The sequence below is a fragment of the Arthrobacter sp. MP_M4 genome (assembly GCF_035984855.1).
Classification (GTDB): Bacteria; Actinomycetota; Actinomycetes; order Actinomycetales; family Micrococcaceae; genus Arthrobacter.
This window is the reverse complement of the sequence record NZ_JAXCHX010000026.1, coordinates 1-55,513: the sequence shown is the minus strand read 5'-3', so window position 1 is coordinate 55,513 and position 55,513 is coordinate 1. Positions and strand designations below refer to the sequence as shown.

At 66.4% G+C, this 55,513-nt stretch carries 56 protein-coding genes, 1 tRNA gene, 1 pseudogene and 2 riboswitches; of the genes and pseudogenes, 46 read left to right on the top strand and 12 right to left on the bottom strand.

Translation table 11 applies throughout. The annotated features are described in order from the left end of the window. Positions 1-91: 91 nt before the first annotated feature. Positions 92-3,622 carry an SIR2 family protein gene (locus tag RCH15_RS16170; RefSeq protein WP_326961686.1) on the bottom strand — a complete coding sequence of 1,177 codons (3,531 nt, stop codon included), beginning with the start codon at positions 3,620-3,622 and terminating at the stop codon, positions 92-94. A gap of 382 nt (positions 3,623-4,004) precedes the next feature. Here RCH15_RS16170 and RCH15_RS16165 point away from each other — a divergent pair. The 5 genes from RCH15_RS16165 (at position 4,005) to RCH15_RS16145 (ending at position 6,959) form a co-directional block, all read left to right on the top strand. After that, positions 4,005-4,090, top strand: a tRNA-OTHER gene (locus RCH15_RS16165). 305 nt (positions 4,091-4,395) lie between these two features. Next, complete coding sequence (locus tag RCH15_RS16160) at positions 4,396-5,244, top strand: hypothetical protein (RefSeq protein WP_326961685.1); 849 nt, start codon at positions 4,396-4,398, stop codon at positions 5,242-5,244. 89 nt (positions 5,245-5,333) lie between these two features. Further along, complete coding sequence (locus RCH15_RS16155; protein WP_326961684.1) at positions 5,334-5,822, top strand: GyrI-like domain-containing protein; 489 nt, start codon at positions 5,334-5,336, stop codon at positions 5,820-5,822. A 133-nt stretch (positions 5,823-5,955) separates the two neighbouring features. Continuing rightward, positions 5,956-6,258, top strand: coding sequence for a DUF4193 domain-containing protein (locus RCH15_RS16150; protein WP_326961683.1), 303 nt, complete (start codon positions 5,956-5,958; stop codon positions 6,256-6,258). Positions 6,259-6,413: 155 nt separating this feature from the next. Next, positions 6,414-6,959 carry an AMIN-like domain-containing (lipo)protein gene (locus RCH15_RS16145; protein ID WP_326961682.1) on the top strand — a complete coding sequence of 182 codons (546 nt, stop codon included), beginning with the start codon at positions 6,414-6,416 and terminating at the stop codon, positions 6,957-6,959. Between the two features lie 22 nt (positions 6,960-6,981). Here RCH15_RS16145 and RCH15_RS16140 read toward each other — a convergent pair whose 3' ends face one another. From RCH15_RS16140 to RCH15_RS16125, 4 genes are read right to left on the bottom strand one after another with little or no spacing between them, the layout of a single operon-like run. Further along, positions 6,982-7,377, bottom strand: a complete 396-nt coding sequence (locus tag RCH15_RS16140) for a flagellar assembly protein FliW (RefSeq protein WP_326961681.1) — start codon at positions 7,375-7,377, stop codon at positions 6,982-6,984. Positions 7,378-7,385: 8 nt separating this feature from the next. Then, complete coding sequence (gene flgL / locus RCH15_RS16135) at positions 7,386-8,273, bottom strand: flagellar hook-associated protein FlgL (protein WP_326961680.1); 888 nt, start codon at positions 8,271-8,273, stop codon at positions 7,386-7,388. Between the two features lie 2 nt (positions 8,274-8,275). After that, positions 8,276-9,685 carry a flagellar hook-associated protein FlgK gene (gene flgK, locus RCH15_RS16130; RefSeq protein ID WP_326961679.1) on the bottom strand — a complete coding sequence of 470 codons (1,410 nt, stop codon included), beginning with the start codon at positions 9,683-9,685 and terminating at the stop codon, positions 8,276-8,278. A gap of 10 nt (positions 9,686-9,695) precedes the next feature. Then, positions 9,696-10,184: a flagellar protein FlgN gene (locus RCH15_RS16125; RefSeq protein WP_326961678.1), complete on the bottom strand. Its 489-nt coding sequence runs from the start codon at positions 10,182-10,184 to the stop codon at positions 9,696-9,698. 297 nt (positions 10,185-10,481) lie between these two features. Between RCH15_RS16125 and RCH15_RS16120 the strand changes: the two genes are divergently transcribed. From RCH15_RS16120 to RCH15_RS16045, 16 genes are all read left to right on the top strand, one after another. Then, on the top strand, positions 10,482-11,327 hold the full coding sequence (locus tag RCH15_RS16120) for a flagellin N-terminal helical domain-containing protein (RefSeq protein ID WP_326961677.1): 846 nt from the start codon (positions 10,482-10,484) through the stop codon (positions 11,325-11,327). A 192-nt stretch (positions 11,328-11,519) separates the two neighbouring features. Then, positions 11,520-12,830 carry a flagellar filament capping protein FliD gene (gene fliD / locus RCH15_RS16115; protein ID WP_326961676.1) on the top strand — a complete coding sequence of 437 codons (1,311 nt, stop codon included), beginning with the start codon at positions 11,520-11,522 and terminating at the stop codon, positions 12,828-12,830. After that, positions 12,827-13,339, top strand: coding sequence for a flagellar export chaperone FliS (gene fliS, locus RCH15_RS16110; RefSeq protein ID WP_326961675.1), 513 nt, complete (start codon positions 12,827-12,829; stop codon positions 13,337-13,339). Before fliD ends, fliS begins: the two co-directional genes overlap by 4 nt. 37 nt (positions 13,340-13,376) lie before the next feature. Further along, complete coding sequence (locus tag RCH15_RS16105; RefSeq protein ID WP_326961674.1) at positions 13,377-13,757, top strand: hypothetical protein; 381 nt, start codon at positions 13,377-13,379, stop codon at positions 13,755-13,757. A 180-nt stretch (positions 13,758-13,937) separates the two neighbouring features. After that, the gene (locus RCH15_RS16100; RefSeq protein ID WP_326961673.1) at positions 13,938-14,279 is read left to right on the top strand and encodes a flagellar basal body rod protein FlgB; all 342 of its coding nucleotides are present in this window, start codon (positions 13,938-13,940) and stop codon (positions 14,277-14,279) included. Then, entirely contained in the window at positions 14,279-14,671 is a 393-nt protein-coding gene (locus tag RCH15_RS16095; RefSeq protein ID WP_326961672.1) for a flagellar basal body rod protein FlgC, read from the top strand. Before RCH15_RS16100 ends, RCH15_RS16095 begins: the two co-directional genes overlap by 1 nt. After that, a complete protein-coding gene (fliE, locus tag RCH15_RS16090) occupies positions 14,671-14,976 on the top strand; it encodes a flagellar hook-basal body complex protein FliE (protein ID WP_326961671.1) in 306 nt (101 codons plus the stop codon). Before RCH15_RS16095 ends, fliE begins: the two co-directional genes overlap by 1 nt. Next, complete coding sequence (gene fliF / locus RCH15_RS16085; RefSeq protein ID WP_326961670.1) at positions 14,976-16,583, top strand: flagellar basal-body MS-ring/collar protein FliF; 1,608 nt, start codon at positions 14,976-14,978, stop codon at positions 16,581-16,583. Before fliE ends, fliF begins: the two co-directional genes overlap by 1 nt. Further along, on the top strand, positions 16,580-17,596 hold the full coding sequence (gene fliG / locus RCH15_RS16080; RefSeq protein WP_326961669.1) for a flagellar motor switch protein FliG: 1,017 nt from the start codon (positions 16,580-16,582) through the stop codon (positions 17,594-17,596). Before fliF ends, fliG begins: the two co-directional genes overlap by 4 nt. Further along, positions 17,586-18,239: a FliH/SctL family protein gene (locus tag RCH15_RS16075; RefSeq protein ID WP_326961668.1), complete on the top strand. Its 654-nt coding sequence runs from the start codon at positions 17,586-17,588 to the stop codon at positions 18,237-18,239. The genes fliG and RCH15_RS16075 overlap by 11 nt, the downstream gene beginning before the upstream one ends. After that, the gene (locus RCH15_RS16070; RefSeq protein ID WP_409017225.1) at positions 18,236-19,564 is read left to right on the top strand and encodes a FliI/YscN family ATPase; all 1,329 of its coding nucleotides are present in this window, start codon (positions 18,236-18,238) and stop codon (positions 19,562-19,564) included. The genes RCH15_RS16075 and RCH15_RS16070 overlap by 4 nt, the downstream gene beginning before the upstream one ends. Then, positions 19,561-19,995, top strand: a complete 435-nt coding sequence (locus RCH15_RS16065) for a flagellar FliJ family protein (RefSeq protein WP_326961667.1) — start codon at positions 19,561-19,563, stop codon at positions 19,993-19,995. Before RCH15_RS16070 ends, RCH15_RS16065 begins: the two co-directional genes overlap by 4 nt. Beyond that, on the top strand, positions 19,992-20,678 hold the full coding sequence (locus RCH15_RS16060; RefSeq protein WP_326961666.1) for a C40 family peptidase: 687 nt from the start codon (positions 19,992-19,994) through the stop codon (positions 20,676-20,678). Before RCH15_RS16065 ends, RCH15_RS16060 begins: the two co-directional genes overlap by 4 nt. 8 nt (positions 20,679-20,686) lie before the next feature. Further along, positions 20,687-22,102, top strand: coding sequence for a flagellar hook-length control protein FliK (locus RCH15_RS16055; protein ID WP_326961665.1), 1,416 nt, complete (start codon positions 20,687-20,689; stop codon positions 22,100-22,102). An 18-nt stretch (positions 22,103-22,120) separates the two neighbouring features. Then, positions 22,121-22,555 (top strand): flagellar hook assembly protein FlgD, encoded by a 435-nt coding sequence (locus tag RCH15_RS16050; protein ID WP_326961664.1) that lies wholly within the window; start codon positions 22,121-22,123, stop codon positions 22,553-22,555. A gap of 31 nt (positions 22,556-22,586) precedes the next feature. Next, a complete protein-coding gene (locus tag RCH15_RS16045) occupies positions 22,587-23,750 on the top strand; it encodes a flagellar hook protein FlgE (protein ID WP_326961663.1) in 1,164 nt (387 codons plus the stop codon). Here the strand turns inward: RCH15_RS16045 and RCH15_RS16040 are convergent. The 3 genes from RCH15_RS16040 to RCH15_RS16030 all read right to left on the bottom strand — a co-directional run bounded on the left by RCH15_RS16040 (position 23,747) and on the right by RCH15_RS16030 (position 26,537). Next, positions 23,747-24,613 carry a class II glutamine amidotransferase gene (locus tag RCH15_RS16040; protein WP_326961662.1) on the bottom strand — a complete coding sequence of 289 codons (867 nt, stop codon included), beginning with the start codon at positions 24,611-24,613 and terminating at the stop codon, positions 23,747-23,749. The genes RCH15_RS16045 and RCH15_RS16040 overlap by 4 nt on opposite strands. A 24-nt stretch (positions 24,614-24,637) precedes the next feature. After that, positions 24,638-26,038 (bottom strand): glutamate decarboxylase, encoded by a 1,401-nt coding sequence (locus RCH15_RS16035; RefSeq protein ID WP_326961661.1) that lies wholly within the window; start codon positions 26,036-26,038, stop codon positions 24,638-24,640. 61 nt (positions 26,039-26,099) lie between these two features. Further along, positions 26,100-26,537 carry a universal stress protein gene (locus RCH15_RS16030; RefSeq protein ID WP_326961660.1) on the bottom strand — a complete coding sequence of 146 codons (438 nt, stop codon included), beginning with the start codon at positions 26,535-26,537 and terminating at the stop codon, positions 26,100-26,102. A gap of 196 nt (positions 26,538-26,733) precedes the next feature. Between RCH15_RS16030 and RCH15_RS19120 the strand changes: the two are divergent. Then, positions 26,734-26,817 (top strand): annotated as a pseudogene (locus RCH15_RS19120) (zinc-ribbon domain-containing protein); the annotation flags it as partial. Between the two features lie 61 nt (positions 26,818-26,878). Further along, on the top strand, positions 26,879-27,085 hold the full coding sequence (locus RCH15_RS16025) for a putative zinc-binding metallopeptidase (RefSeq protein WP_326961659.1): 207 nt from the start codon (positions 26,879-26,881) through the stop codon (positions 27,083-27,085). A gap of 12 nt (positions 27,086-27,097) precedes the next feature. Here RCH15_RS16025 and RCH15_RS16020 read toward each other — a convergent pair whose 3' ends face one another. Continuing rightward, a complete protein-coding gene (locus RCH15_RS16020; RefSeq protein WP_326961658.1) occupies positions 27,098-28,603 on the bottom strand; it encodes a GGDEF domain-containing protein in 1,506 nt (501 codons plus the stop codon). A gap of 217 nt (positions 28,604-28,820) precedes the next feature. Between RCH15_RS16020 and RCH15_RS16015 the strand changes: the two genes are divergently transcribed. From RCH15_RS16015 to RCH15_RS15955, 13 genes are all read left to right on the top strand, one after another. Beyond that, positions 28,821-29,111 (top strand): flagellar FlbD family protein, encoded by a 291-nt coding sequence (locus RCH15_RS16015; protein WP_326961657.1) that lies wholly within the window; start codon positions 28,821-28,823, stop codon positions 29,109-29,111. A gap of 3 nt (positions 29,112-29,114) precedes the next feature. Then, positions 29,115-29,930: a motility protein A gene (locus RCH15_RS16010; RefSeq protein WP_326961656.1), complete on the top strand. Its 816-nt coding sequence runs from the start codon at positions 29,115-29,117 to the stop codon at positions 29,928-29,930. Beyond that, positions 29,927-30,754 (top strand): OmpA/MotB family protein, encoded by an 828-nt coding sequence (locus RCH15_RS16005; protein ID WP_326961655.1) that lies wholly within the window; start codon positions 29,927-29,929, stop codon positions 30,752-30,754. The genes RCH15_RS16010 and RCH15_RS16005 overlap by 4 nt, the downstream gene beginning before the upstream one ends. A gap of 93 nt (positions 30,755-30,847) precedes the next feature. Next, positions 30,848-31,735 carry a flagellar motor switch protein FliM gene (locus RCH15_RS16000; protein WP_326961687.1) on the top strand — a complete coding sequence of 296 codons (888 nt, stop codon included), beginning with the start codon at positions 30,848-30,850 and terminating at the stop codon, positions 31,733-31,735. Next, on the top strand, positions 31,732-32,463 hold the full coding sequence (gene fliN, locus RCH15_RS15995) for a flagellar motor switch protein FliN (protein WP_326961654.1): 732 nt from the start codon (positions 31,732-31,734) through the stop codon (positions 32,461-32,463). Before RCH15_RS16000 ends, fliN begins: the two co-directional genes overlap by 4 nt. After that, on the top strand, positions 32,464-33,039 hold the full coding sequence (gene fliO, locus RCH15_RS15990; protein ID WP_326961653.1) for a flagellar biosynthetic protein FliO: 576 nt from the start codon (positions 32,464-32,466) through the stop codon (positions 33,037-33,039). Next, complete coding sequence (gene fliP, locus RCH15_RS15985) at positions 33,039-33,872, top strand: flagellar type III secretion system pore protein FliP (RefSeq protein WP_409017226.1); 834 nt, start codon at positions 33,039-33,041, stop codon at positions 33,870-33,872. Before fliO ends, fliP begins: the two co-directional genes overlap by 1 nt. Continuing rightward, positions 33,869-34,144 (top strand): flagellar biosynthesis protein FliQ, encoded by a 276-nt coding sequence (fliQ, locus tag RCH15_RS15980; RefSeq protein ID WP_326961651.1) that lies wholly within the window; start codon positions 33,869-33,871, stop codon positions 34,142-34,144. Before fliP ends, fliQ begins: the two co-directional genes overlap by 4 nt. 1 nt (position 34,145) lies before the next feature. Continuing rightward, positions 34,146-34,904 carry a flagellar biosynthetic protein FliR gene (locus tag RCH15_RS15975; RefSeq protein ID WP_326961650.1) on the top strand — a complete coding sequence of 253 codons (759 nt, stop codon included), beginning with the start codon at positions 34,146-34,148 and terminating at the stop codon, positions 34,902-34,904. Next, positions 34,904-35,983 (top strand): EscU/YscU/HrcU family type III secretion system export apparatus switch protein, encoded by a 1,080-nt coding sequence (locus RCH15_RS15970; RefSeq protein WP_326961649.1) that lies wholly within the window; start codon positions 34,904-34,906, stop codon positions 35,981-35,983. Before RCH15_RS15975 ends, RCH15_RS15970 begins: the two co-directional genes overlap by 1 nt. Before the next feature lie 37 nt (positions 35,984-36,020). After that, complete coding sequence (locus RCH15_RS15965) at positions 36,021-38,069, top strand: flagellar biosynthesis protein FlhA (protein ID WP_326961648.1); 2,049 nt, start codon at positions 36,021-36,023, stop codon at positions 38,067-38,069. Next, positions 38,047-39,165 (top strand): hypothetical protein, encoded by a 1,119-nt coding sequence (locus RCH15_RS15960; RefSeq protein ID WP_326961647.1) that lies wholly within the window; start codon positions 38,047-38,049, stop codon positions 39,163-39,165. Before RCH15_RS15965 ends, RCH15_RS15960 begins: the two co-directional genes overlap by 23 nt. Positions 39,166-39,239: 74 nt before the next feature. Next, positions 39,240-39,512, top strand: a complete 273-nt coding sequence (locus tag RCH15_RS15955) for a carbon storage regulator (protein ID WP_326961646.1) — start codon at positions 39,240-39,242, stop codon at positions 39,510-39,512. 33 nt (positions 39,513-39,545) lie between these two features. Here the strand turns inward: RCH15_RS15955 and RCH15_RS15950 are convergent, their stop codons facing one another. Continuing rightward, a complete protein-coding gene (locus RCH15_RS15950; RefSeq protein WP_326961645.1) occupies positions 39,546-40,151 on the bottom strand; it encodes a flagellar protein FlgN in 606 nt (201 codons plus the stop codon). Positions 40,152-40,318: 167 nt separating this feature from the next. Between RCH15_RS15950 and RCH15_RS15945 the strand changes: the two genes are divergently transcribed. Together RCH15_RS15945 and RCH15_RS15940 are read left to right on the top strand one after the other, a co-directional pair. Next, positions 40,319-41,137, top strand: a complete 819-nt coding sequence (locus tag RCH15_RS15945; protein WP_326961644.1) for a sigma-70 family RNA polymerase sigma factor — start codon at positions 40,319-40,321, stop codon at positions 41,135-41,137. 177 nt (positions 41,138-41,314) lie between these two features. Then, on the top strand, positions 41,315-41,794 hold the full coding sequence (locus RCH15_RS15940; protein WP_326961643.1) for a Dps family protein: 480 nt from the start codon (positions 41,315-41,317) through the stop codon (positions 41,792-41,794). A 117-nt stretch (positions 41,795-41,911) separates the two neighbouring features. Here RCH15_RS15940 and RCH15_RS15935 read toward each other — a convergent pair whose 3' ends face one another. Continuing rightward, positions 41,912-43,522 (bottom strand): MFS transporter, encoded by a 1,611-nt coding sequence (locus RCH15_RS15935; RefSeq protein WP_326961642.1) that lies wholly within the window; start codon positions 43,520-43,522, stop codon positions 41,912-41,914. Between the two features lie 84 nt (positions 43,523-43,606). Here RCH15_RS15935 and RCH15_RS15930 point away from each other — a divergent pair, with 84 nt between their 5' ends. The 6 genes from RCH15_RS15930 to RCH15_RS15905 all read left to right on the top strand — a co-directional run bounded on the left by RCH15_RS15930 (position 43,607) and on the right by RCH15_RS15905 (position 52,021). After that, positions 43,607-44,146 carry a TetR/AcrR family transcriptional regulator gene (locus tag RCH15_RS15930; protein ID WP_326961641.1) on the top strand — a complete coding sequence of 180 codons (540 nt, stop codon included), beginning with the start codon at positions 43,607-43,609 and terminating at the stop codon, positions 44,144-44,146. 153 nt (positions 44,147-44,299) lie between these two features. Next, a riboswitch (glycine riboswitch) is annotated at positions 44,300-44,398 on the top strand. 1 nt (position 44,399) lies between these two features. Next, a riboswitch (glycine riboswitch) is annotated at positions 44,400-44,515 on the top strand. 39 nt (positions 44,516-44,554) lie between these two features. Then, positions 44,555-47,428: an aminomethyl-transferring glycine dehydrogenase gene (gene gcvP / locus RCH15_RS15925; RefSeq protein WP_326961640.1), complete on the top strand. Its 2,874-nt coding sequence runs from the start codon at positions 44,555-44,557 to the stop codon at positions 47,426-47,428. A 10-nt stretch (positions 47,429-47,438) separates the two neighbouring features. After that, complete coding sequence (gene gcvT / locus RCH15_RS15920) at positions 47,439-48,602, top strand: glycine cleavage system aminomethyltransferase GcvT (protein ID WP_326961639.1); 1,164 nt, start codon at positions 47,439-47,441, stop codon at positions 48,600-48,602. 58 nt (positions 48,603-48,660) lie between these two features. Further along, a complete protein-coding gene (gene gcvH / locus RCH15_RS15915; protein ID WP_326961638.1) occupies positions 48,661-49,056 on the top strand; it encodes a glycine cleavage system protein GcvH in 396 nt (131 codons plus the stop codon). Then, positions 49,053-50,375: a serine hydroxymethyltransferase gene (gene glyA / locus RCH15_RS15910; RefSeq protein WP_326961637.1), complete on the top strand. Its 1,323-nt coding sequence runs from the start codon at positions 49,053-49,055 to the stop codon at positions 50,373-50,375. Before gcvH ends, glyA begins: the two co-directional genes overlap by 4 nt. 233 nt (positions 50,376-50,608) lie before the next feature. Beyond that, positions 50,609-52,021 carry an L-serine ammonia-lyase gene (locus tag RCH15_RS15905; RefSeq protein ID WP_326961636.1) on the top strand — a complete coding sequence of 471 codons (1,413 nt, stop codon included), beginning with the start codon at positions 50,609-50,611 and terminating at the stop codon, positions 52,019-52,021. Between the two features lies 1 nt (position 52,022). On the opposite strand, the gene RCH15_RS15900 is transcribed toward RCH15_RS15905, so the two are convergent. After that, positions 52,023-52,577 carry a TspO/MBR family protein gene (locus RCH15_RS15900; protein ID WP_326961635.1) on the bottom strand — a complete coding sequence of 185 codons (555 nt, stop codon included), beginning with the start codon at positions 52,575-52,577 and terminating at the stop codon, positions 52,023-52,025. Positions 52,578-52,691: 114 nt separating this feature from the next. Between RCH15_RS15900 and RCH15_RS15895 the strand changes: the two genes are divergently transcribed. Continuing rightward, positions 52,692-53,765, top strand: coding sequence for a lipid II:glycine glycyltransferase FemX (locus RCH15_RS15895; protein ID WP_326961634.1), 1,074 nt, complete (start codon positions 52,692-52,694; stop codon positions 53,763-53,765). Between the two features lie 32 nt (positions 53,766-53,797). Further along, positions 53,798-55,294, top strand: a complete 1,497-nt coding sequence (locus tag RCH15_RS15890) for a threonine/serine ThrE exporter family protein (RefSeq protein ID WP_326961633.1) — start codon at positions 53,798-53,800, stop codon at positions 55,292-55,294. The last annotated feature ends 219 nt before the right edge of the window (positions 55,295-55,513 follow it).

The window sequence follows — 55,513 nt, the reverse complement described above, 5'->3', positions numbered from 1 at the left end:
CGCTGGGCGTCCGAGACCACCAAGGCAGGAGCAAGATTCGACATACCCCAATCTTAACAGCCAAACCTTTAACTATTTTGGAGACACACCACTAGTTGCTGCTGTCAAGGAATCCCCTCGTCATCGCCGCATGCACTAACGGCTGCACACCTGTATCGCCGAGGGCGCTGCGTAACGCATCGATCAGGTCCTTCACCTGATGGACTATGGAGTAGTCGCTGGGTGACGAGTTGCGAACGCGTTCCGCGAAGTGTGATACCAGAACCTGCCCATGAGCGGAGAGCGCTTCTTCTGGGAAGTCCGGTAGGAAGAACCGATCGCCCAGACCGATACTGTGGTTGCCGAGCAGTTCGATCGCCTCAGGAGTAGCATCGCCGAGGTAAGCGACGGTGTCTGCCCAGCAGGTCAGTTCTTCGGTGTCTGGGGTTCTTGGCAAGCCGTTCAGTCTTGCCGTGAGGTGGTCGCCAAGCCATCGCTTCCACACCTCTGCGCCGTCGATCCCGTCCGCGCCGAGGAAGCGCACAACCGCGTGAGCAAACTCCGCTGCGTGCGCGCCGTTGTCGGCAAGCACGCTTTGATCGAGCAGGGCTTGGCGCGACTCCGGAGAGATACCCCCAAAGGACACGATTGAGGCGACTAGTGCGAAGAATTGACTCCGCAGATGGGATCCTAGCGCGTCGAGCCGGGCCCACTCCGCGATCGTGCTGTCTAGGAGACCAGCCGCGAGCAGTTTGTCGTTGTAGCGGGGGTGATGTAAATAGGGATTCCAAGCCAACGGCGCAGTCGCGTCTTCGCGGAATAGCGGAAGCACATGCTCAGTGGTGAAGGTCGCGTCGGCGGCGAATAAAAAGAACAAGTGGCTCGCCACCGCGGGGCGGGTGGCGTCGAGCGCGTGCGGCGGCCCGCCGAGTAGTTGTGTCAGCGCATCGCGCTCGCCATCGTTGAGGCCCGACCAGTCATCACGATCCTTCCGCCAGCGTCGATCAACCTCGGCCATCCAGTATTGGGCGAGGTCTTCTGGCCAGGAATTGAGGTAGAGCGGAGCAATCGAATTCGGGTCCACTCCCTCCGCGTGCGTGAATGACTGGCCGTGTTCCCTCCAGAGCCGGAAAGCAATGCGGCGCATGTCCGCGAGAGCGCGCGTCTCGTCACTCTCGATCTGCAAGCGAACCTGTTCCAGTAGGAATCGGCTGACTGACCGGGCGGATTCGGAATTTGGGACTTGTGTTGCAACTCGTTCGACGACAGCATCGGCGGCCCCACCCAAGGTCGCCTTTGTCCAGCCTTCGATAGTTGCTCGTCGAATATCGTTTGACAGAGAATCAAGCTCACTCCGCTCATCGAGGAGTGTCCAAAGTTGTTCGCCGAGTTCTGGACGGGACTCAGCCACTCGGCTCACAAGAGAAAGAGCGTCCTCCCACTGGGGTTCGTCGAAGTTCCGTTCCGAGTAGTCCCGGGCGAGAATATCATTGACGGCGGCGGCGGGATCCTCTTCAAAGGACCTGATGAAGTCCTCCGGCTCCATCGGCAGTTTTCCGCCCCAGGTGCCGCTCGTCATCCAGCTGTCGAAGTCGGGATGCTCCCGGGGGGCGAAATTAGGGTTTGTGTCCTCTGCCGCTGCCAATGCTGTGCCAGCCTCTGACCATCCGGGCGCGACCTGGGCCAGCCATACCAGCAAGTTGTAGGTTGCGTATTTAGTGTGTCTATCAGTGTCGGCGATGCCTTCGGGGAGGCTTGGCCCGGCCTGCGCGGCCGCAAGAAGGTGCGCGCGGGCTTCTTTCGATGCTTTCTCAGCCGACACTTTGAGTACACGATAAGTTTCGTGCTTGAGGTCGGTTTCATAAAGAACAGATCGTTCGAGCAGCCACGAGACCTTCTCGTCGTACGACCGCGAGGCATCAAGTGCGAGCAGATAGAGCGCGAGACGGCGAAAGAGAGCTCGACCGAGCGACCACCACCGCTCGGGTAGGTCAGGCCGTGCGGCCAGGGCTTTCTCACCGTATGCTCGGAGTCCATCGATGACTGCGTCGACTGGATGGCGAAACCGATCCTGCTCGTTCGGCTCGATTGCCGAGCGACCGAAGCTCAGTGGATCCCACGAGCGAGGGCCATGGTAGGCGTCGAGCAGGTCGTAAGCGGCGCTCAGCGAGTCCTCCAGTAAGGTTCCCAGCGTAAGATCTCCATGAGCGGTCACCTCCACGACTTTCAAGATGTGCTCGGTAAGGCTGCGTCCTTTGGTATTCCACTGCACTTCGGCATCCGGGATAGCGGTCAGATCCTCGGAGCCGTCGAAGAGCCATCGTCGCTTGAGCACGAGGTAAGGCCTGAGAGCTGCCCGGAGCACCGTAAGGTCCTCTGGGCGATCAATCGGGCGGTATGACAGAAGCATTTCCGTGGCAACCGGTGCGGAGTGACCGTGAACTGAGGTCGCGAGGAATGCCTTCCATCGCCGCCCGGCGTCAGTATCCACGTTGCTCAGATGGATTGCTGCCCAACCGGCAGACCGGAAGAGGCCCCTGCCGAACGCTTGGCCTAACCGTTGCACCGTCTGCAGCGCGGCCCCGTGAAGTCCCGGCAGCGCCAAGAAGAAGTCACAGAACCAGTTTCCAAGGACGGTGACGGCGGCGTCCCCGTCTTGGCCATTGAAGATCGCCTTGAACTCCGGCAGATCCTCCGCCCAACGGAGCCACGCGACCCGAAGAGTCGGTTCAATAGCCGCAACTGCCAGCACGAATTCCTCAGCACCGTTAGCGGTCTTCAGTTGACCGACGAGGTAGTCGTAATCGACCGGGGTGAGCGTCGGCCCGCCGTTAACAACTTCGACAATCCGCGCGCGATGCTCGGTCTGGCCCATCCGGGCGCGGAGATCCCACGCCTCGAGTGTAGCGACGAGGGCACTGTGATCGTGGCCCCGGACTGGGTAACCGATCGGCTGTACTCCGAGCCTTGACCACTTAGAGTGGGCTACCTCGTCGGCGCTGGTGAAGGCGTATCGCGGCGTCCCCGATGGCAGGCCAAGCGCGAGGTATCGCATGATTGGGTCGTCGTGGCTGTAACCGACGAATAGCACCGTAAACGTCTGAAACATGGGCAGCAGGAACCGGGTAGCCCATGCGCTGGTGAGGTACGCCCGCCCGAAGTCTCGGTCGGTGAGAACGAGTTCCCGAGGTTCGCGGAGCACCGAACCGTGAAGATGGACGATGCCGGTGAAATCTTCCCCGAGTGGTAGGGCCGGGCCGATCCAGGTGTCGGAAACCTCGATTCCGCTAGCAGTTGCTGCGGTCGAAAGATGGTTATCGAAGTTCGTCGTGACGATCCGCAGCTGTCCAATTGAAGAGGCCACCAGAACGAGCGCTTCGTGGGTGGAGTTCGGTGCGGAGCCTTGGCGAGTGACTATTTCGTGGGTGTGGCGGTGCGTGTCGAAACTCTGAGGCATCGATCCCAGGAAGAAGTCAATCGTGACGCTCTCGTCGAATGGTACCCGTGCCATTTCCGCCAACTGACACGCCAGCTTGTCGAAGAGCGGCAGTCCGGACGGAGCGTCGACCGAAGCCCCCGCGCCAACGAAAAGTACCAGGCGCCCTTCAGATTGGGCGTCGAGAATAGCTTGGGGCAAATTCACGTCGCTCGTTATCCACATCTGATGCCCCCCAATAGCGCTGATTGCAGACTCGTGCTGCAATCCGTCCGTTCGCTTCGACGATCGAACACGTGACCCAACACGATCGTAGCGAGGTAGCAGGACGGCTGCGAGCATTGGCACGGCTGGCATGCGAGTTGGCAGCGGCCATTTGGCGACCGGGCATGATTCGACTCGACCCAAAGCACGAGACGGACTGTCCAGTAGAGGCAAAGAATAGCTCCTGCAGGCCGCCATCCCCCGTTGTATCGGTCGGCGCCTCCGCCGTTGTAAGCGACACGTTTACGACACGCTTTGAACGGGAACTCTCGGGAACCTAGGGGTACGATTTCGACATCAATAGATGCAAGATCGCTGGTCAGGGGCCAGTTCAGGGCACCGCCGGGAACACCGGGGATACCCCGCCTTGTAAAGCGGGGGTCGTCGGTTCGAATCCGACAGGGGGCCCCACGAACCCCTTCGCTCCGGTGATTTTGCCCGGAGCGGAGGGGTTTTTTGTGCAGGAGTGCTGATGCTTTGTCCGGATCGAGTCGCAAGGCCAGTCTCGGTCCTCCCTGCGGATGATTCAACGCGACGCCCATCACCTTGGAGCCCACCGTGGCAAAAAATAGGGAAAGTGTGGAGAATGTCCGTAGCGTGGCGATGCCGCATCTTCGTACTTAGGCATCTTCGTACTTAGGCATCTGACGCTGGATCTGTTGGGCATCAAGGCCACTCGGGACAACCCGTGGGCCGGCAACAGTTGGGGGAACACCATGACCGAAAGACGCCGACGCCGGTGCGTAACCACCGCGTTCACTGCCGCCGTGGTCACTGTCGCCGCCCTTCTCTCCGGCTGCGCCGCTGCGTCAACCGAAGCCGGTGCCGCCAGCACCACCGGAACCTCCGCGCCGGCCGCATCCGCCCCCGCCGGAACCCCGGCCGCCGCATCCGCCTCCGTCGGAGCGGCCCGGGCGAGCTTGAAAGACAGCGCTCCCTTCCAAGCCCTGACAGCCGAGCAGCAATCCAGGGTCGGTGCTCTGGAGGCCATGGACGTGGCCACGTTCCAACAGCAGAGCCGCGACGACCAGCTGGCCTACGGGGCCTTCCTTCGCGAGGTTTATCCGGGGGACGCCGTTGCGGGGGCGGCCGGTAACAGCCCGGACCCCAAGCTCCCGGCCGCCAGGAAGATGTCCAGCTCGGACACCGGAGAGCAGGTGGCCAATGACCAACTGCTGAAGGCGGCGACGGCGAGGGCCGCGGGCGGAAACTACGCGAAGATGGCTCCGACCCGCGTCTCACCGCTCTTAACCGGGGCCTATGCGGAAGTCTCCTCGGTTCCCGCAACCACCGGCGCACCCGATGCCTCCGGGCTCCCGGAGTCAACGGGCATGACGGTGGAGGACGAATCCAATACATTCCTCCCCATGGATGGGTCCTTGGAGGAGCTCACGTTCAAAATTGTGCAGATGCGCAGCACGTCAACCGAGGCCCCCACCCAGTTCTGGTTCGCGTACACTCCGTTTACGAACATCCACGGGGAACAGGACGGCGCGTGGATTCTGATGTTCAAGGCCGGGGAGTCCCAGGAAAAATGGGTACCGGATTTGTCCGTGATCGATTGAACGGACCTGTTCGCGGCCCGGCGCACGGACGCCGGTGGGCGGGCCGTTAGGCCCTAGCCTGCGGAAACCGCACGGCGGAGTCTGGGCGTATGACTGAATCGACTCCGGAAACAACACGGGATATCAAGTCCACTCAGCTCCAGGAACAGCCGACGGCGGTGTTGCGCGAGACCGTCCCTATGACAAAGTTGCGCGGGTTCTTCGACCGGGCCTACGGGTTGGTGACTGCGGCAGCCGAACAACAACACGTCCAGCTGGCCGGGCCGCCGTTCGCAATGTACCGCGGAATGCCGACCGACGTCGTCGACGTTGAGGTGGGCTTCCCCGTGGCGACGGCGTTTCCCAGCGGAAGCGACGGCGGCGTGACCGCCGGAACCCTCCCGTCCGGCCGGGCCTTCCAAGCCATGCACGTGGGTCCGTACGAGTCACTCCCGGAAACATACACCGCGGTGATGGCCAGGATGCAGGCCGACGGAGCCACCCCCGGAGATGCCATGTGGGAGTACTACCTCACCGATCCCGCGGCGGAGCCTGACCCGGCGAAGTGGAAAACCCTCATCGTCTGGCCGGTCGCCTGAACAGGCGGCCGTGGGGTTTCCGACGCAAAGTGTCGGATTGGCCACACTTTTCTTCGGCTGCGGGCATAATGTCCTAAACTGCTTCACTGAGGTGCCTGAAATGGTGCTGCGCAGCAACGAAAGTGAACCCCACATGGCAACCGATTACGACGCACCCCGCAAGACCGAAGAAGAGTCTCCGGCCGAATCGTTGGAGGCCCTTCAGGCATCCCGCGGCGGCGGCGCCCAGACCGCTGTGATCGACGTCGACGAGAATGACACCGCCGAAGGCATCGACCTGCCCGGTGCCGATCTCTCCGGTGAAGAGCTGACGGTCATTGTTGTTCCGGAGCAGTCCGATGAATTCACCTGTTCCTCCTGCTTCCTGGTCCGTCACCGGTCGCAGGTGGCCAAGGAAAAGAACGGCCTGAAGTTCTGCCGCGACTGCGAAGGCTAGGGGACCTTCGACCGCGCGGACGACGGCGGTGCAACCGTTCCGTGACCGGCTCCGCCCCGGTCTAACGGTTCGACGCCGATGGAGCTGGCCTCTCGATTCAGCCCCGCAACGCTCGTACTCTGGAGTTATCTCAACTCTCGAGGGGGCGGCCCACAATGAAGAAGTTCCGGGTATGGCTGATAGCGATCATGATGGCGGTCGGATCGGGGCTTGTGGCGCCTGGCCCTGCGTCGGCGGACCCCTACTGCGGACTGGTGTGGGGATCGATCAGCAAGGCGGATCCGGCGATGAGCCAGGCCCAGGTGACAAATGTCCGCACCGGCCAGCACTACTGCTTTGACCGGTTGGTCATCGACCTCAATGGGCCTGTGGGTGGTTACACCGTCCGGTACGTCCCGCAGGTGACGCAGGACGGCTCGGGCCTTCCTGTTCCGCTGCGCGGCCAGGCGTTCCTCCAGGTCACGGTTAACGCCCCGGCCTATGACAGCAACGGCGCCGCCACGTACAGCCCGGCGGATCCGAAGGAACTCAGTGACCTCACCGGCTACCAGACGTTCCGGCAGGTGGCCTGGGCGGGCAGCTTTGAAGGGTATTCGAGCCTCGGTATCGGCGTCCGCGCCCGGCTGCCGTTCCAGGTGTTCGCCTTGGCAGGTCCGGACGCAGGCTCACGGTTGGTGATCGACGTCGCGCATTTCTGGTGAGCCGCGCTCGCGGAGGAAAGCGTCAGAGCGAGCTGAGGTCGGCCCGGAGCGGGTAGTCGCGGCCGTCCAGGACCAGCTGGGTGCAGCGGCGGTTGGCCGGGTTGAGCACCACCGGGGCCATCAGGTTCACGGTGGTCCCGCCGGCGGAGTGATTGATCACCACGAGCACCTGGGGTGTCCCGCCGGGCTCCACATCCAGGGCTTCCAGTACGGCGGCAGGCACGGGCGGGGCGTAAGCCGGCACAAACACGGCAGCGTCCGCGAGGAACAGCCGGAGCGGGACGGGCGAACCTGCCTCCAGCGCGTAGAGCCCGGCGGCGCCGTCGACGCTGCGCAGGGTAAAGTCCCGCACGCTTTCCAGACCCGGCATGGGTGCGGTGAACGTCACGGGCGTGTTGGTCACGGGTGCATCAGCCACCGGCGTGTTCATCGCAGGAAGTCCATCAGGGTGGGCTGCAGAACCCGGGCCGTGGCGGCGAGGGCCACCTGGTAATTGGTCTCCTGGAGTTTCAGGTCCATGATGACGCTGCTGAGATCTGCCTTTTCAATGCCATTGCGCTTGGCGTCCAAGGTGGCCTCCAATTCTGTGTTGACGGATCCGGCACGTTCCAGCTGCGCCTGTCGTGTTCCTATTTCAGCACGTCCGGAGATGACGTTGGACAAGACCGCGTCCACGTCCTGCAGCTTCGGAGTGATGTCGCCGCCGGACCGCAGGGTGGCAGCCATGCCGCTGACCAGTGTAAAGACGGACGTAGTGCCCGCACCAAAGATCTTCGCCCCGTCGGCATCGACCCGGACTGTCTGGTCGGCGCTGATGCGGCGTTCCACCGAGCCGTTAGCGGACCCGTTGTAGGTGGACGGGTCTGCGGGTCCAAAGGCGACTGCGGCGTCAGAACTGCCGGCGAAGATGTTGCGGCCGGACTGCTTGGCGTTGGCGGTGGCGAGCAGGTCCTGGTTCAAACCGTCCAGCTGGGAAGCGATGGCATCCTTGGCGGCCTTGTTAAGTGACCCGTTGCCGGCCTGGATTGTCAGGTCGCGGATTTTATTGAGCAGGTTGTTGGCGTTCTCCAGAGCCGAGTCGGCGGCGTCGAGCCAGCGCCCGCCGTCGTCAATGTTGCGGCCATACTGGGCGTTGGCAGCGAGCTCGGCGCGGGTACGGAGGGCCTCTCCGGTGGCGGCAGGATCGTCGGAGGGACGCGAGATTTTGTTCAGCGACGTAGCTTTTTCCTGCAGCCCGGCCAGCCGGGACTGCTGGGTCTGCAGCGTGCGCTGTGCGGTGGTGCTCATGGTCAGGTTCGTGACGCGGTTCAGCATGGCTATCTTCCTACCAGTCCGGTGCGGTTGATCAGCACGTCCAGGGCCTCGTCGACGGCGCTCATCACGCGGGCAGCGGCCTGGTAGGCGTGCTGGTTGGTGAGCAGGTTGACGTTTTCCTCGTCCAGGCTCACGGACGCCTGCGAGGCCCGGCTGCCCTGCGCGGAGATTTCCGCTGCGGAGCTCAACGCCTCATGCTGCTGGGCGCCACGTGACTGCACGCCGATACCGGTGACGATATTTGCCCAGGTGTTGTCCGGCGCTCCGGGGCCGGATCCGAGCTGGGAGATCGTGTCGGCCAAGCTTCCGTCCAGCTTCCCCTGGCCGGCTGTCCCGACGGCGACGCCGGCAGCTTCTGTGGGGGCGACGGTCAGGCTGCGGGCGGGATCCGTCGTGGAGACGTTGAAGAAGTTGCCGACCGTTGCTCCGTCGGATGTCTGCCCACCGGAATAGGCGGAATTCACCGTGTCACCGAGCTTGCTGGCGAATGAATTCAACGCCTCGGCGGCCGCGGCGATAGCACCGCCTCTGGCGGCAGGGGCGAGGACGGACAAGGCGCCGGCGATTGAGCCATTGATATCAGCGACGGCTGCGCCCGGACGGTCCGCCCATTCGAGCTGGACGGTGGCGCCGAGTTTGTCCGCGCCTTGGGATCCGGACAGGGCGAGGGTCCGGACGGAACCGCCCGTGACGAGGGCATTTCCCCCCACCAGCACGTCGACGGTGCCGTCAGCCTGCTCCCGAACAGTGCTGCCGGACAGCCGGGAGATGGTTTCGGTGAGCTTGGCCCGGGCGTCGATCAGTTCATTCGCAGAGCCCCCGGCGGCGAGGGTGGAACGGATCGTGGTGTTATAGGCGGCCACTTGCGAGGCGGCAGCATTAACGGTGTCTACGGATTCCTGTGCCTGGCCCCGGACGCTGCTCCACTGCCCTTCAAACGCGCGGTAGGAGGAGGAGACCTTGGCGGCGAGATCGTTGCCTGCCGCCAGGACCTGTCCCTTGGCCGTCGCATCCCCGGGATTGTTGGACGCTCCTTGCCAGGCGGACCAGAAATCATGAAGCGCGGAAGAGATGCCGTTGTCACCTGGCTCCTGCAGCACGCCTTCAATGCCCTGCAGCGCGGCGGACCGGGTGCTCGCGAAGCCGGCCTGCGCGCCTGTTGAGCGGACCCCGGCGTCGAGAAAGCTGCTGCCCAGCCGGGCGATGGAGTCCACCGACACGCCCTGGCCCGCCTGCAGCAGCCCGCCGCTGAAGAGGCCCCGGGTGGGCGCCCCGATGGATGACTGCTCAACGCGTTGCCGGGTGTAGCCCTCGGTGGCGGCGTTGGCGATGTTTTGTCCGGCCACGTTCATGCCCTGCTGGGCGGCGGTCAGGCCGCGGTAGGCGGTGTTCAGGGCGCCAAAGGTACTCATGGTCGCGTCCTTAGAATTGCTGGTCGAAGATGCGGGAGCCGGCGGTATCGGCGGTTTTGCCGTGCGCGTCATAGGTACCGGCTGCCGCCGCCGGCCGCAGATCCGCGAGGGACTCCTGGGTGGACCGGACGGCGGTTCGCAGGTACTGCTCGTTGGAATCGCGCAGTTCCTTGATCAGGGCCGTCTGCTTGGTCATGGCACTCAGGTGCGCGCTGAGGATCTCGGACCAGGCCCCCTGCGGGGCAGCTGCGGCCAGTTCGCCGAGGGAGACGTCGGTGGGCAATCCCCAGGTTTCGGCGACGACGGCGGCCTCGATGGTGCGGGCCAGGCTTGCCTGCGAGAGGTGGGCCAGGACCTGCTCGACTTCCTTGGTGCCGTGGGGCAGCCAGCGGGACTTCCCCGAGGTGAGCAGCAGCTGCTCTTCCTCAAGTTTGAAGGTGAGAACGTCCAGGAGTTCACGCTCCCGCCACAGCAGGGCTGAAAGTTCGTGGATGGCCATAGGTCCGGACGGCTCCCTCTTTAGGTGACTAACTTCTAGCGGCTAACGCGGTGGTGTGCCTGGCGTGCAGTACGTAAGTGTCAGCTGCGGCCATCAGCAGGGTTCGTAGAAACTATCGGCCGGTGAAGTGGATCCGTTAGCCGGAATAGGGCTGTAAAGGCGCCGTAAGAGGGGAATCAGCCCGCGCAAAAACAATTTTCAAATTCTGCTTACCTGCCTGGCCGAAACGGCGATAGCTACTCCTGAAGGCCCACGGATGGGCCATCGCACACCGTCCCACATCATGGAGGAAACATCATGGGAATGCAGATCAACACCAACCTGGCTGCCAACAACGCCTACCGCAACCTCAGCAACACCCAGAACGACCTGTCCAAGTCACTGGAAAAGCTTTCCAGCGGCCTGCGCATCAACCGCGCCGGTGACGACGCGGCCGGCCTGGCTATCTCCGAAGGCCTGAAGTCCCAGGTCAACGGCATGGGAGTTGCCGCCCGCAACGCCCAGGACGGCATCAGCGTCATCCAGACCGCAGAAGGCTCCTTGAACGAGGTTCACTCGATCCTGCAGCGTGTTCGCGACCTGGCCGTTCAGGCCGGCAACGACTCGAACAGCGTCAAGTCACGCGAGGCAATCACGACGGAAGTCAAGGCACTCGGTGAGGAACTCACCCGCATCGGTGCGTCCACGAACTTCAATGGCAAGAATCTGCTTGACGGCGTAACCACCTCACTGACCTTCCAGGTCGGCGCCGGAAGCGTCGCTGCTTCCGACCAGATCGCTGTGAAGTTCATGGACGTCGCAGCAATTGGAACTGCCGTCACCGCCCTCGGCACTGCAGCCACGGATGGTTTCAAGGATGCAGGGACGGCCCTGACGACCATCGCGGCATTGGATACCAACATTCAGACCGTCTCTAGCGCCCGTGCGGAACTCGGTGCCAGCCAGAACCGCTTCGAGAGCGTCATCAAGAACCTGAACGTCTCCAAGGAGAACCTGTCCGCTGCCAACTCCCGTATCCGCGACACGGACATGGCTGAGGAAATGGTCAAGTTCACCAAGTCCAACATCCTGTCCCAGGCCGGCACCGCGATGCTGGCCCAGGCAAACCAGTCCGGCCAGGGCGTTCTCCAGCTCCTGCGCTAAACGGGTTCCGGCGGACTAGCGGACTAGCAGTCAACAAGTGAGTCCGCCGCACTTGATCGGATAAGAGAAACACCCCCGATCACTTCGCTGTGGAAGGGCCGGACGATGCGAGCAATCCATCGTCCGGCCCTTACGCGCAGCTCCTGAATGAACGAAAAACCGGCACGAACCAGAGAGCAAGGAGCGGCAGCCATGGGAATCTCCCTTGACGGGCTAGCCAGCGGGCTCGACACCACGGCCTTGATCGGCTCCCTCATGCAGGTTGAAGCGATCCCGCAGACACAACTGAAAAACAAGTCGTACGAGATCCAGACGATGGTGTCTGCACTCCAGGGCCTGAACACGAAGGTGGCCGCGCTCGCCACCCAGGCCTCGGCCGCCGCCAAACCTGGTGCCTTTGACCTCTACGCCGCAACCCTGAGCAGCGACAAGGTAACCGCCACCACCACCGCGGCCGCCCAGGCAGGCTCCATCGACTTCACCGTCACCAAGCTGGCCCAAACACAGGTCGCCGTGACGAACAAAGTGGTGGGCTGGCCGTACACCACCATGACCATCACCAGCGGCGGGCAGAACTATACCGTCACCCCGCTGACCAGCTCCCTTGACGACGTCGTCAGTTCGGTCAACGCCGCCGGCGCCGGCGTGGTGGCCAGCAAGGTGGCCGTTGGCGGCGGTGAATTCCGCCTGCAGTTCGCCGCGACGAAACCCGGTGAAGCCGGCGCCTTCACCATCACCGATCCGGGAACCGCGTTCACCGACGTCAAGGCCGCGCAGGACGCTGAAATTGAACTCTGGCCCGGCACCGGTGCCGCCCAGGTGGTGAAGTCCCCGACCAACACCTTCGCCGACGTATTGCCCGGGGTATCCCTCACCGCCAAGGAAATCACGGCCACGCCCGTCACTCTCACCGTTGGCCGTGACGATGCCGGCATCACCAAGCTCGCCTCCGACCTGGTGGCCGGGCTGAACGGTGTCCTATCCCTCGTGGCCATCAAAAGCGCGGTCAGCGGCGCCGGCGGCTCCGCGACCACCGCCGGGGTCTTTGCCGGCGACAGCACCATCCGGTCGATGAACCAAACATTGCTTTCGGCCGCCTCCCTGCCTGTCGGCACACCGCCCCGCTCTCCGTCGGAAATCGGCATCAGCATCACCAAGACCGGCAGCATGGAGTTCGACGACAAGAAGTTCGCCGCAGCCCTCGCCGCCGACCCGGCCGGAGTGCAGGTGAAAGTCCAGGAAATTGCGACCCGGCTCGCTGCGGCAGCAACCACCGCCTCGGACAAGTACACCGGCACGCTGACCGCCAAGATCACCGGCCAGCAGACCGAGGTCAAGGATCTCACCGACCGGATCAGCGACTGGGACACCCGGCTGGAATCCCGCAAAGCCACCCTGCAGCGAACCTACTCAGGCCTGGAAGTGGCGCTGAGCAACATGAAGGCCCAACAGGCCTGGCTTTCCTCCCAACTCGCAGGCCTCTCAGGAAGTAGCTCAGCATGACCACCACGTCCTTCGCCGGCTACGGCAACACCGCCCAGCGCAACCAGTACCTTGCGGACTCCGTCCTCTCGGCCCCGCCGGCCCGGCTGCTCACCATGCTCTACGACCGGCTCCTGCTGGACCTCGGCCGGGCGGAAGCGGCGCAACAGAGCGCCAACTGGCCGGTCGCCACGGAAAACCTGCTCCACGCCCAGGCCATCGTCACGGAACTTTCCTCATCGCTGAAGACCGACGCCTGGGACGGCGCCGACGGGCTGCTGGGTGTCTACAATTACGTCTCCACCGCCCTGATCAACGCCAACATCCAACGCGACGCCGCCCTCACCCGGGAAGCGATCGAGCTGCTTGAGCCGCTGCGCCAGGCCTGGCACGACGCCGCCGCAGCCGTTCCAGCTCCGGCCCCGGCGGGTGCTCCGGCCTTCGCGACTACCGGCCCTTCCGGTTTCGCGTCGTCCGGCGACTGGAATGCCCAGTCCGGATCCGGCAGCGGGAGCCTCGGTTTTGGGTGACTGGGCCGATATGGAAACCAAAGCAGGGGGAGCCGGCATGCAATTTTCTGAAACGACGCTGAACCGGGCCGCCGGCACGGACACCGCACTCGCTGCCTGGAACGCGGTGCTTGACATGCTTGAGATGGCGGTCGGCGCCGCTGAACGGACCCTGAAGGACCCGCTGGGCCCGCTGTCCGCTGCACCCCAGGCCGGCGCGGAGCCGCGTGCCGAGAAACGCTGGCAGCCGCCGGTGTCGCCGGGGCCCCTGCCCGACGTCGCCCGTCGCCGCGCCCTGGCCCTCTCTGCTGCGCAGGAACGAGTGGCCCGCAGGCTCGAAGAGGCCCGCTCGGATGTGGCCCGGCAGTTGCAGGCGGTCTCCTCCGTCCCGGGCATCGGGGACCCCTCCGGCGCCGTGTACCTCGACGTCAACGGCTGACAGGCCGCGCCCCAAAATTCCGGGACCCGCTGGCACCACGCCCGGCGGTGAACCTGCAGAAAACCTGAGGAAACTTCTGCTAACGCGCAGCTGACCGCTGCCGATAACCATTCTTAGAGCACGGATCGCTCGTTTAACGGCCACGGATCGGCCCTCGCCACTTTCACCAGGCAGGACTCTGTGCTCGAATCCGTGACTTCCGCCGCCTTGGCCAGTGCCATGGACGGTTTGGCGCTGCGCCAGCGCGCCATCGCGAACAACATCGCGAACGTCAACACGCCGAACTACCACGCCAAGCGTGTCAGCTTCGAGGCTGCCCTGGCGGATTCCGTGAAGTCCGGCGAAGGCACGGTGGGCGCGTCCACCGGCACTTCCCTGGAGCCCACCCAGTTGAATGGCAACAACGTCAACCTGGACACCGAGACCCTCTCCAACATCGATACCGTGCTGCGTTTCCAGTTCGCTGCCCGGGCCATCGGCGGGGAATTCAACGCCGTCCGTGCCGCGATGAGGACCAACTAATGACCTTCGACGCCATCGGCATCGCCGGCTCAGCGCTCACCGTGCACCGCAAATGGCTCGACGCCGTCTCGGACAACCTCGCCAACATGAACAACGCCTCCGCCACGTCCGGGCCGGCCTTTCAAGCCAAATATGTTGAGGCCGCCGAAGGGTCTGAGGGCAACGGTGTCTTCGTCAAAAGCACCCAGCTCGGCAACGCCGAAGGCCGGATCGTGTACCAGCCGGACCACCCGCTGGCGGACGCCGATGGCAACGTGAAGTACCCGGACATTGATATGGCCGAACAAATGGGCGCCCTCATCATCGCCCAACGCGGTTACCAGGCCAACGCGCAGGTAGTGGACCGTGCCCGTGAGACCTACCTGGCTGCCCTTGAGATTGGAAGATCCTGATGCCTGTTTCCCCCATCGCCCCCGTCCAGGGCGTGATGCCCACGGATTACCTTTCCGGCGCCGGCGCTGCCACCGGCACCGACGGCTCAGCCTTCGGCGCCTCCCTCACCGGGGCCGTGGATAACCTCCAGCAGCTGCAGTCGACGTCGAAAGAGCTCGCCGTCTCCGCTGTTACCGGCAACCTGGATGACATCCACAACGCCACCATCGCGTCCAGCCGAGCACAGATCACGCTTGAGCTCGTGGCTGCGGTGCGCAACAAGGGCGTCGATGCGTTCAACGAAATCATGAGGATGCAAGCCTGATGCCCCCGCAGATCACTGTCTTCTTCCAGCGCTTCGGCGCCGGACTCAAAAGCTTCACCACCGGTCAGCGCACGCTCGCGGTGATCGGGGCAGCCCTCCTGGTGGTTGGCATCATCGCCCTCTCCGCCTGGCTGTCCAAACCTGCCCTGACGCCGCTGTTCTCCGGCCTCAAGGACACCGACGCCAACGGCATCGTGGAGCAGCTGCGCAAGGATAACGTGCCGTACGAATTGAGCGACGGCGGGTCCACCATCCTGGTACCGCAGGACAAGGTCTATGACGAACGCCTGAAAGCTGCCGCCGCCGGCCTGCCCACCGCAGCCGCCACCGGGTACTCCCTGCTGGACAAAATGGGCGTCACGTCGTCCGAGTTCCAGCAGTCCGTCACCTACAAGCGGGCCCTCGAAGGCGAACTCGCGAGCACCATCACCGCCATGGAAGGCGTGAAGACCGCCGCTGTGCGCCTGGCCATTCCGGAAAAGACCGTGTTCGTCTCCAAGACACCGGACACCACCGCGTCCGTTTTCGTGGAAACCACCCCGGGCACCACGCTGTCCGGTGACAAGGTCCAGGCCATCGTGCACCTCACCTCGGCCGCCATCGAAAACCTCAAGCCCGCCAACGTCTCCGTCGTCGACTCACAGGGCAACGTCCTGTCCGCGGTCGGCGCCGGTGCGGCGGGGTCGGCCTCCAAACAGGCCACCGATTACCAGCAGCGCACCTCCGACGCCGTCAGGGCAGTGATGGACCGCGTGGTGGGTCCCGGTAATTCCACCGTGGCCGTGGCCGCGGATGTTACCGGGGAATCCGCCCAGCAGAAGAGCGAGACTTTCAGCAACGCCGAGGGCGCCCTTCCGCTCAGCGAGTCGTCCAAAACCGAGAAGTACACCGGCACCGGGGGAGGCGCCGCGGGCGTCCTGGGCCCGGATAACATCGCGGTTCCCGGCGACACCAGCGGAAACGGCAACTTCGACTCGGCCACGGCAACCAAGAACAACGCCGTCAACAAGGTCACCGAGGACCGGGTGATCCCGGCAGGTGCCGTGAAGCGGCAGACCATCTCGGTCGCCGTCGACCAGGCCGCGGCCGGCGGGCTGAACCTGGGCTCGTTGACCTCGCTCGTCACTGCAGCCGCTGGCGTGGACACCGCCCGCGGCGACGTCGTGACCGTTGAGGTGGTGCCGTTCAGCACCGCCGCCGCGGACCAGGCAGCCGCATCCCTGGACGCAGCCAAAGCCGAACTCGAAGCCCAGAAGCAGGCCGAGTTCTTCAACACCCTGATCACGGCCGGCAGCATCCTGCTGGGCCTGCTAATCCTGGCCCTTGTCATCACCCTGGTGCTGCGCCGCCGGCAAAAGCGTGAGCCGGTGGACCTCGGCGAACGCCTGGACCTTGAGCTGGTGCCGGTGCTGCCGCCCGTCACGGCGCTGCCCCCGGCGCCCGCGACGTCCGCCATCCCGATCGCCGCCCTTCCGCCGGTGCTTCCGCCGCCGGCGCAGGTGGAGGCTGAACGCCGCCGCTTCGAGATCGACAACATGGTCGCCGCCAACCCGGAGAAGGCAGCCGACTACCTGCGCGGCCTCATGGATGACAGGCAGCCGGTATGAAACTCGCCGATTCAACACTTACCGGCACCCAGCGGGCCGCCGTCGTCCTGATGCAGATGAGCCCAGCCAACGCCGCCAAGGTGATGGCCCAGTTCAACGACTCCGAGGCCGAGGAAATTGCCGCCGAGATCGTCCGGCTCCGCAAGGTGGACCCGGAAGTCGCCGAGCAGATTATGAAGGACTTCCACGAAACCGCGATGACCAGCCCCCGTCAGGCCCGGGGTGGCCGGGAACTGGCCGAAGGCCTGCTGGAAGCGTCCTTCGGCACGGAGAAAGCCGCCGGCCTGCTGAACCGGCTGACGGTCAACATGGCCGGCAAATCCCTGGAGTTCCTCGAGGACATTGAACCCGTTCAGATCCTCGCGCTCATCGACGGCGAACTGCCCCAGACCATCGCCCTCGTCCTGGCGCACCTGAGCCCGCGCAAGGCCTCCGCCGTGATGTCGGGCCTGCCGGGTTCGCTGCGGGCCGACGTCGCCCTCAGCATCGCCACCATGGGCTCGGGCGCCCCCGAGGCCATCGGAATCGTTGCCGACACCCTCAAGCTGCGCGGCGGCGCTGCCGTCTCACAGCAGGCATCCAAGGTGGTGGGCGGCATCGCGCCGCTGCTGGAAATCATCAACCGGACCGACGCCGGCACCGAACGCTCCGTACTGGACGGCCTGGACCTGCTGGATCCGGCCCTCGCCGTCGAGATCCGCGCCCAGATGGTGACTTTCGAAGACATCGTCAAACTCGAACGCCGGGACGTGCAGCTGGTGCTGCGCGGCGTCGACGCCGCCGTGCTGGCCGTGGCCATGAAGGGCGCCTCGGAAACCGTCCTGGAAGCGATCACCACCAACGTCTCCGGACGCAACCTGGAAATCCTCGAAGCGGAAATCGCCGCGCAGGGCCCGCTGCGTGCTTCCCAGGTCGAAGAAGCCCGGGCCGCCGTGGTGCGCTCCATCCGCGAGCTGGACGCCGAAGGCCAGATCACCATCCAGCGCGGGGACGAAGAAGTCTATGTCTACTGACGCGGCTATGACGGACAGCGGGCCTGCCCGGATCATCTTCCCCTCCCTGCGTGCGAGCGGACCCGCCAGCGAGCAAGCCGGCTACACCGAAGGGCACGCCGCCGGGTACGCCGCCGGGGTCCGTGCTGCCGCCAAGGAACAGCGCCGCTGGCGGGACCGCATGGCGGCCGAGCAGGCCGCTTCGCTGGCCTCCGGGCAGCAGGACCTAGACCGGGCGGTCCGCGCCCTCGCGGTGGCCCGGACGGACTTCGCCCACCGGAACGTCCAGGCCCTGCACGACGCCGAGGAAGTCCTGGCCTGGACGGCGCTGGAACTTGCCGGGGCCATCCTGGGCTACGAACTCGCCGAGGGGACCCGGACGGCCCGCGCCGCCCTGGACCGCGCCCTCGCCGGAGACGACGCCGCCACCGTGCTGGCGATCCGGTTGAACCCGGCCGACATCCAGGTCCTCGCCAAGGAAGGCCAGGACCTGCCGGCCGGCCTGCCGCTGCGCGCGGACCCATCCCTCAACCGCGGCGACGCCAAGGTCGAATACCGGCAGGGCTGGCTCGACGCGAGCCTCGGCAGCGCCCTGGCCCGCGCCCGCGAAGCGCTCCTGGGCGATCAGGGCCGGGCAGACGCCGCGCCGGGAGACCTGCGGTGATCGCCGGCTGGCGTCCCATGGGCGCGGAGTATCCGGCAGCCCTCCGCGCCGCCGCCCCGCAGCGGGTAGGCGTCGTGACCTCGGTGATGGGCCTGGGCCTGGAAGTGTCCGGACTCGACTGCGCCCTGGGTGACCTGGTCACCGTGGGCTCGCACCCGGGACTGGACGCCGAGGTGGTGGCCGCCCTGGAAAGCTCCGTGCGCTGCATGCCGCTGGGCCGGCTGGCCGGCATCGCGGCGGGCGATCCGGTACGGACCAAGGGCGGCGCCGTGCTGGTCCCCACCGGATCCGGGCTCTTTGGCCGCGTCCTGGACGGTCTTGGACGGCCGATCGACGGCAAAGGACCGCTCACCAGCGGCCCCCGCGTGCCAATCGACAACGAAGCCCCCAACGCCATGAAACGCGCCCGCATCGACACGGCCCTGCAGACCGGCGTCCGGGTGCTGGACACGATGACGACGCTCGGCAAAGGCCAGCGCATGGGACTCTTCGCCGGCTCCGGCGTCGGGAAATCCTCCTTGCTCTCCATGATCGCCCGCGGCACCGACGCCGAGGTGTCGGTCATTGCCCTCGTGGGGGAGCGCGGCCGCGAAGTCCGTGAGTTCCTCGAGGATGACCTTGGCCCGGCCGGACTGGCGCGCTCGGTGGTCATTGTTGCCACCTCGGACGAACCGGCCCTGATGCGCATGCGTGCGGCGTTCACCGCGACCCGCATCGCCGAATCCTTCCGCGACAAGGGCCAGGACGTGGTCCTGATGATGGACTCCCTCACCCGGGTGGCGATGGCCCAGCGCGAGATCGGGCTCTCCGCCGGCGAACCGCCCGCCACCCGCGGCTACCCGCCGTCGACGTTCTCCGTCCTCGCACGGCTGCTGGAACGCGCCGGCACCGCCGAAACCGGCTCCGTCACCGGCATCTACACGGTGCTGGTGGACGGCGATGACCACAACGAACCGATCGCCGACGCCGCCCGCTCCATCCTGGACGGGCACGTGGTCCTGGACCGGAAGCTCGCCGTCACCGGGCATTTCCCCTCGGTGGACGTGCTCGGTTCTGTGTCCCGGGTCGCCACCAAAGTCAACGCCCGCCCTCACCTGGAGGCCGCGGCCACCTTGCGCCGCGTCCTCGCCGCCCGGAAAGCCGCACAGGACCTGATCGACGTCGGCGCCTACCAGGCGGGCACCAACCCGCTGGTGGACGCTGCCCTCAACCACGAGCGGGACATCAGCGCTTTCCTGCAGCAGCCGATGGACGAATCCACCGCCCACCCCGAGTCCTGGCAGCGGCTCAACCACCTCACCTCGATCCTGGGAGCAGCATCATGAACCGCCAATTCTCTCTGGCAGGGCTCCTGCGCCTGCGCCAGATGCAGCAGGACCAGGCCGCCACCGGGCTGGCCAGCGCCCGCTCCCGCTCCAGCTCGGTGCGGGCGCGGGAAGCCGCCGCGCGCCGCGACCTTGCCGTGGGCGAGGCGCCGGTCTTCGGTTCGGCATCCCTGCGGGCTGTTGCCGCCGCCCGCTCCTCGTCGCACAGCATGCTCGCGGACCTCCAGGCTCTCGCCAAGGTGGCGCACACCGAGGAAACCACAGCCCGCGAGGATTTCATCGCCGCCCGCACACGCTCCGTCGGCCTGGAAAAGCTGCAGGCCCGCCATCTCGAGGAAGTCCACACCGCAGACCTGCGGGCCGAGCAGTCCACCCTGGACGAGATCGCTTCCACCCTCTGGCACCGCGAAGAGCAGGAGACGAAGTCATGAGCATGACCGAGGCAATCGGCCGGATGCAGGGCATCCAGGCGATGATCGCTGAACTGAGCCGGCCCGCCGCAGCCCAAACCAACACCGCCGCCCTCCAGTCGGCGGCCGCAACATCGCTGGCGACCGGGACGGGGTCCGGGGACGCGGGGTCCTTCACCGAGGCGCTGACAGCGGCGCTGGGCGGGACCAAGGGCACCGATGCTTCCTCCCTCGCCACCAGCCTGGGCATGGGCGGCACGACGGCGGTCGGCGCCCTGAAGGGCGTCACCCAGCCGGCCACCGTTCCCGCCACCGTCCCGGCGGCCGGCGCGGCGACGGGCACCGACGTGGTGGCCATGGCTAAGAAATACATCGGCGTTCCTTACGTGTGGGGCGGAACCAATCCGGCCACAGGCATGGACTGCTCCGGCTTCACCCAGCGGGTGTTCAAGGATCTGGGCGTTGAGATTCCCCGCGTGGTGAGCGACCAGATGCGCCAGGGCACACCGGTTGCATCCCTGGCCGAGGCCAAGCCCGGCGACCTGCTGGTGAGTTTCGGCGGCGACCACATTTCGATCTACCTCGGCAACGGCAAGGCCATCGACGCGCCGGTTCCCGGCAAGACGATCCAGATCCGGGCCGCCTGGGAGCAGTACTCCAACCTGACCTCCATCCGGCGTATTGTGCCCGCCGGGACGGCATGATGAAAAGCATGGCTCCGGCCTCCACACCGACCGTTGCCGGTCCGGGCCGCGGCGCGGGGCAGAGCACGCGTGCGGCGTCCGCCGGCAGGCACGGGGACGCCGACACCTTCGGCGCGGTGCTGCAAGGTGTACGGCCCGCGCCGGAGGTTTCGCCGGGGCCGACGACGAACGCCCGCGGCGCCGCGGCCAACGCCGCACCCCGGGACGCTGCACTCCGGGACGCATCTGCCGTCGTATCCACCGGCACGGACGCGCCGCAATCCGGCGAGCGACCCGATCCCGGCGCATCCGCGGCCCGGGATGCGCCTGCATCTGATGCTTCAGCTGCCGGCAGCGCCGCCGCCCTGGCCCCCGCCCCAAATTTCGTGATCGGCATGCCGCCGGCTGCCGGGACCCACCCCACCGCGGAGCCACAGACAGCAGCGCCGGCCGGCGCGCAGTTTCCCGGCGTGCGTCCCGGGCCAGCCCCGGCGACGCTGCCCCAGATGACGCTGCCCCCGATGACGCTGCCTCTGGCGGCCTTGCCTTCGACGGCACTTCCCCTGACCGGGGATGCAGCCACCGCGGCACCGGGCACAGCAGTGGCTGGCCCACTGGCGGCGAGTGCCACCGAGCCGCTGCCCGGACCGCCGTCGTCCATGGCGGCGACAGCGGCGACAGTGACGTCACCGACCACACCCACGACATCTGCTCCGGCGACGGCACCGCCCGCGGCTGGCGCGGGGAGCGGTCCCACGGACACCGCGCTCGCCGCAGCCGCGCTCGCAGACGGCGCGGCCACCGCCCCCGACGGATCCACCTCCGTGGCCCCCGGGGTACCCACGCAGACGCCCGCCGCTGATGTGCTTGCCGCCGCCGGGAGCGCAGCGGCCGTTGCAGCGCCAGCCGCCCAGCCGGCGTCGTCAGCTGCTCCCGCACCGCACACCGCGCCCCCACCGCAGCCGCAGACCGGGCCCGCTCTCCAGACCCAGGTGGCAAAGCCGCTTTTCACCCTGGCCGGAGCACCGCAAGGACAGCACATCATGACCTTGCAGGTGAGTCCGGACAACCTGGGTCCTCTGACGGTCAGGGCTCTTATCGATGCCGCGGGCGTCCGGATCGAGCTCTTCGCCCCCGGCGACGCCGGACGCGAGGCCATCCGGGGGATCCTGCCCGAGCTCCGCAAGGAACTTGCCGATGCCGGCTTCGGAGCCAGCCTGGACGTCTCCGCGCAGAACGGCCCCGGAAGTGCGGCCCGCGACGGAACCGGCAGGGACCCTGCGGACCAAGGCACGGGACGGGACCCGGGCCCAGACCCGGGTGGCAGCAACGGCCGGGGCGATCAACGGCCCGGCCACCGCTGGGACGCTCTGGCCGATGGTGCCGCCCTGCGCCACACCAGGGCAGTGAACGGCCCCCAAACCACCCTTGACATTCTTGTCTGACACGAAGGAAAGCGACTCATGACGATTCAGCCCATCGCCTCGCAGCCGGTCACGGCCGCGGGGGAGACCACCCAGGCCGCTGCCGTGCGGAAACCCGTGCAGGCTATGGATTCGGAGGTGTTCATGTCCCTCCTGGTGGCCCAGCTCAAGAACCAAAACCCCAGCGCCCCCATGGACACCAACCAGATGATGAGCCAGACCATCCAGCTCTCCATGATGGAGAAAATGCAGGAGCTGACCACCAACAGCAAGGAAGGGTTCTCCCTGCAGATGCGCCAGGCCGCAGCGCAGCTGATCGGCCACTCCGTGGACTACACCCTCGCCGACGGCACCACCGGCACAGGCAACGCCAGCTCCGTGTCCTATGCCGGCGCCGTTCCGGCCGTCAAGGTGGGCGACCTGTCCATTCCCCTCGACTCCATCACCGGGCTCACCGCTCCGGCCACCTCCTGACCAGTTCTTCCCCCGTAGAAAGGCAGTTCCCATGCTCCGCTCGCTGTATTCCGGAATCTCCGGCCTTCGCGCCCACCAGACCATGCTGGATGTCACCGGCAACAACATCGCCAACGTCAACACCGCAGGCTTCAAGGCGTCGTCCACCCAGTTCCAGGACACACTGTCGCAGATGACGCAGGGCGCCTCCGGCCCCCAGACCGAAACCGGCGGCAGCAACCCCGCACAGATTGGCCTTGGCGTCCGGGTTGCCGGCGTCAGCACCAACTTCGCCCAGGGTTCCTCGCAGAGCACCGGCCGTGCCACCGACATGATGATCTCCGGCGACGGGTTCTTCGTCACCAGCAAGGGCGGGCAGCAGCTCTTCACCCGTGCCGGCGCCTTCAGCGCCGACGCCGCCGGCCAGCTCGTCAGCCCGGACGGCGGGATCCTGCAGGGGTGGACCGCCGTCAACGGTGCCGTCAACACCGGCGGACCGGTCGGCGACCTCGCGCTCAACGCGAACAACCTCGTGCCTGCGAAGGCAACGGACGCGGTCACTGTGGACGGAAACCTGCCCAGCGAGGGCGCCACCCTGGAACGCGTCGTCAAGGTCTATGACGCCACCGGGGCCGAGCGGAACCTCAGCCTGACCTTCACCGGTTCGGGTAACAACTGGCGAGTGTCCGGGTCCGATGACAACGGCAGCACCGGAACGGCGGCCCTGACCTTCACCGACGGAAAATTGACCGCCGGCGGCCCGCTGGTGGTCGGCGGCATCTCCGTCAACCTTCCCGAGATCTCCTCCTTCGCCCGGGTGGCGTCCGTCGCGGTCAGCGGCCAGAACGGCTCCGCCGCCGGCAAACTGGAGTCCTTCACCCTCGGCAACGACGGCTCCCTGATCGGCTCCTTCAGCAACGGCCTCAAGCAGGTCCTCGCCAAGATCGCCCTGGCCAAGTTCACCAACCCGGGCGGCCTGGAGAAGGCCGGCGGCTCGTCGTACGTGGCCACTGCCAACTCCGGCGGCGTGCAGCTCGGCGGCGCGGGCGACGCGGGCCTCGGCAGCCTTTCCGGCGGGTCCCTGGAAATGTCCAACGTGGACCTGTCCCAGGAATTCACCAACCTGATCGTCGCCCAGCGCGGTTTCCAGGCCAACGCCCGCATCATCACCACCTCGGATGAGGTCCTGCAGGAGCTGGGCAACCTCAAGCGCTAGGCCTTTTGGGACGCCGCGGCGGAGGGCTCAAGATCTGACAGAGTGAGCGGATGGGTCGGGGCCTCCGGGAAGGGGAAGCCGGCCGTCACTGCCAGATCCGGGCCCACGTGCACCAGTTCGCCGGCCTCCAAAGCCCGCCACCGCGGGTCCTGGTCCATCCGTTCGGTGGCGATGAGGACGTGTGAGGAGCCGGCGAGGTCGTCGCTGCGGGCATGGATACGGTGGCTCCGGGCGTCCAGAGGGGCCGGGCCGGCAGCATCGGCGCGGCCCCTCTCCAGGATGTACAACTCATGGGTCGCCGGGTACCTCACGGCCCACAGCTCCGTCGCTGTCGTTACGATGAGGTTCAGGCTGAGCACGGGCACTTCCCGGGCAATCCACGTGATGGCCCGGGTGATGCCCTCCCCTGCATCGCCGTCCGCCCTGCGGCTCTCTGCGGTGATCAGCGCGAAGAGCCGCTCGCTGTCCGTCTGGCCGTGGACGAGGCCGGTGGCGCCGAGCCCGGCCAGATGGTGATCGAGTCGCCCGAGACCACCGAAAGCGCCGTTGTGCGCGAACAGCCGCCCGTCCTGTTCGAAGGGGTGGGTGTTGACCATCGTGTGCGCTCCGGTGCTGGCGTACCGGACGTGGGCAAGGAACGTTGTGCTCTTGAGATCCCGGGCCTCGCGGGCGAAGGCATGGTCCTCCCAGGCGGCCAGGGGTTGCTTCGCCACGTGGGCTGCGCCGTCCGCGTCGAAGGTACCGATGCCGGCTCCGTCGGGCTCCCTCCGGCTCTGGACCGAAAGGCTGTCGGGGGCATCGAGGAGCCAGAACGTCGCCCGGACCGGGCGGGCGCCGGCGTGCAGGCCAAAGAGTCGGCACATGGCTTTCCTTCCGTTGGGCCCTGCCTAGTGGTGGAAGGCCTGGGTTTGCCCGCCGGGTGGCATGGGCGCCGTCAACCCGTCCAGGTACGCGACTTCCTTGGTGAGGTCGGACAGGAAGCTGGATGCGAGGTCGCGGGTGAAGCCGTTGCGCACCACAATCCTTTGTACTGTGACCTCGCCCAGACCGTCCGGCAGCGGGTAGGCAGGGACGAGCCACCCGTTCATCCGGAGCCGCTCAGAGAGGTGGTGAAGATTCCAGTTTCCGGTGTGGCCATCAGTGAGCTGCCAGGCAAAGACCGGGATATCAGATCCGTCACTCCACAACGTGAAGGCATCCATTGCCCCAATCTCAGCGGACAAATACAGCGCCACGTCCCGGGAGGTGGCCTGCACCGACTCATATCCGGCAAAGCCGAGCCGGAGCAAAAGGTAGTACTGCAACAAGACCTGCGCGCCCGGCCGTGAAAAGTTCAGCGCGAACGTGGGCATGTCCCCGCCGAGGTAGCTGACATGGAAGACCAGGTCATCCGGAAGCGCCTGTTCATCCCGCCAGACAACCCATCCGAGACCGGGATACACCAGACCGTATTTATGGCCGGAGGTGTTGATCGAGGCGACCCGGGGGAGGCGGAAGTCCCAAACAGTTTCCGGCTGCAGGAACGGGGCGATCATGGCTCCGGAGGCCCCGTCGACGTGGATCGGGACATCCAGGCCGCGGCGTGCCTGGATGTCATCCAAAGCCGCCGATATCTTCTCGACCGGTTCGTAGACGCCGGTGTACGTTACGCCCATGATGGCCACAACGCCGATCGTGTTCTCGTCCACGTACTGGTCCAGGTCATGGCCATCAAGCATCCGGTGTTCCTTGGACACCGGAACAAACCGGGGTTCAACATCCCAGTAGTTGCAGAATTTCTCCCAGCACACCTGCACGGCCGAGCTGAGAACGAGGTTGGGCTTATCCGCCGCCAGGCCAGCAGCGCGTCTGGCGTGCTGCCATCGGCGCTTCAGTGCCAGGCCGCCGAGCATGCATGCTTCCGAGGAACCCGTGGTGGAGGTGCCGATGGTCTTCGCCGGGTCGGGTGCGTTCCACAGATCTGCGAGCATTCGCCAGCACCGGGTCTCGATCAAAGCCGTTTGCGGGTATTCGTCCTTGTCGATCATGTTCTTGTCGAACGTTTCGGCGTAAAGCTTCGAGGCGTCCGGTTCCATCCACGTTCCCACGAACGTCGCCAGGTTCAGCCGCGAGTTCCCGTCCAGCATGGCTTCATCGTGAACCACCTGATACGCCGTCGAGGGCAGGGACTCCCCGTTCGGAATCGTGAAGCGTGGATACATGGTGGATTCCCCCGGCCGGCTGAACAAGGGGTTCAGCTCGACGGCGGAGTCCGGGTCATGAGCCGACGTCCGGTGTGACCTGCTCATTTTTGCTCCTTCGCATCGAGGGACCGCCGCGGACCTCCAGCCGGTCGTTATCCGAAGTCTCTCACTCAGGGGCCCGGTCGCGGATCACCAGGATGGGACAATGTGCGTGGTGGACCGTCTGGGTGGACACCGAACCGAGCATCATGCCGGCGAATCCACCGTGGCCGCGCGAACCGACAGCAACGAGCTCGGCGTCCCGGGAGGCGTCCACGAGTGCTGTGGCGGCGTTGCCCTGCACCACGCGCCCGGTGATCTGCACACGCTGGTCCCTGACCCGTGCCAGTTCCGCCTCAAGGGTGGTCTGGGCGTCGGTCTGGAAGAGCTCGTAGTCCCACGCCTGGCCTAGTGCATCGCTGATGTACGGGAAGTTCCAGGACGTCAGGGCCATCACCTCGCCGTTGCGCAACCTGGCTTCTTCCACTGCCCAGTCCAAGGCGGCCCGGGACTGCGGCGAACCGTCCACCCCCACCACGATCCTGAAGCTCCCGCTGCCGGCCATGTGTCCTCCGCTCCGTGTGAACCCGTCCGGGCACTGCGCTGATAATCCATGGTGGCAGTCCGGAAATTTCGGCGGGGAGTGCCATTAGGCACTGTGTCCGGCTTCCTCCCACACCTGCCTGCCGCCCACCTCGGCCCACCGGCCGCGCGCCCATCGTGGGTACGATCGGGTGGGGTGAAAACAATCCTGCGCAAACTGTGGCCCGGCCGTCTTTTTCGACAACTTGGTCTGCCTGAGCTGCGGAACCAACCTCGGGTACTTGCGGGACCGGAGGCCCTAGGAATGGCCTCGCCTTTGACCTGCTGTCCAACGTCAACGAGAACGTGGTCAGTGGTTCGGTAGTGAGGGGAAAACCCGGGCCGCACGGGCTGATACCGGAAGGTTCCGGGACCCTGCCGTTCCGCACCCTCGTGGTAACGCCATGGCTTCCGCTCTCCATCACGCTGAATCAGGTCAACCGGAGCATGGGGCGGGAAGATCTGTACCCGTTTGTCCTCTCCGCCCCGGTGCTTCAGAAGTTTGAGTTCATGCACGGGCTCCGCGCCTGAGGGCCGGCCGGGTCAGCGGTCCACCGGGTCGGACACCGTCTGCCGCAGTTCGTCCCAAAAGGCGGTGGCTTCGGCGGGGCGGGGGACGTTAAGGACTTCCTGCTGCGTCAGCGAGTCGGTCCACTGCTGAACCAGCTCATGGTGGAAGACGAACTCCTGAAGGGCCGTGCGCTCCGGAAGAAGCATCCCGGCCGGTTCCGGCCCCGCAGGTAACTGGTCGATTGCTGCCAGCATGGACTCCAGTGTTCGCCGCGCCGTCTCCGGTCCACGGGTTTGCTGCGGCAAACGGCCAAGGCTTTTGGCAGCAGCGATCTCGTGGCGCAACGTCCGTGTGTAAGCAGCCCACGCCCTTGCCTGATCCGGCTGAACAGGCAAGGTGCTGTCAGTATCGGCGGGCCGGAACTGATCGTGGATAACGAACCGGCCCCGCCCGGCGCGCTTCGCCGCGTACATTGCCTGGTCCGCCCACTCCAGGAGATTGTCGATGTTCTCGGACTCGGACTCGGACTCGGAACCGGATCCGGCCGTGATCCCGCATCGGACCGCTACTCCCACGCTCGCGGTCATGTGCAGTACTTTCCCCGCCACCTCGACGGGTTCCGCGACGGCGTCCATGATGCGCCGGGCCATACCTGCTGCCACGTCGGCGCCCGAGCCCGGCAGCAGGAGGGTGAACTCGTCGCCTCCGGTCCGCGCGGCTGTATCACCGCTGCGGGTGCAGGACTGGATTCGACGTGCCAGTTCGAGCAGCAGGGCGTCGCCGGCCGCGTGCCCGTAAGAGTCGTTCACGGGTTTGAAACCGTCAATGTCCAGGGACAGTACCAACAGCGGCTCCCCGTGCTGCACACCCGCTGCGAAGGCCGCGCGGAGCCGCTCCTGCAGCAACGTTCGATTGGCCAGTCCGGTCAGCGGATCGTGCAGGGCCTGGCTTGCCAGCCGGTTCAACAGCATTTCTTCTTCCGCCCGGGCGCGTTCGTGGATGGTCCAGTGGACAATACTGGTGGCGCAAATGGCGAGGAAGAGGAGGGTGTGGATGATGGCCCACACCAGTGGGTCGGCCAGCGCCGCGGGATGGTTATAGATGTGCTGGGGTGCCAATAAACCAAGGACCCAGTGGTGGGCGAACACCACCAGTGCCGCGGCCGCCAGCGGGGTCCAGTCTTCGTAGAGGGCCACAACCGGCACCATGATGAAAAACAGGAAGTGCGCTTCGATGGTGCCGGACGTGTGCACCACCATGACCGCGGTGATCATCAGAGCCACCGCGGTGAGGGAGGCCCGAAGCCTGCGGCCACACGGGACCTTGAGGGCAACGGCGGACAACAGGGCGGGCGCGGCTCCTCCCAGGAGCGCATGGCCCGGGTCAGTGCCCTGGGATAAAGCGAAAACGGAGACGGCCAGGGATGAGACCAGAGCAAACGCCACGATCACCCGGTGCCGGAAGACCCACGCACGCTCGGGAAGCTTCGAGCCGTGGGGAACGAAGCTGCCGATCGCACGAAGCCACTGCGGTGCCACGGAGACGCTCCCAAGTTAGGTTGGAGAAAGTGTGCTGGATCGGCTGCCCAGGCTTAGTGCCGACAGCCTACTGTAGCCATTCCGGCGCAATGTGATGCATGTTACGCGTGCGCGCCGCGTTTGAATGCGGCGCAACGCGCTGGCGCCTAACGGATGGGGTTCGGTTGCCGACAGTAGGTACAGGAACACCGCCCCTAAAACAAAGCAGAATCGGCCCATGATCGTTGTCACCCGCCTGAACGGAACGCGTTTCGCGGTTAATCCGGATTTGATTGAGCGTATCCACGAGAGCCCGGACACCCATCTGGTGACCCTCGACGGCGCCACCTACGTGGTACTCGAAAGCCTCGCCGACGTGGTCGAACTCATCGCCGACTACCGGGCTTACGTCCTGAGCAAGGCACGGGACTTCCCTGCGGTGACCGGATACCCGTTGAGCCTTGTCCCGTCCCCGGAGTCCACCGTGGACGCCGGCAGCCGCCCAACACCTGAGCCACCAAGGAAGTAATCCATGGATCCCGCAACAGTCATCGGACTGCTTCTCGCTTTTGGTTCCCTCATCGTCATGGTCCTTCTCGAGGGCGGCAGCCTCAGCTCACTGGTCCTCCCGGCTCCCATGATCCTGGTCTTTGGGGCCACCCTGGCCATCGGATTGGCAGGAAACACCCTTAAGGACGTTATTCAGGCCTTCAAGTCCGTGCCGGGGATGTTCGTCGGGAAGACGTCGAAGCCGCAGGACAGCATCGACCAGATGGTGCGGTTCGCCGAAAAGGCGCGCAGCGAAGGTCTGCTCTCCCTTGAGGAAGAGGCCGCCGGAGTCGACGATCCATTTCTGGCCCGGGCGTTGCAGAACATCGCCGACGGTACCGACGCCGAGGACCTCCGGATGCAGATGGAGGATGAAATTGATACGAAGTCCCGCAGCGACCACGCCTCGTCGAAGTTCTTCGCATCCCTCGGCGGCTATGCCCCCACCGTCGGCATTGTGGGAACTGTGGTTTCCCTGACCCACGTCCTGGAAAACCTGTCCCAGCCCGACGAGTTGGGCCACATGATCGCCGCGGCGTTCGTCGCGACCCTCTGGGGCCTGCTGTCCGCCAACTTTATCTGGCTTCCGTTTAGTTCCCGCCTGGCCCGGTTGTCTGAACTGGACATTGAACGCCGGACCCTGCTGATGGAAGGCATGCTTGCCGTGCAGTCCGGCGCCCAGCCGCTGCTGCTCGCCGAAAGGCTCCGCTCCATGGTGCCCGAGCATCAACTCAAGAGCTCCGGAAGCGGCCGCAAGTCGGCCGCCGGTGATGCCGGAACGATGGACTCTGCCGCGTGAGCGGCCGCCGGCGCCCCCGCAAGAAACCGGAAGAGCACCACGTCGACGAGCGCTGGATGGCGTCCTACATGGACATGGTCACGGTGCTGATGTGCTTGTTCATCGTCCTCTATGCCATGTCCACGGTGGACGCGAACAAGTTTGAGAAGCTGCGTAATTCCCTCGCCACCGGCTTCGGGACGGTCGCTAGCGAAACAGTGGATACCGCAGAAGGCACCGTGGTGCCGCCGGAAGCTGTGGACAAGAACCTTGAGGCTTTCGCAGCGGTCGAAGCGGCGGCATCGCCGGCAGCACCCGAGGCCCTTGAGGCGGCCATGAAGGAGGTGGACCGGCTCCGTGCCCTGGAGGCGCAAATGAAAGCTGGCCTGGCTGATGCCGGGTTAAGCGAGAACGTCGAATTCCAGATTGACCAGCGCGGACTAACGGTCAAGTTGGTCGGTTCGCAGACCTTCTTCGCGCCGGACCGGCCGGAGCTTACCGACCGCGCGGCGCAGGTCCTGCGGATCGTCTCTCCGATCCTTGGCCCGGCGTCCATGGAAGTCATGGTCGAGGGTCACGCCGCCAATGGCATCACCGCCTACCCGTCCACCTGGGAGTTGTCCTCCGCCCGCGCCGTCAACGTCCTGCGCTTCATGGTGGACCGCGGCGGCATCGCTCCGGCGTCCATCGGCGCCGTCGCCTTCGGGTCCGCACGGCAGGTCAACGACGACTCCACACCGGAGCTCATGGAACTCAACCGCAGGGTGGACATCGTGATCATTTCGGACCAGCCCGACGTCGTCCGCGCCCTGATTCCGGAAGTGCTGAAGCAGACCCGGAAATAGGCTGGAATTGCCTCGCGTTTTGCCGGGATTATTGCCTGTGGCGGATTGCTTACGAACGCGGAGCCCTGGCCGATAGTGGCAACCGTGAGTGTTATGGAAGAGCAGGAAGCGGCGCGGGAGCGGACGGTCAGCGTCTACGACTTCCGGCGTCCCGCGACGCTTGCCCGGGAACACAGCAGGGTCCTGGAACTGGCGTTTGAAACGTACGCCCGCCAGTGGGGAACCCAGCTGACCGCCAAGGTCCGCGTGAAATCCGTGGTGCGGCTTGAAGACGTCAGCATGCTCAGCTACGACGAGTACGCCGCCTCCCTGCCGGCGGTCACGGCCATGGTGCTTTGCACCGTCGAGGGAAACGATTCCCGGCTCGTGGTCCAGTTCCCCGCCCCCGCCGCGCTCGGCTGGGTGAACCGCATGCTCGGTGCCTCCAACGATGCGCCCATGCCGGACCGCAAATTCACCCAGATCGAACAGGCACTGGTCAAGGGCCTCATGGACGAGGCGCTGGAAGACCTCGGATACTCCCTGGGCCCGCTGCTGAGCGAAACCGTCCGGGTAGACACCATCCAGTACAACTCCCAGTTCGCCCAGGCCGCAGCGCCGAGTGAGCTGATGATCGTCGCGGCGTTCACCATCACCGTCGGTGACATGAGCACCCCCGCCACCCTGGGTGTCCCGGCGGCACTCCTGCTCGGCCGGCTCAAGAAGGTCAACCCCACCGACAACCGGGGAGACGCCGCAGCGCGGGTCAGCGCCCAGCTGGAACGGGTACCGGTGGAACTGTCGGTCCGGCTCTCGACCTCGTTTGTCACCCCCAGCCAGGTGCTGGGCCTTGCCGTGGGAGACGTCCTGACCCTCCCGCACCTGGAAAACCGACCGTTTGATCTCACCCTGGACGGCACCCGGCTCGCCACCGCCGCTCCGGCCCGGAACGGGTCCCGCGCCGCCGCTGTCATTGTCACAATCGAGGAGAACCACCGATGAGCATCACCCTGACCAGGCACGAATCGTCGGCGGAACGGCTCGTTGAAGAACTGCCGAGCCCTGTGGCGCTCAAAGTGCTGGCCCTCGTGCCGGCCCGCGCCGCCGCCCCCTACGCCCGCCAGGCCGTCACCGCCACCTTTGTTGGCTCCGTCACCGCCGATCTCGCGCTCATGTTGAGCGACCGCACTTTCCTCGACGAAGCGGCCGGCGGCATGGCGGGAGCCCAGCCCGGCGTCGTCTCGGTCACCGATGTGCTGCGCCCCGCGATGGAAAGCGCCAGTTCGGTGTTCGGCGCCGGGGTACTGAGCGACCTGCGCGAGTCCGACGCCTCCGGGCTGCTCTCCGACCCCGACACCGCAGTGTTCGAACTCTCCGATGGCATCAACGCCGCCGCCTGGTTCGCCGTCCGCCTCCGCGAACACAGCACCGGCCAGGACCGTGCCGGTGACTTGTTCGCCGCCGGCGGCGACGCCGTCGCCGGCCGCCTCGGGCGGATCAACAACATTGAAATGGCCTTGACCGTGGAAATCGGCCGCACCCGGATGTCCGTGCGGGACGTGCTCTCGCTCGAACCCGGGAAAATCATCGAACTCGACCGCTCCGCCGGCGCCCCGGCGGACGTCCTGCTGAACGGGCGGCTGATAGCCCACGGCGAGGTGGTGGTCCTGGACCAGGACTACGCCGTCCGGATCACCCGCATCCTCGACGTCGCCGAGGGGCTCAGCTGAATGGACGCACTGATCCTCGGGCTGCGGGTATTCGTGGCCCTGGGCGCGGTGCTGGGCCTCATGTGGCTTTTGCAACGAAGGCTCGTCAAGGGCACCGGACGGCGCCGGACCGACAATGCCCTGAAAATCGTCAGCCGGCAGAGCGTCGGCCAGAAGGCCTCCGTAGTGGTTGTCGACGCCAGCGGGCAGCGCTTCCTCCTGGGCGTCACTGATCACGCCGTCAACGTCCTGCATACCGGCGACATCCCGGCCGAGGCCGTGAAGGAAGCCGTTCCCGAAAGCCGCCGGGCCGCCGGGGAATTCGCCCGGGTCCTCTCCGGTTTCAACCCGCTGCCGGGCCGCGACCCCGGCGTCGCAGAGATGGCCGCCGACCGGGTGGACGAGGTGGCGGCCGCCCCCGCGGACACCCCGCTGCCCCGCCGCAGTACCCGGCACCGGGTCTCCCACGCCCGCGGGCCGGGCCCCCGCGCAAAAACCTCCGGCGCGGCCGGCCACGCACCCCTGCACGGGTCCATCCTTGCCGGCTCCACGTGGAAGCAGGCCGCTGCCGCTCTCAGGAGCGGACGCCGCAATTGATCCGCTCCCTCACTTCCAAGCCCGCCAGGGCCCTGGTGCTCGGCCTCGCCGCCGTCCTCATCGCGGTACTGTTGCTGTGGCTCAGCGCTTCGGCCGGCCAGGCCGCCCCCATCGACCCCACCCCGCCGGTCGCCCCCACTGACCCGGCGAACCCGGGCGATGGCAACGTCAATATCGAAATCAACGGACTCGACGGCAAACCGTCGACGGCGGTCCTGACTCTGCTCGGCATCACCCTGCTGTCGGTGGCTCCGGCACTGCTCCTGATGATGACGTCCTTCACCAAGATCTTCGTGGTCCTGGCGATGACCCGCAACGCCCTGTCGCTGCCTTCCATCCCGCCGAACCAAGTCCTGGCCGGGCTGGCCCTGTTCCTCTCAATCTTTGTCATGTGGCCGGTCATCAACGAGATGAACACCATTGGCATCCAGCCCTACCTCAACGGCACCCTGGACTTCAACGGTGCGGTCGACGCCGCCAGCGGGCCGCTGCAGCAATTCATGCTCGCCCACACCCGGGAAGAGGACATCGCGCTGATGTCCCGGGCCGCCGCCGCCGAAAACCCGGCAACCCCCGAGGCCGTGCCGCTGCAGACGCTGATTCCGGCCTTCATGATTTCTGAGCTCCGCGCCGCGTTCATCATCGGCTTCGTCATCTTCATCCCGTTCCTCGTGATCGACCTGGTGGTCTCCGCCGCCCTGATGTCCATGGGCATGATGATGCTCCCGCCGGTGATGATCTCCCTGCCGTTCAAGATCCTGCTGTTCGTCCTCGTGGACGGCTGGGGCCTGATCATCACCTCGCTCATTCAGAGCTATGCGGCCACCGGATGAACGCCAACGCTGTCCTGGACATCTGCCTCCAGGCGATGATTGTCGCCGCCAAGCTCTCCGCCCCCGTCCTGGTCACCGCACTGGTGGTGGGACTGGCCATCGCCTTGCTGCAGTCGATCACCCAGCTGCAGGAAGCCACGCTGTCGTTCGTGCCGAAAGCCGCAGCCGTGGCGATCGCCCTGCTGGTCTGCGGCCACTGGATGATCTCGGAGATGGTGGCGTTCACCAACGACCTCTTCGCCAAGATCCCGTCCCTGCTCGGAGGCCTGTGAGGTGGGCATTCCGATCGACCCGACGTGGCTGGAAGCGCTCCTGCTGGCCACCGTCCGGATGACGGCGTTCCTGGTGGTGGCGCCGCCCTTTGCGTACCAGGCATTCCCGGCCCGCGTGAAGGCCATGCTGGGGCTGGGGCTGGGCCTCGCGGTGTCCCAGCGGGTCTCCGCCGGGTACACCGCACGCGACACGGCCGGCTTCCTGACCGGAGTGGTGCTGGAGCTCGTCACCGGGCTGGCCCTTGGCTTCCTGGTGCTGGTGATCTTTTCCGCCGTCCAGTCCGCCGGCAGCCTGATCGATCTTTTTAGCGGTTTCCAGATGGCGCAGGCCTTCGACCCCCAAATGAACGTCAACGGCGCACAGTTCACCAGGCTGCTGCAAATGGCCGCGCTGGCGCTTCTATTCGCCTCCGACGGGTATCAACTGGTCATCACCGGACTCACCGGGAGCTTCGGTGCCCTGCCGCTCGCCGGCGGCATCGATCTCGCCCGGCCCGTCGAGGCGCTGACATCGGCGGTCACCGGCATGTTCCTCGCCGCCGTCCAGATCGCCGGGCCGCTGGTGGTGGTCCTGTTCCTCGCCGACGTCGGGCTGGGACTGCTGACCCGGGTGGCCCCGGCGCTGAACGCCTTTTCGCTGGGCTTCCCGCTCAAGATCCTGCTCACCCTCATGCTCGCCGGATTCATCTTCCTGGCGCTGCCAAGGATCGTTTCCAGCCTCGCCGGCCAGGCGGCCAAGACGGTACTGGGGGTGGGCTGATGTCGGATTCACAGGAAAAGACCGAGCAAGCCACCGACAAACGCATGAAAGAGGTCCGCTCCAAGGGCCAGCTTTCCCGCTCCCAGGACCTCACGGCGTGGGTTGGCGTCGGTGCTGCCGCCATCATGCTCCCGGCCACGGTGGAACGCGCTGCCAACGCCGCGACGGACCAGCTCTTCAGCATCCGCGGCATCGTTGCAGCCCCGGACCCGGGCAAGGCCGTGAAGGCCCTTGAGGACGGACTCTCCGCCATCGCCGGCATCATCGGACCCTTGCTGATTGTTGTCTTCGTGGTGGTTCTCGCCGGCGCCGCACTCCAGGGCGGCGTGCACATCAAAAAGTTCAAGCTGGACTTCGAGCACTTCAAGCTCCTCGCCGGACTGAAACGCCTCTTCGGCATGCAGGCCGTGTGGGGCGGCGTCAAAGCCCTGCTGAAAGCCAGCGTCGTGGGGCTGGTTCTCTACAGCGTGGTGCAGGGGCTGGTACCCGTGTTGCTGACGGCCGGTGGAATGCCGGTCGCGGGTGTGGTGCAGGCGGCGGGCGGCGGCATCGCCGCCCTGGTCCAGTTCGCCGTGGCGGCCGGCATCGTGCTGGCGGTGGCGGACTTCTTCGTGGTGATGCGCCGCAACCGAAAAAAGACCCGGATGTCCAAAAAAGAAGTCCAGGACGAAAACAAGAGCAGCGAAGGTGACCCGCTGATCCGCTCCCAGCGGCGCGCCCGGCAGATGGCAATGAGCCGGAACCGGATGATCGCGGCGATCGGGGACGCCGACGTCGTGCTGGTCAATCCCACGCACTTCGCGGTGGCCCTCAAGTACGACCCCGGAAAGTCAGCGCCCCGCGTGGTGGCCAAGGGCTCCGGCCATATCGCGGCCAGGATCAGGGCAGAAGCGGAAACGAAGAACGTTCCAATGGTCCAGGACATTCCGCTGACCCGTGCCTTGCACAGCGCCTGCGAGCTGGGCCAGGAGATCCCGGTGGACTTCTACCGCGCCGTGGCCGGCGTCCTTGCGTTCGTGATGTCGCTGAAGGCGCGCGGGGCCGCCAGTGGCATGCACCGGATGGCAGCCGCCACGTGAGAACAGCTCGATCGTCCGTCTGTGAAAGGACCGCACCATGAAGAACAAGCTCGCTCCACTGACCGTGCCGATCGGCATCGTCGGTATTGTGCTGCTGCTGGTTGTTCCGGTGCCGGCGCCGCTGCTGGACGTCCTCATCGTCTGCAATATCCTGCTCGCGCTGCTGGTGCTGCTGACCAGCATGTTCGTGAAGAAGCCGCTGGACTTCTCAGTTTTCCCCTCACTCCTGCTGGTGGCCACGCTGTTCCGGCTGGGCCTGAACGTCGCCTCCACCCGCCTGGTGCTGGGGGAGGGGTACGCCGGGCAGGTCATCGAAGCCTTCGGCAAGGTGACAGTGGGCGGATCCATGATCATCGGCGCCGTCGTGTTCCTGATCCTTCTGGTCATCCAGTTCGTGGTGGTCACCAAAGGCGCTGAGCGGGTAGCCGAGGTGGGCGCCCGCTTCACCCTCGACGCGATGCCCGGCAAGCAGATGGCCATTGACGCGGACCTCAATGCCGGCCTGATCACCGATACCCAGGCCCGCGAACGCCGCGCCGAGGTCTCGGCGGAGGCGGACTTTTACGGCGCCATGGACGGCGCTTCGAAGTTCGTCAAGGGCGACGCGATCGCCGGCCTCATCATCATCATCATCAACTTCATCGGCGGCATCGCCATCGGCATGCTGCAGCGCGGACTGGAGATCGGCGACGCGGTAGGCACTTACGGCATCCTCACCATGGGCGACGGCCTGGTCACGCAGATTCCGGCGCTGCTGATGGCCGTGTCCACCGGCATGATCGTGACCCGTTCGAACGCCGAATCGGACATGGGACGCACGGCGTCCAACCAGCTGATGCAGTCGCCGAACGCCCTGCTCATCGCCGGCATCGCCGCCGTGGCGATGGCACTGATCCCCGGCATGCCGCCGTTGCCGTTCCTTCTGGTCGGGGCGGGGCTGCTCCTGGCCTCCCGCCGCGCGTCCGCCGGCCAGCGGCAGGCGGAGCAGGTCCGCGAGGCCGAGGCCAGCGCCCTGAACTTCCCGGAAGTGGACCCCAACGAGAAGCTGCTCGAGGACATGCGCGTCCACCCGGTGGAGATCCTGCTGGCCCCGGACCTCGTGGACATGGTCTCCGGCGCCTCGGATGACCTGCTGGCCCGGGTGCGGTCCCTGCGGCACAAAATCGCCATGGAGCTGGGCCTTGTCATCCCCCCGGTCCGCACCCGGGACAGCGTGGACCTGCCGCCGTCGAGCTATTCCATCCGGATCGCCGGCGTGGAGGCAGGCGGGGGTACCGCCCCCAGTGGCCAGATGCTCGCTTTGGGCGACAGCCTCGACTCGCTACCCGGCGTCGCGATGATCGAGCCCGTGTTTGGCCTGGCCGGGAAATGGATCCCGGCGGAAATGCGCCACAACGCCGAGATGACCGGCGCCACCGTCATTGACCGCGTCTCGGTCCTGGTCACCCACCTGTCCTCGATCGTCACGGCTAACGCCGCCCGGCTCCTGTCCCGGGAAGACGTCCGGGTCCTGACCGAGGGCGTGCGGAAACAAAGCCCTTCCGCCGTTGACGAACTGACCCCGGCCCTGCTCTCCCTCGCCGAACTGCAACGGGTGCTCCAGGGGCTCCTGGACGAGCAGGTACCCATCAATGACCTGGCCCGGATCTATGAGGCGCTGACCCTCCGCGCCAAAATATCCACGGACCCGGAAACACTGGTGGAATCCGCGCGCCAGGCCCTCGGTCCGGCGCTGACGGCCAGGTTCATGGAAGGCCCCGTTTTGAATGTGATCATGATCGACCCGCTCCTGGAACAGTCCATGCTCGAGGACATGCGCCCCGCCGAGGGCGGCAGCCAGATTGTGATGGGCCAGGACCGGCTCGACGCCGTGCTCCGCTCAGTGCGGTCCGCCGTCGACTCCGCGGCGGCCGCCAACCGTCCGGCCGTGCTGGTCTGCGCCCCCGCGCTCCGCCCCGCCATCCACCGGCTGGTGGGGGCGCACCCGGGTTCAGTACCGGTGCTCTCGTACCGTGAAGTCACCTCAGCGAACGTCCGGATCGAAACCGTAGGAGTTGTGCGACATGCAGAACCGCTTTCGGCTTAAGGGCGCCTCGCTCGAGGAGATCCGCCGCAAGGCGGAGCAGCAGCACGGCCCCGCCGCCCGCATCGTGTCCGCGGAACGCGTCATCAGCCCCGGCATCGCCGGTCTCTTCGCCGGCGACCGCTACGAGGCGGTGGTCGAGGTGGGACCGGAGCCGGTGACCGGCGAGGTGGCGCCTGATCCGGACGTCCTGGCCAGGGCCGCCCGTCCAACTCCTGTTCGGGCCAGCACCGAGGCCGCTGCGCTGCCTGCCAACACTGCGGCTGCTGCGGTGCCCGCGCGCTCGGTGCCCGCCGCTGCGGCGCCTGCCCACGATTTGCAGGGCGCCGCGATCGCTGCCCTGCTCGACGAAGCCGACGCGGCCGAACTGAGCCTGCACCGGCCCGGCAACCCCGGACTCTCGACGGAATCCCCGGACTTCGCCGAACTGCTTGAACAGCTCGGCGCCGGGCTCCGCGGCCCGGCCGCCGTCGCTCCGGCCGAAACCGGCGTTCCGCCCCGGCGCGGGCAGGCCGGGGCACGCGCCGCTGGGGCCCGGCGCACGGCGCCGGACCACCCGGCCCCGGACACCCGGCAGACGGCGGCGCCGGCCCCCGCCGTCGTACGCATGCCGGCGCCGGCCCCCCTCAGCGGAACCGGGGACCTGGTGCTGCTCGTGGGACTTGGCGACGACGCGCTGGACACTGCCCTGGCCATGTCCACCGCAGCCGGCGGCGCCGACGTGCGCACGGCGGGGAAGCTGTCCGCATACGGTCACCTGCACGTGGAAGGCCGGCAGGGCGCGACGGCGGCCCGCGCCCACGCAGTCGTCACGGAACGGACCGTTCTGGTGGCCTTCGGCTTGGGTAAGGCCCGCGACGCCCTCGCCCGGCTCCAACCGATCGGCGCTTTGTCCGCGGACCAGGTCTGGGTGGTGGTCGATGCCGGGCGGAAGCCGGAGGACACCGCGCGCTGGGTGGGCGTGCTCGCCGCGCAACTGGACATCGCTGCGGTGGCAGTGGTCGGGGCCGCCGAAACCGCCTCGCCGGAAACGGTTAATTCGCTGGGGCTGCCGGTCGGCTGGATTGACTCCGCTCGGGCACGCCCGGCCAGGACCTGAGATGGCTGGCACTTACCGCGCAGCTGCCGCCGGATTCGTCGGCCGCCCTGCACCGCGAAGGGTAGATTAAGAGAATGCTGGTACTAACACGCAAGCCGGGCGAACAGATCATGATCGGCGACGGGATCGTCATCACGGTTCTGGAAGGCCGTGGTGACGGTGTTCGGATAGGCATCGAGGCGCCCCGTGGAGTGCCGATCCAACGCCGCGAAGTCATCGAAGCCATTGCCGCCGCGAACCTGGCGGCGGCGCAAGCCGGAGCGGAGGCCGGCCCGGAGGCCGAGGATGCGCTGCGCGGGCTGGTCCCGCCGGCGCCCGCCACCAAGCCGGCCGCCGGCACGGACTGACACCCGTGCGGGGACATTCCCGCCCGCGGCCGATCAGTCGACGGTGACGTCGAGGTAGCGGGCCAGCACCGGCTGGGCCGTCCGGCCGATCACGGCGAGGGCGTACTCAATCGTGCCGGCCATCGTCAACTGATCGAGCACCTGGGTTGTGTCAGCGGGCTGCGTGACGCCGTCCTCGACCCCGCCGCCGGACAAGGCGGCCGCTTGCCGGACCCCCAGGCCCCGCAGGGTGTCTTCGTTGGTGCGGGCAGCGGCGCTGAGCCTATCGAGCGAGGTGCGCAGAGTGTCCAAGTGATCCTGCAGGATTTCGGGCCAGGTCCCGGCGGGAGCCCCGCCGATGAGTTCAAGCAGCGTCGCCTGGGCCGGCAAGCCCCATTCGGCCGCGATTGCCGCCGACTCCACGCTCCGGGCGAGCGCTTCAAAGCGAAGGCGTTCCAGGACACCCTCCACTTCGGCGGCCGTAAAGCTCAGCCACTGAAGGTTTCCTGCCTCGAGATGGAGCCGCTGGGTTTCCAACCTGAATAACAGCAGTTCCAACTGGCGGCGCTCCTGCCACAAACCTGCCGAAAGATCACCTGCACCCATGGGCCCCATTCCCGTTGCTGCCCCGGCCGAAAGCGTTACCGCAATTTCAGCCAAGCTTTGTCCTGAGATTACACGCAGAATGTGCCTCGGGTGATAAGTTTCGATTTGGGTGCTGCGCCCGGGTTTCAACACCGACTTCCTGGGGGAGGCACGGGGCCCATCCAGGGTATGGCTCATGGTTTTCAAGGCTTCCGGATCCTGTCTCATGGGGGGACAAACTATTGAATCGCGTGGAACGCAACGAGATGGTCACACAGCATCTTCCGCTGGTGGGCTACCTCGTTTCAGATTTGTGCTCGAAAGCGTCACACCTTTCCCGTGATGACTTGGCGTCTGCCGGCGCCATCGCCCTGATTACGTCAGCGGACTCCTTCGACCCGGACCTCGGTGTGCCGTTTGGGGCTTTCGCCCGGCGGCGGATTCTGGGGGCCTTTGCCGACGAGATGCGCGCCAGCGACTGGGCGACGCGCTCGGCGCGCCGCCGCATCAAAGAAACAATGTCGGTCCAGGAGACCCTTGCCGCGGCCCTCGGACGCACTCCCAGCGTTGATGAGATCGCCTCGGCCCTGGGTGTCCAGCAAAGCGTTGTGGAGGCAGCCCTCGCCGATGCGTCGCGCACCCTGACTCCGCTGGACGAAGCCGTGGTGGACACCTTGGCCGCCGAGACCCTGACCCCGGAACTCTCCGTTCTTGCGGACGAACGGCTCCAGTACCTCCGCGCGGCGGTCAAATCCTTGCCCGAACGGATGCGCTACGTCGTCGAGGAGATCTACTTCGGCGACAGGACCGTCAAGGACCTTGCCGCTGAACTCGGCTCAACCCACGCAGCGGTGTCCCAACAGCGCGCCGAGGCGATCCGGCTGATGCGGGATGGGCTGACCGCCCACTACGCGGACGATCCCGGGCAGGGCTTCAAGCCCCAGTCCCGGATAACGCCGAAACGCCGCAACGACTACCTCTCCCAGTTGGCGGAAGCCACGGCCGGGGGCATCACGAAAGTCATCTTCCCGCAAGGTCCCCTGCTCAACGAGGCTGTGTGAGCGCCTCCGGGGGAACCGCCCGGGCAAGTACTAAGCGGACTTAGTAAGCTGATCGAGAAATTCCCCGTGGCCGTCGCCCGGCTTAGACGGCCTGCGGTAGCGTCGAGGCATCGGATTTGGCGATACCGGGCGCGGCAGCAGTGTGCGCGGCCGGACCGGACTTACTCAGGAGGACGCATGAAAGCAACACCTACCCTCACAACAAACCTGCAGGCCGTGCTCGTAGACCTGATCGAACTGCACATCCAGGGCAAGCAGGCGCACTGGAACATTGTAGGAACGAACTTCCGGGACCTGCACCTTCAGCTGGATGAGATCATCGAAGCCGCCCGCGCCTTCGCGGACGACCTTGCCGAGCGCATGCGCGCCCTCCACGCCCTCCCGGACGGCCGCAGCTCCACCGTGTCCAAGTCGACCTCGCTGGCCGAGTTCCCGAACGGCTTGATCAACACCAAGGACGCCATCGAGCGGATCGTTGCGGCCCTCGAAGCTGCCGTCGGCACCATGCGCAAAGTCCACGACGCGGTGGACGAGGAAGATCCCACCACCGCTGACCTGCTGCACGCCTTTATTGCCAAGCTGGAGCAGTACGCCTGGATGGTCAACGCCGAGACGATGCGGGCCACCGCCGACGTCACGACGGCGAAGGGCAAGTAGCTCTTCGGCTGCACCCTACGGGATATGCAGAGCGCCCGGCGCCGGTTTCCCCGGCGCCGGGCGCTCTGCAATTAAGCAGCATCCAGCCTGCGTGGGCTTCCGGCTCCGGCGCCCGGGCTAGTTCGCGGTCGGCACCTTCCGCAGGACGACGGCAGCGAGCACCGACGCGCCGGCCATGAGCACCAGGGCGATGGTGGCCGTGATGTGCACACCGGAATCAAAAGCGGTCCGCGCAGCGGTCATCACAGCCTCCGCCAGGGGCGCCGGCAGCACCTGGGCCAGTTCCACGGCACCGGCCAGGGTCTCACCGGCCTGGATTGTCACGGCAGCAGGGGCTGCCTCGGCGGCGCCGGTGGGGAGCCGAAGATTCCCCTGGTAGGAGGCTGTCAGGATCGAACCCAGGATGGCGGTGCCCAGGAGGGAACCGACTTCGTAGCCGGTCTCGGAGATCGCGGCCGCCGCTCCGGACTTCTCGGCCGGCGCAGCACCGAGGATGAGGTCGTTGGAGATGGTTTCGGCGGCGCCGACGCCCAGGCACAGCACCAGCAAGGCAGCCAGCAACAGCGCCGGGCCGTGGCCATGATCGCCGAAGGCCACCAGGAAATAGCCGGCGGCGCTCAGCAGCAACCCGCCCGCCACTACGAATCCGGGGCGGACCTTCTTCACCAGAGGCACCACCAGCAGTCCCGCCAGTACGGTGGCGATGAGGGCGGGGACCATGGCGACACCGGACTCCGACGGCGACTGCCCCTCGATCAGTTGCAGGTGCTGGGCGAGGAACAGAATGAAGCCGTTGAAGGAGAACAGCGCCAGGACGTTCGCAATGATGGCGGTGCTGAAGACCCGGTTGCCGAAGAGGCTGAGGTCCAGCAAGGGGGCCGTGCGGTTCCGGGCACCCGACGCCGCCAGGAGGTGCCGCTGGCGCCGGACGAAAACGTACCCCATGAGCAGGCCGAAGGCGATGGCCCCCAACGGTTCCGCGACGAGACCATGCGTGGCCAGGACTTTGATGCCGTAGACCACCGGGACCATCACCAGCAGGGACAGAAGGATGCTGGGCAGATCCACCCGCCCCGGGTTGGGATCGCGGGATTCCGGGATGAGGGCCGGGCCGAGTGCCAGCAGGGGCAGGATGATCGGGACGGCCACCAGGAGAACCGCGCCCCACCAGAAGTGTTCCACCAGCCAGCCGCCGAAGATCGGGCCCAGAGCGGCGCCACCGGAGAACCCGGCCGCCCAGATGGCCACTGCCAGCCGGCGCCGGTTGGGCTCGGGAAAGATGTTGCGGATCAGGGACAAGGTGGAGGGCATCAGCATGGCCCCGAAGAACCCCAACCCGGCGCGGCCGGCAATCAGCCACTCGGCGCTGGGGGCAAATGCCGTGACCGCCGAAACCGCAGCGAATCCGGTGCTGCCGACGAAAAGCAGCCGGCGGCGCCCGATCCTGTCGCCCAAGCTGCCCATCGCCACCAGGAGTCCCGCGAGGACCAGGGGATAGGCGTCCACAATCCAGAGCAGTTCCACGCCGGAGGCGTCGAGGCTGCGCGCGATTGCCGGCAGTGCGAAGGTCAGTGCGGTGTTATCGACGGCCACGAGCAGCACCGGGAACATCAACAGGGCAAGCGCCAGCCAGTCGCGCCAGGGCGCCTGAGGCGGCCGGGTCACCGTTGATCCGGCGTCGGAGCCGGGGGTGCCGGGGTGGCTGGTGGTGGCGGCAGTGTTGCTCATGACGATAACTGTACCGTCTGGACGGTATAGTTACGAAATGCGGTGTTTACCGATCGGCGCCCTCAGCGGGGCAAGATAGGAGCCATGGCCAGAAAACCCGTCGCCCGCGAAGCCGTCCTCGACGCGTTCGAATCCCTGTTGATTGAAGAGGGCGAACGCGCGGCGACGCTCGACGCCGTGGCCCGGCTCGCAGGCGTATCCAAGGGCGGGCTGCTGTATCACTTCCCTACCAAGGACGCGATGATCTCGGTCCTGCTGGAACGGCTGGACCGGCTGCTCGCCGAGGACCTGGCAGCCATGGCCGCCGCACCGGAGGGCGCCGCGGCGTTCTTTATTAAGTCCTCTGTCTGGGCGGACACGCCGCTGGATCGCGTTTTCGTCGCCGCGACCCGGCTCGCTGAAGTCGCCCACCAGGAAACCCTGCGCCGCATGGCCGCCGTCCAGGCGGCCTGGCTGGAGCTGCTGGCAACCGATGTCGGCCCCGCCATGGCCAAGCCGGTCCTGTATATGGGGGACGGGCTGTACTTCAACGCCATGCTGGCCCGCGCGCCAGGCGGTTCACTCCCTGAGGTGGGCCCCGACGTCGAGAGCCTTCTCGCCGCACTCGACCGGCTCCGCGGTTAAGCCCCGCAGGACGTGACGCTTCCGGACCCGCGCCCCGGGCGGAGGGTCCGTGTGCGTCATGCGCCAGCAGGTTCCCGCCGCTGGTTTGCGGACGCAGCCCCGGCATAGGACAATGGAAGCTGTGACTGCGGTCACGAGCAACTAAATAGCCTTTGATCTGCGGCGGGAGAGTCCTGCAAGTAGGTACAAGCAGGCGCCGTAGGAGCAAACCCTCCCCAGGAATCTCTCAGGCCCACGTACCGCCGCGGCAAGGCAACTCTGGAAAGCAGCAGGCACCCCAGCCGGGGTGCGATGCTCACCGACGGTGCAAGCGGAGCCTCGCGAAAGCGGCTGCGCGGAAACTCTCAGGTCCAATACAGAGTGGGGAGGAACCCGAATCAATGTGGCGTACCCTGCGCCGCCTTAGTTATGGAGTTCCTTGTGACTGTTACCCCAGCCTCCACGTCCTTCGTTGACCGGCACATCGGCGCCCGCCGCCAGGCCGACGTCGACGCCATGCTGAAGGCTGTCGGTTACGACACCGTCGACGCGCTCGTGGACACCGCCGTCCCGAAGGTCATCCGCCAGGACTCCCCGCTGAAGCTCACCGAAGCCCTCAGCGAAGTCGAAGTCCTGGCCGAACTGCGCAAACTGGCATCGAAGAACACGACGGCCGTGCAGATGATCGGCCAGGGCTACTACGACACCCTTACCCCGCCGGTGATCCGCCGCAACATCCTTGAGGCCCCTGCCTGGTACACCGCGTACACCCCCTACCAGCCCGAAATCTCCCAGGGCCGGCTCGAAGCACTGCTGAACTTCCAGACCATGGTCCAGGACCTTGTCGGCCTCTCCATCGCCAACGCCTCCCTGCTGGACGAAGCCACCGCTGTCGCCGAGGCCGTGCTGATGATGCGCCGCGCCAACAAGAACAAGTCCGCCCACGACGGCAAGACCGTCCTCGACGCCGATTGCCTCCCGCAGACCATCGCCATCGTTCGCGGCCGCGCCGAGGCGCTCGGCTTCGAGGTGGAAGTGGCTGACCTGTCCAAAGGCCTGCCGGAGGGCGTCATCAACGGCATCGTCCTGCAGCAGCCCGGCGTCTCCGGCCGCGTGATCGACCACTCTGCCGTGATCGCCGATGCCAAGGAACGCGGCGCGCTCGTCACGGTCGCCGCGGACCTGCTCTCCTTGACCCTCATCACGCCCCCGGGCGAACAGGGCGCGGACATCGCCGTCGGCTCCACCCAGCGCTTCGGCGTGCCGCTGTTCTTCGGCGGGCCGCACGCTGCGTACATGGCGGTGCAGAAGGGCCTGGAACGCTCTATGCCCGGCCGCCTCGTGGGCGTGTCCAAGGACAACACCGGCGTTCCCGCCTACCGCCTGGCGCTGCAGACCCGCGAGCAGCACATCCGCCGCGAGAAGGCCACGTCCAACATCTGCACCGCGCAGGCGCTGCTGGCCATCGTCTCCTCCTTCTACGCCGTCTACCACGGCCCGGAGGGCCTGAAGGCGATTGCCGCGACCGTCCATGACCACGCCCGGACCATCGCCGCCTCACTGCAGGCAGCCGGCCTGGACGTGCAGCATTCCTCCTTCTTCGACACCGTCACCGTCTCCGCACCCGGCAAAGCCGCGGGCATCATCGCCGCCGCCGAGGCCAAGGGCATCAACCTGCGCGCCATCGACGCTGACACTGTGGGCATCTCCACCGATGAAGCCACGACGGCGGCCATCGTCGCCGACGTCGTCGCGGCCTTCGGTGCCAGTGTTGCCGACTCCGGGGCAGACACCGGCACAGCCTTCGGCCTGGACACCGCCGTCGAGCGCACCTCCGACTACCTCCAACACCCGGTCTTCAACACCCACCGCTCGGAAACGCAGCTGCTGCGCTACATCCGCCGCCTCTCGGACCGTGACCTCGCGCTGGACCGCACCATGATCCCGCTGGGTTCCTGCACCATGAAGCTGAACGCGACGGCCGAAATGGAAGCCATCTCCTGGCCGGAGTTCGCCTCCATCCACCCCTTCGCACCCGAATCCCAGACTGCGGGCTGGCGCGAACTGATCGAGGACCTCGAAGCCCAGCTCACCGAAATCACCGGCTACGACCAGGTCTCCATCCAGCCCAATGCCGGCTCCCAGGGCGAACTGGCCGGATTGCTCGCCATCCGTGGCTACCACCGTTCCCGCGGCGACGCCCAGCGCAACGTCTGCCTCATCCCGGCCTCCGCGCACGGCACCAACGCGGCGTCGGCCGTGCTGGCCGGCATGAAAGTCGTGGTCGTCGCGACCGCCTCCGACGGCACGATCGACCACGCCGACCTGACCGCCAAGATCGAGCTGCACCGGGACGCGCTCTCCGCGATCATGATCACCTACCCCTCCACCCACGGTGTGTTCGACGCCGACGTCCGCGAGGTCTGCGACGCGATCCACGCCGCCGGCGGCCAGGTCTACATCGACGGCGCCAACCTCAACGCCCTCGTCGGCCTCGCCCAGCCGGGCCAGTTCGGCGGCGACGTCTCGCACCTGAACCTGCACAAGACCTTCTGCATTCCGCACGGCGGCGGCGGACCCGGTGTCGGCCCGGTCGCGGCCCGGGCGCACCTGGCCCCGTTCATGCCAGGCAACGCCGCCGACCCGGCCAACGGCGCCGACGGCACCCCGATCTCGGCCTCCCGGTACGGCTCGGCCGGTGTGCTGCCGATCTCCTGGGCGTACGTGAAGCTTATGGGCGGCCAGGGCCTGACCGAGGCCACCAGGTCGGCGCTGCTCGCGGCCAACTACGTCGCGGCCCGGCTCAACGATTTTTTCCCGGTGCTCTACACCGGCGACGGCGGCCTGGTGGCCCACGAGTGCATCCTGGACCTGCGCGAACTCACCGCCAAGACCGGAGTGACAGCTGAGGACGTCGCCAAGCGCCTGATCGATTACGGTTTCCATGCGCCCACCTTGGCGTTCCCGGTGGCCGGCACCCTGATGGTGGAGCCCACCGAGTCCGAGGACCTCGGTGAGATCGACCGGTTCATCACGGCGATGATCGCCATCCGTGCCGAGATCGACCAGGTGGCGTCCGGTGACTTCACCGTGGAAGAGAGCCCGCTGCGCAACGCCCCGCACACCGCGGCCGCTGTCATCAGCACCGACTGGGCCCGCGAGTACCCGCGTGAGCAGGCCGTCTTCCCGGTCCACACGCTCAAACAGGACAAGTATTTCCCGCCGGTCGGCCGGATCGACGGCGCTGCCGGGGACCGGAACCTGATCTGCTCCTGCCCACCCCTGTCCGAGTTTGAAAACTGAGGATCACGACATGACTGAGAACTACACTGCCCTGTACGAAGAGCACAAAAAGCTCGGTGCGTCCTTCACGGACTTCGGCGGCTGGCAGATGCCGCTCAAGTACAGCTCCGAGCTCGCCGAACACCACGCCGTCCGCAAGTCCGCGGGCCTGTTCGATCTCTCCCACATGGGTGAAGTCTGGGTCACCGGGCCGGATGCCGCAGCCTTCCTGGACTACGCCCTCGTCGGCAAGATCTCCGCCATGGCGGTGGGCAAGGCCAAGTACTCGCTGATCTGCAACGAGGACGGCGGCATCATCGATGACCTCATCACCTACCGCCGGCCGGCGGCGGCCGACGGCACCGATGCGTTTCTTGTGGTTCCCAACGCCGGCAACGCCAAGGTTGTGGCCGCGGCCCTGGCCGATCGTGCCCGTTCCGGCCAGGACGGCGGGTTCGACGTCACCGTCCGGGACGCCTCGGCCGAGATCTCGCTGATCGCGGTCCAGGGCCCCGCAGCTGAGGCCATCCTGCTCCGCCTGGTTCCGGCCGCGCAGCACGAGCTGGTGACTGGTCTGAAGTACTACGCCGCCGTCGAGGTCCCGTTCATGGTCGGCGGTGCCGGCCAGGAGCTGCTCCTGGCCCGCACGGGCTACACCGGTGAGGACGGCTTCGAGATCTTCGTGTCCAACGACGACGCCGCCGCCCTCTGGCAGGCGCTCATCGCCATCGCCGAGGACGGTGAACTGACCCCTGCCGGTCTGGCCTCCCGCGACTCACTCCGTCTCGAGGCCGGCATGCCGCTCTACGGCAACGAACTCTCGCTCGAGGGGGACCCGTTCGCCGCCGGACTGGGACCCGTCGTCGCGCTGTCCAAGGAAGGCGACTTCGTCGGCAAGACGGCGCTCGCCGCGAAGAAAGAAGCAGGGGCAGGGAGGACCAGCGGCCGCAAGCTTGTCGGGCTCAAGGGTCTCGGCCGGCGCGCCGGCCGTGGCCACTACCCGGTCCTGAAGGACGGCAGCGTGGTTGGCGAAGTTACCTCCGGCCAGCCGAGCCCGACCCTCGGCTACCCGGTGGCGATGGCCTACGTCGCCGTCGAGTTCGCCGAACCGGGCACCGCCCTGGACATCGACCTGCGCGGCAAGACAGAGCCCTTCGAAGTCGCAGCACTGCCCTTTTACAAGCGCCAAAAGTAGTTCCGCCCCGGCCACAATGGTTGTGGTCCACGACTTTCAACTCTAGAAGGAAAAACACATGGCAAAAGTTGCACCTGAACTGCAGTACTCCGAGGAACACGAGTGGGTTGCCCGGGACTCCGGTGACGCCGGATCGAACATCGTGTCGATCGGCATCTCCGCCGTCGCCACGGACGCCCTGGGCGACATCGTCTACGTTGACCTGCCGGAAGTTGGCTCCGTGGTAGCCGCGGGGGAGACATGCGGCGAGGTCGAGTCGACCAAGTCGGTGTCCGACTTGTACGCCCCCGTCACCGGCGAGGTCACTGAGACCAACCCCGCCGTCGTCGAGGACCCCGCCCTGATCAACTCCGATCCTTACGGTGCCGGCTGGCTCTTCAAGGTGGCCGCGGTTTCCGAGGGCCCGTTGTTGTCGGCCGAGGAATACGCGTCCAAGAACGGCGGCGAGCTGTGAGCGCGGCCGCTGGAACGGTCTCCTTCGAGCAGGTAGTCTCCCCGTCCCTGGACGCGGAGCTCTCAGCGTTGGATCCGGAGATCGCAGCGAAAATTGATGCCGAGCTGGCCCGCCAGCGCGACGGCCTGGAGATGATCGCCTCGGAGAACCACACCGCGAAGGCAGTGATGCAGGCCCAGGGCTCGGTGCTGACCAACAAGTACGCCGAGGGCTACCCGGGCAGGCGTTACTACGGCGGCTGCGAACACGTTGACGTGATCGAACAGCTCGCCATCGACCGCGTGAAGGCACTGTTCGGCGCCGAATACGCGAACGTCCAGCCGCACTCCGGTGCGCAGGCCAACGCCTCCGTCATGCATGCGCTGATCCGGCCCGGGGACACCATCATGGGCCTGAACCTGGCGCACGGCGGTCACCTCACCCACGGCATGAAGATCAACTTCTCCGGCCGGCTGTACAACGTGATCCCGTACCAGGTCCGGGAAGATGACCACCGGATTGACATGGCCGAGGTCGAACGGCTGGCGCAGGAGCACAAACCGAAGCTGATCGTCGCCGGCTGGTCCGCGTACGCCCGGCAGCTGGACTTCGCTGAATTCCGCCGCATCGCCGACTCCGTGGGTGCCTACCTCATGGTGGACATGGCCCACTTCGCCGGGCTGGTGGCCGCAGGGCTGCACCCGTCACCGGTGCCGCACGCGCACGTCACCACCTCCACGACGCACAAGACCCTCGCCGGTCCGCGCGGTGGCATCATCCTCTCCAACGACTCCGACATCGCCAAGAAGATCAACTCGGCCGTGTTCCCGGGACAGCAGGGCGGCCCGCTGGAGCACGTGATCGCCGGCAAGGCGGTGGCGTTCAAGATCGCCGCGTCACCGGAGTTCAAGGAACGCCAGGAACGCGTGCTGGCCGGCGCCCGGATCCTCGCCGAGCGCCTCATGCAGCCGGACGTCACCGCCAAGGGAATCAACGTGATCTCCGGCGGCACCGACGTGCACCTGGTTCTCGTGGACCTGCGCACCTGCGAGCTGAACGGTCAGGAAGCCGAGGACCGCCTCGCGGAAATCGACATCACCGTCAACCGCAACGCCGTGCCGTTCGACCCCCGCCCGCCGATGGTCACCTCGGGGCTGCGGATCGGAACCCCGGCTTTGGCCACCCGCGGGTTCGGCGAGGCCGCCTTCGCCGAAGTCGCGGACATCATCGCCGAGGCGTTGATCGCCGACGCCGGCGCGGACCTCTCCGCACTGCGCGGCAGAGTCGAGGCTCTCGCCGCCGCCCACCCGCTCTACCCCTCGGTAGCCAACCTCGGCTGACTGCCTCCGGAGCCGGACCCTCTTTCGGGTTTGGCTCCGGGCCCGGCGGACCGGACTTTTCACGCGTGCCCGCTCCCCACCGGCACCCCAGCCTCCGAAGCTCGGCCAGGGAACCCGGCCGGCGTGGGCCCTCGCTTAGACGCAACGCTTTCGAAACGTCCGGCTCCGCCGGCCCCTCGTGCACACGTCCGGACTCATCCGTCCGGACGGCATTCATTTAGTTAGGAACCACCATGGCAGTCGGCGTGTTTGATCTCTTCTCTATCGGTATCGGGCCTTCGAGTTCGCATACTGTGGGGCCGATGAGGGCTGCCGCCGTGTTTGCGGGTGAGCTCAAGGATTCCGGTGTCTTGGAACGCGTCGCCGCGCTGCGGGTGGATTTGTTCGGGTCCCTTGCCGCGACCGGGCACGGCCACGGCACCATGACCGCCATCCTGCTCGGCCTGGAGGGGTTTCATCCGGAACTGATCCTGCCCGACGAAGTCGAGGAACGCCTCGCGGCGATCGACGCGACGGGCACCCTCCGGCTGGCAGGATCGACGCCGTTGCCCTACGGGGTGAAGGACATGGTCCTGCGCCCGCTGACCATCCTGCCGCGACACACCAACGGCATGACGTTCGCTGTCTCCGGCGTCGACGGCCAGGTCCTGCACAGCGCGACGTTCTTCTCCGTCGGCGGCGGCTTCATTGTCCGCGAGGGTGAGGAGGACGCCGCGCTCAAAGAACTCGACGAATCCAAAAAGGAACTGCCCCTGCCGTTCCGCACCGCCGCGGAACTGCTGGTCCACTGCCAGTCCGAGGGCCTCTCAATCGGCGAGATCATGTTCATCAATGAGCGCGCCGCCCGGACCGAGGACGAGATCCGCGAGGGGCTCCTGCACATTTACTCGGTGATGGAAGGCTGCGTCGAGGTCAGCCTCAAGCGCGAGGGCCTGCTGCCGGGCGGGCTCAAAGTCCGACGCCGGGCCCCTGACTGGCACGAACGCCTCCTGAAGGAAAACCCCGGCCAGGACCCGGGTTACCGGGACCCGAAGTACTGGCAGGAGTGGGTAAACCTGATCGCCCTGGCCGTGAACGAGGAAAACGCCTCGGGCGGACGTGTTGTCACCGCCCCGACCAACGGCGCCGCCGGCATCATCCCCGCCGTGCTGTACTACGCCCTGCATTTCGCCCCCGGCATGGACAAAGCCAGCCAGGCCGACCGCGATGACGTGGTGGTCAAGTTCCTGCTCACTGCCGCGGCCGTCGGGGTGCTCTACAAGGAGCAGGCTTCGATCTCCGGAGCCGAGGTGGGCTGCCAGGGCGAGGTGGGCTCGGCGTCGTCGATGGCCGCCGCCGGCCTGGCCGAAGTTCTGGGCGGAACACCCCAGCAGGTGGAAAACGCCGCCGAAATCGCGATGGAGCACAACCTCGGCCTGACCTGCGACCCGATCGGCGGGCTCGTTCAGATCCCCTGCATCGAACGGAACGCCATCGCCGCGGCCAAGGCAATCAACGCCGCCAAGATGGCCCTGTGGGGCGACGGCACGCACCGGGTCTCCCTTGACGAGGTCATCGTCACCATGCGCGAAACCGGCAAGGACATGAGCTCGAAATACAAAGAGACCGCCATGGGCGGCCTCGCCGTTAACGTCGTGGAGTGCTGAGTCAGTTGTTCAAGGCCGCCCACAGGTTCAGTGACGAGGCGAAAACCACCCACGCCAGGTAGGGAAGCAGCAACAGCCCGGCCGTGCGGCTGATCGGCCCGAAATACAGCACGGTCACCGTTATGGCCACCGCCAGGGCGGCAATGACGCCGAAAGCGAGCCAGAGAGCCGGTGTGCCGAGCGCCGGATACAGGCCGAAGAAAGCAGGCGTCCACAGCAGATTCAGCGCGAGCTGGACGCCGTAGGCGGTCAGGGCGGCTCGTGCCGTTTTCTTCCCGCTCCGCCACACCAGCCAGGCGGCCGTTGCCATCGCAATGTAGAGAACCGTCCAGACCGGGCCGAACAACCAGTTCGGCGGCGACCACGGAGCCTTGTTTGCGGTGGCATACCAGCCGTTGACGTTGTCAGCGGTGGCAAGCCCGCCGAGTCCCGCCACCAAGGCGGAAGCCGCGAGGAAGAGAAGGAGTCCCAGCAGCTGGGCGCCCCATGGGCGCTTTTGGGGCTCCTGGTCGTGGCTCGCGGGTCCGGTGGCCAGTGGTTGCTGATCGGAGGGCATACTTCCAGCGTAGCGGTCCGCTCCGGCCGGGAGCGAGGGGCCGGGCGGATAGACTTAACGCTGCATGTCCGCATGCCGCCGACGCTCGTACCGCAATGATTGGATGCCGCACCCTTGCGCGAATTCACCGCCCGTTTTGCCTCTGCCGAAGAGATCGCCAACTGGGACGCCCACGTCACGGCGAATCCCAATGGCGGCAATCTCCTGCAGTCGGAGGCTTTTGCCGAGGTCAAGCAGCACTTCGGCTGGAAGCCCCGGCACCTCGTGTACGAAACCGTCGATTACACGAGCTACAACCTCGTTCTGGAAAAGTCCTTTCCGCTGCTCGGCAAGCTCTGGTACCTGATCAAGGGTCCTGACGTGGCGTCCGTCGAGGACATCCCCGGCATCGCCGCGGCCAACGCCGAGTTCGTCAAGCGTGCCCGGCTCGGTGTCTTCGCCGTCAAGATCGAGCCCGACATCGTGCTCACTGACACGGCCCGGCGGGTGCTCGAGGGTACCGGTCTGGTTAAGACCCACAACCTGCAGCCCAACGACTCGACGGCCCTGCTGGACATTTCCCCGGATGAGAACCAACTGCTGCGCAACCTGCATTCGCGCGGCCGCAATGCCGTCCGGCGCGCGATCCGCGAAGGCGTGGAGGTCCACAACGTGGAACCCACCGAAGAGAATTTCCGGGCCATGTATGCGCTGATGACCAACACTGTGGAGGCCAAGTCGCAGGTGCGGGTCCGCGAATACGGGTACTACCGGCAGTTCTGGACCAACTTCATCAACCGCGGCCAGGGACGGCTGCTGTTTGTCTACGAGAACGGCGAGCCCTCAGTGGGCGCCTTCGTCATCAACTACGGCCGCAAGGGCACCTACAAGGACGGCGGCTCGCTGCAAAAGCGCAACCAGTACGGCGACTCGCACCTGGTGCAGTGGACGGCCATCGGCCAGTTCAAGGACCTCGGCTGCACGGAATACGATTTCTGCGGCACGCCTCCCAGCGACCAGCTCAAGGACACGTCCAACCCGTTCCACGGCCTGGGCTTGTTCAAAACCAGTTTCAGCAAGACCGTGACGGACTTCGTGGGCTGCTACGACCAAGTGCTCAACCCGTTGAAGTACAAGGCGTGGATGGCCGCGGGAGAGCGCGTAGCCCGCCAGCTCTACACCCGCCGCACGGGCCGGCAGTTCTACTAAACCGGCTGCCAGGAAAAGCGAGGACGCCGGAAATGACCAAGGAAACCGACGGCCGCCACAGGCCGCGCACAGACGGACTGCCCAAGACGGCGCCGATGTCTCCCACCCAGGTGCGCCAGGACGCCGCCGCGAAGCGGATGCTGCGCCGGCTGGTGCAGGGGGAGAACCCGCCCACCGCTCCGATGAGCATCGTAGACCGCCTCGCCGGCAGCCCGTATGCCAACCCGATGATTCAGGTGGGCGGAGTGGACACCTCCGCCCGCAAGACCATCGACTTTGCGCTGCATCTGGCTGAGTCGATGTTCCGGTATGGCGCCGGCGCCCTCGAAGTGGAAACGAGCATCATCGCCATTACCGCGGCGCTCGGCCTGAAAAACATCGAAGTGGACATCACCAACCAGTCGGTCGCCATCAACTACGCGCCCAAGGACCAGACACCGATCACGCTGCTGCGGGTGGTCCGGTCCTGGACCAACAACTACGCCGGGCTGTCACAAGTCCACCAGCTGGTGACGGAAATAGTAACCGGCGGGGTAGGCCGGGACGAGGCCGTGCGCCGGTTGGAGGAGATCACCCACAGCGCCAAGCCGTTCCCGCGCTGGATGGTCACGGTGGCGTTCGGGGTGTTCTCCGCCGCGTTCGTTGGAGTGCTTGGCGGAGGGCCGGGCGCCTCCGCGGTGGCCTTCCTGTCCAACCTCCTCGTCAGCCTCCTGGCCCGGCAGCTGAGCCGCTGGCGTACCCCGGACTTCTTCATCACGGCATCGTGCTCGTTCCTGGTGACCTTCATCGCCCTCCTGCTGGGACGCTTCGGCGGTCCCGTCGGAATTCAGATTGCCCCCGAGATCGTGGTGGTGGGCGGGATCCTGCTGCTCTTGCCGACCGGCCGGCTCGTGTCCGCCGTGCAGGATGCTATCAACGGCTTCCCCGTCACTGCCGCCGGCCGCTTCCTCTCCACCATGCTCACGTTCGGCGCCCTGGTCGCCGGCATCGCCGTGGGGTTTGTAGTGGGAGACACGGTGGGAATGGAGGCCATCGACGTCGGTAAAACATTCCCCCCGGCGTATGAGTTCTGGGTGGTGGTGGTCCTTATCGCCATCGCGGTGCTGATGATCGGCATCACCGAACAAACCGGCTGGACCCTGCTGCTGCCGACCGCGGCCATTGGTGTCATCGGCTACCTGGTGATGATTTGGGGAGAAGCGTTCGGGATCGGGCCGCGCTTCTCACCTGCGCTGGCAGCGGTTGTCATCGGGCTCCTGGCCCGGGTGGTGGCGCTGCGGATGGGCGCCCCGCAGCTCGTGGTGGCCGTCCCGGCCGCCCTGATTCTGCTGCCCGGCCTCACCATATTCCGGTCCATGTACGTATTGACCGTCGAGGAGTCGGACAATCTGCTGGGCGTCGGCGGCATGATCAATGCCGGAGCCATCGTGCTGGGCGTCGCCGCGGGCATCGTCCTCGGGGATACGCTCGCCCGGCCGGCGACCCGCGGCCTCGCCAGCAACGAACGGCGCCGGGCGCGGCGCCGGTAAATCTCCCCTGCACCCTGCGCCGCCGGGTTTCCCCACTTTTGCGGGGTCCCGACGGCGTGGCGGGCCGCCGGGCCGGTGAGCCCCGGCGTCGTGATGGCGAAGGTAGGGAGACTCCGCGGGGTTGCTAGTGGTCTGTCTCAGTTTTGTTTGATGGTTTCAAGGGCGACTCGGCCACGGGCCACTTTTTTGAGGATTGAGTCTGCGGTCGCGGTCCAGACC

Coding starts and splice junctions, on each gene's coding strand:
- RCH15_RS16030 (WP_326961660.1), bottom strand. CDS start 26,537: ATGGCCGGCAGCGGGAGCTTCAGGATCGTGGTGGGGGTGGACGGTTCG.
- fliE (WP_326961671.1), top strand. CDS start 14,671: ATGCCTGTTTCCCCCATCGCCCCCGTCCAGGGCGTGATGCCCACGGAT.
- gcvP (WP_326961640.1), top strand. CDS start 44,555: ATGGAGTTCCTTGTGACTGTTACCCCAGCCTCCACGTCCTTCGTTGAC.
- RCH15_RS16155 (WP_326961684.1), top strand. CDS start 5,334: ATGACTGAATCGACTCCGGAAACAACACGGGATATCAAGTCCACTCAG.
- fliO (WP_326961653.1), top strand. CDS start 32,464: ATGGACGCACTGATCCTCGGGCTGCGGGTATTCGTGGCCCTGGGCGCG.
- fliQ (WP_326961651.1), top strand. CDS start 33,869: ATGAACGCCAACGCTGTCCTGGACATCTGCCTCCAGGCGATGATTGTC.
- RCH15_RS16150 (WP_326961683.1), top strand. CDS start 5,956: ATGGCAACCGATTACGACGCACCCCGCAAGACCGAAGAAGAGTCTCCG.
- RCH15_RS16050 (WP_326961664.1), top strand. CDS start 22,121: ATGACGATTCAGCCCATCGCCTCGCAGCCGGTCACGGCCGCGGGGGAG.
- RCH15_RS16160 (WP_326961685.1), top strand. CDS start 4,396: ATGACCGAAAGACGCCGACGCCGGTGCGTAACCACCGCGTTCACTGCC.
- RCH15_RS16065 (WP_326961667.1), top strand. CDS start 19,561: ATGAACCGCCAATTCTCTCTGGCAGGGCTCCTGCGCCTGCGCCAGATG.
- RCH15_RS16055 (WP_326961665.1), top strand. CDS start 20,687: ATGGCTCCGGCCTCCACACCGACCGTTGCCGGTCCGGGCCGCGGCGCG.
- RCH15_RS15890 (WP_326961633.1), top strand. CDS start 53,798: ATGACCAAGGAAACCGACGGCCGCCACAGGCCGCGCACAGACGGACTG.
- RCH15_RS16125 (WP_326961678.1), bottom strand. CDS start 10,184: ATGGCCATCCACGAACTTTCAGCCCTGCTGTGGCGGGAGCGTGAACTC.
- RCH15_RS16105 (WP_326961674.1), top strand. CDS start 13,377: ATGCAATTTTCTGAAACGACGCTGAACCGGGCCGCCGGCACGGACACC.
- fliD (WP_326961676.1), top strand. CDS start 11,520: ATGGGAATCTCCCTTGACGGGCTAGCCAGCGGGCTCGACACCACGGCC.
- RCH15_RS16145 (WP_326961682.1), top strand. CDS start 6,414: ATGAAGAAGTTCCGGGTATGGCTGATAGCGATCATGATGGCGGTCGGA.
- RCH15_RS15900 (WP_326961635.1), bottom strand. CDS start 52,577: ATGCCCTCCGATCAGCAACCACTGGCCACCGGACCCGCGAGCCACGAC.
- RCH15_RS15955 (WP_326961646.1), top strand. CDS start 39,240: ATGCTGGTACTAACACGCAAGCCGGGCGAACAGATCATGATCGGCGAC.
- RCH15_RS15930 (WP_326961641.1), top strand. CDS start 43,607: ATGGCCAGAAAACCCGTCGCCCGCGAAGCCGTCCTCGACGCGTTCGAA.
- RCH15_RS16095 (WP_326961672.1), top strand. CDS start 14,279: ATGACCTTCGACGCCATCGGCATCGCCGGCTCAGCGCTCACCGTGCAC.
- RCH15_RS16075 (WP_326961668.1), top strand. CDS start 17,586: ATGTCTACTGACGCGGCTATGACGGACAGCGGGCCTGCCCGGATCATC.
- RCH15_RS16060 (WP_326961666.1), top strand. CDS start 19,992: ATGAGCATGACCGAGGCAATCGGCCGGATGCAGGGCATCCAGGCGATG.
- RCH15_RS16015 (WP_326961657.1), top strand. CDS start 28,821: ATGATCGTTGTCACCCGCCTGAACGGAACGCGTTTCGCGGTTAATCCG.
- RCH15_RS15960 (WP_326961647.1), top strand. CDS start 38,047: ATGCAGAACCGCTTTCGGCTTAAGGGCGCCTCGCTCGAGGAGATCCGC.
- gcvT (WP_326961639.1), top strand. CDS start 47,439: ATGACTGAGAACTACACTGCCCTGTACGAAGAGCACAAAAAGCTCGGT.
- RCH15_RS16010 (WP_326961656.1), top strand. CDS start 29,115: ATGGATCCCGCAACAGTCATCGGACTGCTTCTCGCTTTTGGTTCCCTC.
- RCH15_RS16040 (WP_326961662.1), bottom strand. CDS start 24,613: ATGTGCCGACTCTTTGGCCTGCACGCCGGCGCCCGCCCGGTCCGGGCG.
- flgK (WP_326961679.1), bottom strand. CDS start 9,685: ATGAGTACCTTTGGCGCCCTGAACACCGCCTACCGCGGCCTGACCGCC.
- fliS (WP_326961675.1), top strand. CDS start 12,827: ATGACCACCACGTCCTTCGCCGGCTACGGCAACACCGCCCAGCGCAAC.
- RCH15_RS15905 (WP_326961636.1), top strand. CDS start 50,609: ATGGCAGTCGGCGTGTTTGATCTCTTCTCTATCGGTATCGGGCCTTCG.
- RCH15_RS15965 (WP_326961648.1), top strand. CDS start 36,021: ATGAAGAACAAGCTCGCTCCACTGACCGTGCCGATCGGCATCGTCGGT.
- RCH15_RS16120 (WP_326961677.1), top strand. CDS start 10,482: ATGGGAATGCAGATCAACACCAACCTGGCTGCCAACAACGCCTACCGC.
- fliN (WP_326961654.1), top strand. CDS start 31,732: ATGAGCATCACCCTGACCAGGCACGAATCGTCGGCGGAACGGCTCGTT.
- flgL (WP_326961680.1), bottom strand. CDS start 8,273: ATGCTGAACCGCGTCACGAACCTGACCATGAGCACCACCGCACAGCGC.
- RCH15_RS15935 (WP_326961642.1), bottom strand. CDS start 43,522: ATGAGCAACACTGCCGCCACCACCAGCCACCCCGGCACCCCCGGCTCC.
- RCH15_RS16035 (WP_326961661.1), bottom strand. CDS start 26,038: ATGAGCAGGTCACACCGGACGTCGGCTCATGACCCGGACTCCGCCGTC.
- fliG (WP_326961669.1), top strand. CDS start 16,580: ATGAAACTCGCCGATTCAACACTTACCGGCACCCAGCGGGCCGCCGTC.
- RCH15_RS15940 (WP_326961643.1), top strand. CDS start 41,315: ATGAAAGCAACACCTACCCTCACAACAAACCTGCAGGCCGTGCTCGTA.
- gcvH (WP_326961638.1), top strand. CDS start 48,661: ATGGCAAAAGTTGCACCTGAACTGCAGTACTCCGAGGAACACGAGTGG.
- RCH15_RS16000 (WP_326961687.1), top strand. CDS start 30,848: ATGGAAGAGCAGGAAGCGGCGCGGGAGCGGACGGTCAGCGTCTACGAC.
- fliF (WP_326961670.1), top strand. CDS start 14,976: ATGCCCCCGCAGATCACTGTCTTCTTCCAGCGCTTCGGCGCCGGACTC.
- RCH15_RS16045 (WP_326961663.1), top strand. CDS start 22,587: ATGCTCCGCTCGCTGTATTCCGGAATCTCCGGCCTTCGCGCCCACCAG.
- RCH15_RS15970 (WP_326961649.1), top strand. CDS start 34,904: ATGTCGGATTCACAGGAAAAGACCGAGCAAGCCACCGACAAACGCATG.